Origin of the sequence: Lactococcus sp. SK2-659 (genome assembly GCF_020218185.2) — a bacterium.
Lineage (GTDB): Bacteria > Bacillota > Bacilli > Lactobacillales > Streptococcaceae > Lactococcus > Lactococcus lactis.
The window spans coordinates 399,607-457,277 of the sequence record NZ_JAIWQZ020000002.1 but is presented as its reverse complement, the minus strand read 5'-3'; the positions used below and the strand labels follow the sequence as shown (position 1 = coordinate 457,277).

General features: G+C 35.1%; 53 protein-coding genes and 1 riboswitch (2 of these 54 only partly in view). Of the genes, 9 read left to right on the top strand and 44 right to left on the bottom strand.

Translation table 11 applies throughout. The annotated features are described in order from the left end of the window. Both LDP15_RS09395 and LDP15_RS09390 read left to right on the top strand, forming a co-directional pair. A protein-coding gene (locus tag LDP15_RS09395) for an amino acid permease (protein WP_042230067.1) crosses the window boundary here: on the top strand, positions 1-691 show its 3' portion. The gene continues 689 nt to the left of window position 1, outside the view; 691 of the gene's 1,380 nt are visible here — the last part of the coding sequence; its start codon lies beyond the left edge, outside the window; the stop codon is at positions 689-691. Positions 692-759: 68 nt separating this feature from the next. Next, positions 760-2,133 (top strand): amino acid permease, encoded by a 1,374-nt coding sequence (locus LDP15_RS09390; RefSeq protein ID WP_015425815.1) that lies wholly within the window; start codon positions 760-762, stop codon positions 2,131-2,133. A gap of 12 nt (positions 2,134-2,145) precedes the next feature. Here the strand turns inward: LDP15_RS09390 and recA are convergent, their stop codons facing one another. The 21 genes from recA to LDP15_RS09285 form a co-directional block, all read right to left on the bottom strand. Next, complete coding sequence (gene recA, locus LDP15_RS09385; RefSeq protein ID WP_042230065.1) at positions 2,146-3,309, bottom strand: recombinase RecA; 1,164 nt, start codon at positions 3,307-3,309, stop codon at positions 2,146-2,148. A 152-nt stretch (positions 3,310-3,461) separates the two neighbouring features. Next, the gene (gene mutM / locus LDP15_RS09380) at positions 3,462-4,280 is read right to left on the bottom strand and encodes a DNA-formamidopyrimidine glycosylase (RefSeq protein ID WP_015425813.1); all 819 of its coding nucleotides are present in this window, start codon (positions 4,278-4,280) and stop codon (positions 3,462-3,464) included. 192 nt (positions 4,281-4,472) lie between these two features. Next, positions 4,473-6,065 carry an asparagine synthase B gene (gene asnB, locus LDP15_RS09375; RefSeq protein ID WP_015425812.1) on the bottom strand — a complete coding sequence of 531 codons (1,593 nt, stop codon included), beginning with the start codon at positions 6,063-6,065 and terminating at the stop codon, positions 4,473-4,475. A 97-nt stretch (positions 6,066-6,162) separates the two neighbouring features. After that, a complete protein-coding gene (gene era / locus LDP15_RS09370) occupies positions 6,163-7,074 on the bottom strand; it encodes a GTPase Era (protein ID WP_003131632.1) in 912 nt (303 codons plus the stop codon). Between the two features lie 370 nt (positions 7,075-7,444). Continuing rightward, positions 7,445-9,088 (bottom strand): DEAD/DEAH box helicase, encoded by a 1,644-nt coding sequence (locus LDP15_RS09365; RefSeq protein WP_015425811.1) that lies wholly within the window; start codon positions 9,086-9,088, stop codon positions 7,445-7,447. A 264-nt stretch (positions 9,089-9,352) separates the two neighbouring features. Next, the gene (locus LDP15_RS09360) at positions 9,353-10,924 is read right to left on the bottom strand and encodes a peptide chain release factor 3 (RefSeq protein ID WP_015425810.1); all 1,572 of its coding nucleotides are present in this window, start codon (positions 10,922-10,924) and stop codon (positions 9,353-9,355) included. A gap of 228 nt (positions 10,925-11,152) precedes the next feature. Further along, complete coding sequence (locus LDP15_RS09355; RefSeq protein WP_015425809.1) at positions 11,153-12,094, bottom strand: ABC transporter ATP-binding protein; 942 nt, start codon at positions 12,092-12,094, stop codon at positions 11,153-11,155. Beyond that, on the bottom strand, positions 12,091-13,140 hold the full coding sequence (locus LDP15_RS09350; RefSeq protein WP_003131637.1) for an ABC transporter ATP-binding protein: 1,050 nt from the start codon (positions 13,138-13,140) through the stop codon (positions 12,091-12,093). The genes LDP15_RS09355 and LDP15_RS09350 overlap by 4 nt, the downstream gene beginning before the upstream one ends. Positions 13,141-13,142: 2 nt before the next feature. Beyond that, positions 13,143-14,174: an ABC transporter permease gene (locus LDP15_RS09345; RefSeq protein WP_015425808.1), complete on the bottom strand. Its 1,032-nt coding sequence runs from the start codon at positions 14,172-14,174 to the stop codon at positions 13,143-13,145. A 15-nt stretch (positions 14,175-14,189) separates the two neighbouring features. Continuing rightward, positions 14,190-15,101 (bottom strand): ABC transporter permease, encoded by a 912-nt coding sequence (locus tag LDP15_RS09340; RefSeq protein ID WP_015425807.1) that lies wholly within the window; start codon positions 15,099-15,101, stop codon positions 14,190-14,192. A gap of 77 nt (positions 15,102-15,178) precedes the next feature. After that, a complete protein-coding gene (locus LDP15_RS09335; protein ID WP_225513398.1) occupies positions 15,179-16,816 on the bottom strand; it encodes a peptide ABC transporter substrate-binding protein in 1,638 nt (545 codons plus the stop codon). Between the two features lie 306 nt (positions 16,817-17,122). Next, entirely contained in the window at positions 17,123-18,775 is a 1,653-nt protein-coding gene (locus tag LDP15_RS09330) for a peptide ABC transporter substrate-binding protein (RefSeq protein ID WP_225513389.1), read from the bottom strand. Positions 18,776-18,943: 168 nt separating this feature from the next. Continuing rightward, on the bottom strand, positions 18,944-20,266 hold the full coding sequence (gene murF, locus LDP15_RS09325; RefSeq protein WP_015425804.1) for a UDP-N-acetylmuramoyl-tripeptide--D-alanyl-D-alanine ligase: 1,323 nt from the start codon (positions 20,264-20,266) through the stop codon (positions 18,944-18,946). Between the two features lie 74 nt (positions 20,267-20,340). After that, positions 20,341-21,390 (bottom strand): D-alanine--D-alanine ligase, encoded by a 1,050-nt coding sequence (locus tag LDP15_RS09320; RefSeq protein WP_042230059.1) that lies wholly within the window; start codon positions 21,388-21,390, stop codon positions 20,341-20,343. Between the two features lie 116 nt (positions 21,391-21,506). After that, positions 21,507-22,103, bottom strand: coding sequence for a recombination mediator RecR (gene recR / locus LDP15_RS09315; RefSeq protein ID WP_003131648.1), 597 nt, complete (start codon positions 22,101-22,103; stop codon positions 21,507-21,509). A 138-nt stretch (positions 22,104-22,241) separates the two neighbouring features. Next, entirely contained in the window at positions 22,242-24,407 is a 2,166-nt protein-coding gene (locus LDP15_RS09310; RefSeq protein WP_015425802.1) for a penicillin-binding transpeptidase domain-containing protein, read from the bottom strand. 165 nt (positions 24,408-24,572) lie between these two features. After that, a complete protein-coding gene (gene ahpF, locus LDP15_RS09305; RefSeq protein WP_042230689.1) occupies positions 24,573-26,102 on the bottom strand; it encodes an alkyl hydroperoxide reductase subunit F in 1,530 nt (509 codons plus the stop codon). 64 nt (positions 26,103-26,166) lie between these two features. Continuing rightward, a complete protein-coding gene (gene ahpC / locus LDP15_RS09300; RefSeq protein WP_015425800.1) occupies positions 26,167-26,730 on the bottom strand; it encodes an alkyl hydroperoxide reductase subunit C in 564 nt (187 codons plus the stop codon). A 173-nt stretch (positions 26,731-26,903) separates the two neighbouring features. Next, positions 26,904-27,605: a phosphoglycerate mutase gene (locus tag LDP15_RS09295; RefSeq protein ID WP_003131652.1), complete on the bottom strand. Its 702-nt coding sequence runs from the start codon at positions 27,603-27,605 to the stop codon at positions 26,904-26,906. 176 nt (positions 27,606-27,781) lie between these two features. Further along, positions 27,782-28,174, bottom strand: coding sequence for a VOC family protein (locus LDP15_RS09290; RefSeq protein ID WP_003131653.1), 393 nt, complete (start codon positions 28,172-28,174; stop codon positions 27,782-27,784). A 25-nt stretch (positions 28,175-28,199) separates the two neighbouring features. Continuing rightward, positions 28,200-28,547 carry a helix-turn-helix domain-containing protein gene (locus LDP15_RS09285; RefSeq protein WP_003131654.1) on the bottom strand — a complete coding sequence of 116 codons (348 nt, stop codon included), beginning with the start codon at positions 28,545-28,547 and terminating at the stop codon, positions 28,200-28,202. A gap of 141 nt (positions 28,548-28,688) precedes the next feature. Between LDP15_RS09285 and LDP15_RS09280 the strand changes: the two genes are divergently transcribed. Together LDP15_RS09280 and LDP15_RS09275 are read left to right on the top strand one after the other, a co-directional pair. Further along, entirely contained in the window at positions 28,689-29,507 is an 819-nt protein-coding gene (locus LDP15_RS09280; protein ID WP_015425798.1) for an aldo/keto reductase, read from the top strand. A gap of 12 nt (positions 29,508-29,519) precedes the next feature. Continuing rightward, on the top strand, positions 29,520-30,701 hold the full coding sequence (locus LDP15_RS09275; RefSeq protein ID WP_015425797.1) for an MFS transporter: 1,182 nt from the start codon (positions 29,520-29,522) through the stop codon (positions 30,699-30,701). 57 nt (positions 30,702-30,758) lie between these two features. Here the strand turns inward: LDP15_RS09275 and LDP15_RS09270 are convergent, their stop codons facing one another. From LDP15_RS09270 to LDP15_RS09200, 15 genes are all read right to left on the bottom strand, one after another. Then, the gene (locus tag LDP15_RS09270; protein WP_012897186.1) at positions 30,759-31,664 is read right to left on the bottom strand and encodes a LysR family transcriptional regulator; all 906 of its coding nucleotides are present in this window, start codon (positions 31,662-31,664) and stop codon (positions 30,759-30,761) included. A gap of 61 nt (positions 31,665-31,725) precedes the next feature. Beyond that, positions 31,726-32,667, bottom strand: coding sequence for an iron-hydroxamate ABC transporter substrate-binding protein (locus LDP15_RS09265; RefSeq protein WP_003131659.1), 942 nt, complete (start codon positions 32,665-32,667; stop codon positions 31,726-31,728). A gap of 84 nt (positions 32,668-32,751) precedes the next feature. Then, a complete protein-coding gene (locus LDP15_RS09260) occupies positions 32,752-33,690 on the bottom strand; it encodes an iron ABC transporter permease (protein ID WP_012897185.1) in 939 nt (312 codons plus the stop codon). 1 nt (position 33,691) lies between these two features. Then, positions 33,692-34,642, bottom strand: a complete 951-nt coding sequence (locus tag LDP15_RS09255; protein WP_010905286.1) for an iron ABC transporter permease — start codon at positions 34,640-34,642, stop codon at positions 33,692-33,694. Beyond that, on the bottom strand, positions 34,635-35,414 hold the full coding sequence (locus tag LDP15_RS09250) for an ABC transporter ATP-binding protein (RefSeq protein WP_225513388.1): 780 nt from the start codon (positions 35,412-35,414) through the stop codon (positions 34,635-34,637). The genes LDP15_RS09255 and LDP15_RS09250 overlap by 8 nt, the downstream gene beginning before the upstream one ends. Then, complete coding sequence (locus LDP15_RS09245; RefSeq protein ID WP_010905285.1) at positions 35,338-35,631, bottom strand: helix-turn-helix transcriptional regulator; 294 nt, start codon at positions 35,629-35,631, stop codon at positions 35,338-35,340. The genes LDP15_RS09250 and LDP15_RS09245 overlap by 77 nt, the downstream gene beginning before the upstream one ends. A 162-nt stretch (positions 35,632-35,793) precedes the next feature. Next, positions 35,794-36,615 carry an energy-coupling factor transporter transmembrane protein EcfT gene (locus LDP15_RS09240; protein WP_015425795.1) on the bottom strand — a complete coding sequence of 274 codons (822 nt, stop codon included), beginning with the start codon at positions 36,613-36,615 and terminating at the stop codon, positions 35,794-35,796. After that, positions 36,608-38,305 (bottom strand): ABC transporter ATP-binding protein, encoded by a 1,698-nt coding sequence (locus LDP15_RS09235; RefSeq protein WP_015425794.1) that lies wholly within the window; start codon positions 38,303-38,305, stop codon positions 36,608-36,610. The genes LDP15_RS09240 and LDP15_RS09235 overlap by 8 nt, the downstream gene beginning before the upstream one ends. 108 nt (positions 38,306-38,413) lie before the next feature. Next, the gene (locus tag LDP15_RS09230) at positions 38,414-38,962 is read right to left on the bottom strand and encodes an ECF-type riboflavin transporter substrate-binding protein (RefSeq protein ID WP_015425793.1); all 549 of its coding nucleotides are present in this window, start codon (positions 38,960-38,962) and stop codon (positions 38,414-38,416) included. Between the two features lie 47 nt (positions 38,963-39,009). After that, positions 39,010-39,705, bottom strand: a complete 696-nt coding sequence (locus LDP15_RS09225; protein ID WP_003131669.1) for a methionine ABC transporter permease — start codon at positions 39,703-39,705, stop codon at positions 39,010-39,012. After that, positions 39,705-40,811, bottom strand: a complete 1,107-nt coding sequence (locus LDP15_RS09220) for a methionine ABC transporter ATP-binding protein (RefSeq protein WP_015425792.1) — start codon at positions 40,809-40,811, stop codon at positions 39,705-39,707. The genes LDP15_RS09225 and LDP15_RS09220 overlap by 1 nt, the downstream gene beginning before the upstream one ends. 103 nt (positions 40,812-40,914) lie before the next feature. Beyond that, entirely contained in the window at positions 40,915-41,775 is an 861-nt protein-coding gene (locus LDP15_RS09215; RefSeq protein ID WP_015425791.1) for a MetQ/NlpA family ABC transporter substrate-binding protein, read from the bottom strand. A gap of 18 nt (positions 41,776-41,793) precedes the next feature. After that, positions 41,794-42,654 (bottom strand): MetQ/NlpA family ABC transporter substrate-binding protein, encoded by an 861-nt coding sequence (locus LDP15_RS09210; RefSeq protein ID WP_042230056.1) that lies wholly within the window; start codon positions 42,652-42,654, stop codon positions 41,794-41,796. Positions 42,655-42,770: 116 nt separating this feature from the next. Next, on the bottom strand, positions 42,771-43,631 hold the full coding sequence (locus LDP15_RS09205; RefSeq protein ID WP_015425789.1) for a MetQ/NlpA family ABC transporter substrate-binding protein: 861 nt from the start codon (positions 43,629-43,631) through the stop codon (positions 42,771-42,773). Positions 43,632-43,774: 143 nt separating this feature from the next. Then, entirely contained in the window at positions 43,775-44,635 is an 861-nt protein-coding gene (locus tag LDP15_RS09200; RefSeq protein ID WP_010905280.1) for a MetQ/NlpA family ABC transporter substrate-binding protein, read from the bottom strand. Between the two features lie 581 nt (positions 44,636-45,216). Beyond that, positions 45,217-45,316, top strand: a riboswitch (TPP riboswitch). A gap of 46 nt (positions 45,317-45,362) precedes the next feature. On the opposite strand from LDP15_RS09200, the gene thiT reads away from it, so the two are divergent. The 4 genes from thiT to LDP15_RS09180 all read left to right on the top strand — a co-directional run bounded on the left by thiT (position 45,363) and on the right by LDP15_RS09180 (position 47,519). Beyond that, positions 45,363-45,911 carry an energy-coupled thiamine transporter ThiT gene (gene thiT, locus LDP15_RS09195; protein WP_015425788.1) on the top strand — a complete coding sequence of 183 codons (549 nt, stop codon included), beginning with the start codon at positions 45,363-45,365 and terminating at the stop codon, positions 45,909-45,911. Between the two features lie 92 nt (positions 45,912-46,003). After that, positions 46,004-46,480 carry an aminoacyl-tRNA deacylase gene (locus LDP15_RS09190; protein WP_015425787.1) on the top strand — a complete coding sequence of 159 codons (477 nt, stop codon included), beginning with the start codon at positions 46,004-46,006 and terminating at the stop codon, positions 46,478-46,480. 110 nt (positions 46,481-46,590) lie between these two features. Next, positions 46,591-47,139 carry a biotin transporter BioY gene (locus LDP15_RS09185; RefSeq protein WP_003131681.1) on the top strand — a complete coding sequence of 183 codons (549 nt, stop codon included), beginning with the start codon at positions 46,591-46,593 and terminating at the stop codon, positions 47,137-47,139. A 23-nt stretch (positions 47,140-47,162) separates the two neighbouring features. After that, entirely contained in the window at positions 47,163-47,519 is a 357-nt protein-coding gene (locus tag LDP15_RS09180; RefSeq protein WP_015425786.1) for a DUF3397 domain-containing protein, read from the top strand. A 30-nt stretch (positions 47,520-47,549) separates the two neighbouring features. Here the strand turns inward: LDP15_RS09180 and LDP15_RS09175 are convergent, their stop codons facing one another. From LDP15_RS09175 to LDP15_RS09150, 6 genes are all read right to left on the bottom strand, one after another. Next, positions 47,550-49,262: an ABC transporter ATP-binding protein gene (locus tag LDP15_RS09175; RefSeq protein ID WP_225513387.1), complete on the bottom strand. Its 1,713-nt coding sequence runs from the start codon at positions 49,260-49,262 to the stop codon at positions 47,550-47,552. Positions 49,263-49,369: 107 nt separating this feature from the next. After that, positions 49,370-50,683 carry a hypothetical protein gene (locus LDP15_RS09170; RefSeq protein ID WP_015425784.1) on the bottom strand — a complete coding sequence of 438 codons (1,314 nt, stop codon included), beginning with the start codon at positions 50,681-50,683 and terminating at the stop codon, positions 49,370-49,372. Then, a complete protein-coding gene (locus LDP15_RS09165; RefSeq protein WP_015425783.1) occupies positions 50,667-51,968 on the bottom strand; it encodes an MATE family efflux transporter in 1,302 nt (433 codons plus the stop codon). The genes LDP15_RS09170 and LDP15_RS09165 overlap by 17 nt, the downstream gene beginning before the upstream one ends. A 17-nt stretch (positions 51,969-51,985) precedes the next feature. Further along, positions 51,986-53,059, bottom strand: coding sequence for a ThiF family adenylyltransferase (locus LDP15_RS09160; protein ID WP_015425782.1), 1,074 nt, complete (start codon positions 53,057-53,059; stop codon positions 51,986-51,988). Further along, entirely contained in the window at positions 53,052-54,056 is a 1,005-nt protein-coding gene (locus tag LDP15_RS09155) for a SagB/ThcOx family dehydrogenase (protein ID WP_015425781.1), read from the bottom strand. Before LDP15_RS09155 ends, LDP15_RS09160 begins: the two co-directional genes overlap by 8 nt. Beyond that, a complete protein-coding gene (locus tag LDP15_RS09150) occupies positions 54,056-55,060 on the bottom strand; it encodes a SagB/ThcOx family dehydrogenase (RefSeq protein WP_136122405.1) in 1,005 nt (334 codons plus the stop codon). Before LDP15_RS09150 ends, LDP15_RS09155 begins: the two co-directional genes overlap by 1 nt. A gap of 466 nt (positions 55,061-55,526) precedes the next feature. On the opposite strand from LDP15_RS09150, the gene LDP15_RS09145 reads away from it, so the two are divergent. Continuing rightward, positions 55,527-56,303 carry an Rgg/GadR/MutR family transcriptional regulator gene (locus LDP15_RS09145; protein ID WP_225513386.1) on the top strand — a complete coding sequence of 259 codons (777 nt, stop codon included), beginning with the start codon at positions 55,527-55,529 and terminating at the stop codon, positions 56,301-56,303. Positions 56,304-56,334: 31 nt separating this feature from the next. Here the strand turns inward: LDP15_RS09145 and LDP15_RS09140 are convergent, their stop codons facing one another. Continuing rightward, positions 56,335-56,553: a YdbC family protein gene (locus LDP15_RS09140; protein WP_015425778.1), complete on the bottom strand. Its 219-nt coding sequence runs from the start codon at positions 56,551-56,553 to the stop codon at positions 56,335-56,337. A 45-nt stretch (positions 56,554-56,598) separates the two neighbouring features. Continuing rightward, positions 56,599-57,671: the 3' portion of a UDP-N-acetylglucosamine 1-carboxyvinyltransferase gene (locus tag LDP15_RS09135; protein WP_015425777.1), read on the bottom strand. Its footprint extends 193 nt past the window's final position; only the last 1,073 of its 1,266 coding nucleotides appear in the window; its start codon lies off the right edge, out of view; it ends in the stop codon at positions 56,599-56,601.

Genomic DNA, 57,671 nt, shown 5'->3' with positions numbered 1-57,671 from the left:
AATGACTGCGGCAGAAACAGTTAATCCTAAAAAGAGTTTACCAAAAGCAATTAATCAAATTCCAGTGCGTATTTTACTTTTCTATGTTGGAGCACTTTTGGCTATTATGACTATTTTCAACTGGCACTATATTCCGGCTGATAAATCTCCATTTGTTATGGTTTTTCAACTTATTGGAATCAAATGGGCAGCGGCGCTCATTAACTTTGTTGTCCTGACTTCTGCTGCTTCAGCGCTTAATAGTTCATTATTTTCAGCAACACGAAATATGTACTCACTTGCTCAACAGCATGACAAAGGAAGATTAACTCCTTTTACAAAACTTTCTAAGGCGGGAATTCCTATCAATGCCCTTTATATGGCAACTGCTCTCTCGCTTTTGGCTCCTGTCCTGACTCTTATTCCTCAGATAAAAAATGCTTTCGATTTTGCAGCCTCTTGTACGACTAATTTATTTTTAGTGGTTTACTTTATTACCCTCTACACTTATTGGCAATATCGCAAATCTGAAGATTACAATCCTAAAGGTTTCTTGACACCAAAACCTCAAATTACCGTTCCCTTTATCGTAGCTATCTTTGCAATTGTCTTTGCTTCTTTGTTTTTCAATGCTGATACCTTTTATCCGGCCTTGGGAGCGATTGTCTGGACAATTTTCTTTGGGCTCTACTCGCACTATAAAAAAATCTAAGCGAGTCATCTTTTCCTAGACAGAGTGACTTCTGAAAAACTAAATGAAAAAGCGTATAATATAATATTATGAATACAAATCAAAATGAAGAAAATAAGCTCTCGCAACGTGGTTTAAAAAATAGGCATATTCAACTTATTGCCATCGCTGGAACAATTGGTACGGGATTATTCCTCGGTGCCGGAAAATCGATTCACCTCACTGGTCCATCAATTATTTTTGTTTATTTAATAATCGGTGCGCTTATGTATATTCTCCTAAGAGCTATCGGGGAGATGCTTTACCAAGATCCCAATCAACATTCCTTTTTAAATTTTGTTTCACGCTATCTCGGTGAAAAACCTGGTTACTTTATTCAGTGGTCTTATTTACTGGTTGTTGTTTTTGTAGCTATGGCTGAGCTAATTGCTATTGGGACTTATATTAATTTTTGGTTGCCGGATTTACCAATTTGGATGACAGAAGTCTTTGTATTAGTTCTTCTAACTTTATTGAATACCTTAAATCCAAAATTTTTTGGAGAAACCGAATTTTGGTTTGGGATGATTAAAATTGTGGCGATTATTGGTTTGATTTTAACGGCAATAATCCTCATTTTTAGTCATTATCATACAGGAACTGATACTGTAAGTGTAACTAATATCACCAAAGGCTTCGAGTTCTTCCCAAATGGCCTTTCTAATTTCTTTGAAAGCTTCCAGATGGTCATGTTTGCTTTTGTTTCGATGGAATTCATCGGAATGACTGCAGCAGAGACAGATAATCCTAGACCAACTTTGAAAAAAGCGATTAACCAAATCCCAATTCGAATTGTCCTCTTTTATGTTGGGGCACTGCTGGCAATTATGAGTATCTACCAATGGCGCGATATTCCGGCTGATAAATCACCATTTGTTACCATTTTCCAACTCATTGGAATCAAATGGGCAGCGGCTTTAGTAAACTTTGTCGTACTAACTTCTGCTGCTTCGGCTTTAAACTCTGCCCTCTTTTCAATCACTCGTAATCTTTATTCTTTATCAAAACTCAATAATGATAAAATACTTAAACCATTTACTAAATTTTCAAAAGCTGGTGTACCAGTAAATGCTTTACTTTTCACCTCATTATTAATTCTATTTACTCCATTCATCTCGATGATTCCTGCGATTTCTAATTCTTTTGTCTTTATTACCAGTGTCGCAACCAATCTTTTTCTAGTGGTTTATCTGATGACCTTAATTACTTATCTTAAATATCGGAAATCAAGCGATTTTGATCCTAAAGGGTTTGTTTTACCTGCAGCCCACATCTTTATTCCATTAGCCATTGCTGGATTTGTCTTAATCTTTATTTCACTATTCTGCTTTAAAGATACAATTGTTCCGGCCATTGGTTCTGTGATTTGGGTTCTTATCTTTGGACTATTTACTTTCTTTAAAAAAATAAAAACAGCTGAATAATCAGCTGTTTTTTTAATCTTCAAGTTCGAGTTCAATTTCTTCAGTTTCGACTACTTTTTCTTCTTTTTTAGCTTTAGTTGTCTTAGCTTTTGTTGAAGTATCTTCTGTAGTTTCTGCTACTTCTGCTTCATCAAGAAGACCGTGAGCGGCACGAACTTTATGGTCAATTTCATCAAAGATTTCTTGATGTTCTTTGAGATAGTTCTTCGCTTTTTCTGCTCCTTGACCAATTTTTTCGTCATTGTAAGCAAACCAAGCGCCTGATTTTTTGATGATTCCTTCATCAACAGCAATGTTTAAAAGTTCACCGGTTCTTGAAATCCCTTCACCAAACATGATATCTACGAGAGCAACCTTGAATGGTGGAGCCACTTTATTTTTAACGACTTTGATTTTTGTGATTTTACCGATTTGGGTCTTGTTATCTCCAGAACCTTCTTCGATTTTTGTTGAACCACGTACATCAAGACGTACAGAAGCGTAGAATTTCAATGCACGACCACCAGGTGTTGTTTCTGGCGAACCAAACATAACCCCAACTTTTTCACGCAATTGGTTGATGAAAATAGCTGTTGTTTTTGTTTTATTAATATGTCCTGCAAGTTTACGCATGGCTTGTGACATCATACGAGCTTGAAGCCCAACTGAACTGTCACCAATTTCACCGTCAATTTCGGCTTTAGGTACCAAAGCTGCAACTGAGTCAATAACAACTAAGTCAACTGCACCAGATGTAATCAATTTTTCAGCAATTTGAAGCCCTTGTTCACCATAGTCTGGTTGTGAAAGTAAAAGTTCATCGATATTGACACCGAGCGCTTTTGCATATTCTGGGTCAAGCGCATTTTCAGCATCGATAAAGGCTGCAATTCCACCTTCTTTTTGAACCGCTGCAACGGCATGAAGAGCGACTGTTGTTTTACCAGAAGATTCTGGTCCGTAGATTTCAACGATACGTCCTTTAGGATATCCACCTGCACCAAGCGCAATATCAAGTGCAAGTGAGCCTGAACTTACTACTGACACTTTCTGGTTGGCTGCTTCGCCAAGACGCATAAGTGAACCTTTCCCAAAGTCTTTTTCAATCAGAGCAAGTGCATCTGCCAAAGCTTTGTCACGTTCAGCGCCATATTTTTTGGTAATATCATCAAAATTTGTTTTTTTCTTTGTTGCCAAATTTTATCTCCGTTATTCTTTATTTATTGTTTAATTATAGCATTTTTCAGGATTTTTTATAAGCCCCTATATTCTATCTATACGTTTTTTTATTAACTTTGTCACTGAGTTTTTTAAATTAATTTTAAAAGCTGTCAGTAAAAATCAAGTCATTATTTTTGCTGACAGAATGGGCAAAAGTGGGTCCCCCGACCAGCCACTTTTATTTTTTGAATTTCATTGCCACAACGCACACATTTTTCCCCTGTTTTTCCATACACTCGTAATTCGTCCTGCATTTTTCCTGTTGAACCTAAGGCACTATAAGTTCTAATGCTTGAGCCGCCTAATTTAATTGCTTTTTGCAAAATTTCAATGATAGAATCATGTAAAAGATGAATAGAACTTTCTGTCAGTTGATTTGCCACTTTTTCTGGATGAATCTTTGCTAGCCAGAGCACTTCATCAACGTAAATATTTCCAAGTCCAGCCACTAATGTTTGTTCAAGTAGAAAAGGTTTAATTTTCTTTGTCGATTTCTGCAATTTTTCTCGGAAAATCTGTTCATCAAAAGTTTCATAAGTTGGCTCTGGACCAATTTTTTTCTTCAAAAAATATAGAAGGACTTGGTCAGTAGAAATCAACTCCCAAGTCCCAAATTTTCTTACGTCAGCATAAATTAATTGTTCGTCAGTAAATTTAAGAGCTAAATGGTCATGTTTTTCCATTGGAGCATTGAGGCTTGCAAGTCGATATTTTCCTTCCATCCGCAGATGAGAAATCAAACGATCTTTCTCGCCAATTTCAAAAATTAAATATTTTCCGCGACGTGAAATGCCATGAATGGTTTTTCCTGTCAATTCTTTTTTCAATTGCTCAAAACCAGTTAAAACCATTCTTGGATAAGTGGCTTCTATAGATACAATTTTTTGTCCAACAATTCTTTTTTCAAGCTCTCTTCTCACTGTTTCAACTTCTGGTAACTCTGGCATTTTTCCCTCACATCAAAAAATTACTAACAAGTCTGTCAGTAAATTTTAATTCATTTTTTACTGACAACTTTCTTTTGTATTCTTAATTAAATTTAAATATAAAAAATCACTGACAATTTATCATTAGATAAGTTTCATCAGTGACTATTTTAACATTTCTCATTCATTTTTTTATGATAAAGATTTCAAAATTTATTTTCCAGAATCACCATAATTTGATAAGACGCGAGCTGATGGGTCAGTAACTTCTGCCCCAACCCAATCGCGATTTGGCATCCAAAAATCAAGAATCCAATCTTCATATCCTGGATAAAATTCTTCAAAAATCTCACGATACATCAATGATTCTTTGGTAAATGGTGTATGTTTTGGATACTTTTCACTGGCCTTTGCTAAGTCTTCATCAGAATATTTTTCGTCAGCAAATTCTTTTAAATAGTCAACCATTGAGTGACCAACAGCGTCAGAAAAAGCAGCTTTTTCTCTGAATAAAATCTCATCTGGCAATAGTTCAGTCCCTTCAAAAGCATGGCGTAAGAGATATTTTCCTTTACCATAAGTATTCAATTTTCTGCTGGGATTAATAGACATGACATAGGCCGCAAAATCCAAATCTGCAAAAGGAACACGCGCTTCAAGAGAATGAGCCGCTAAACAGCGGTCAGCCCGCAGGACGTCATACATATAAAGTTCATGCACTCGTTTTTGAGCTTCTTTTTGAAAGGCACCCGCTGATGGAGCAAAGTCAGTATATTTATAACCAAACATTTCATCAGAAACTTCACCAGTCATCAAAACTTTCAGTTCTGTATTCTCATGAATATATTTACAGATTAAATACATGCCAATAGAAGCCCGAATAGTTGTGATATCCCATGTTTCTAAGTGCCAAATCACTTCACGGACTGCTGAAAGTACATCTTCTTTTGTCATCAGAATTTCGGTATGGTCAGTTCGTAAGAAATCTGCCACTTCACGAGCATATTTCAAATCAATCGGATCGGTTTCCATTCCAATAGCAAAGGTTTTGATTGGACTTTCTAATTCCTTAGCTGCAATCGCACAAACCAATGATGAATCTAACCCCCCTGACAAAAGATAGCCCATTGGAGCATCTGCATGAAGACGTTTTTTGACTGCACGTTCCAATTTGCGACGAATATGTCCTGAAATTTCAGCCAAAGGTTCTTCAACAATTCTTGAAACCTCAGCAATGTCATTAAAAACATGAAATTCACCATTGGCATAGTAGTAACCTGGAGGAAATGGTGTCACATCATTACATGTTGAAATTAGTGCTTTGGCTTCAGAAGAAAAACAAATTTTGCCAGTTACTTTATTATAACCATAAAAAAGTGGACGAATTCCAAAGGGGTCACGAGCGGCAAAAATCTCAGCAGTGTTTTCATCAACCAGGACAAAAGCAAATTCAGCATCAAGCATTTTTACCATTGTTTCGATTCCAGTAGTTTCAAAAAGTGGTAAAAGAACCTCACAGTCAGAATCACCAGTAAATTTATAACCTTTTGTTTCCAAGAACTTACGAAGACTTAAAAAGTTATAGATTTCACCATTACACATAACTCTTTTGCCATTTAAACCAAACGGTTGACGTCCCAAGTCTGATAAATCCATGATTGAAAGTCGGCAAAAACCAAAATCATTTCCCAAAGTATCACGAACATGCTGTTGGTCATCTGGTCCTCGATGCTCAATCAATTCCAAATTACTTTTAAACTCTTCTATCGTTAAATCAGATGTTTCCATAAATAAAAAACCGCACATAATTTCCCCCAATAATAATTATAATTTTCAATATTATATCACAATTGTCTGGAAATTTCATAATAAAACAAAAAATAGCGATAATTCGCTATTTTCATTACATATAATCATCACGATTGTAGCCAAAGTCAGCTAAATCCATTTTTCGGTCGCGCCAGTCATTTTTGATTTTGACCCAAGTTTCAAGATAAACTTTATCCCCAAGCATAATTTCAATATCTCGACGAGCCATTTTCCCGATTTTACGAATCATATCGCCGCCTTTACCAAGAATAATCCCTTTTTGACTCTTGCGTTCAACAATAATTGTTGCCATGATGTGAATCTTACCAGTTTCTTCATCTCGAGTCATTTGGTCAGTAGTGACCGCGATTGAATGCGGAACTTCTTCCCGAGTTAATAATAAGATTTTTTCACGAATCATTTCTGAAACAAGAAAACGCTCAGGATGGTCAGTGATTTGATCTTCTGGGAAATATTGAGGACCCTCATCCAATTTTTCAGAGAGCGTATCAATTAATCTTTCTGTATTATTCCCTTGTTTAGCTGAGATTGGAACCACTTCAGAAAACTCCATTTGTGAAGTATAATCGGCTACAATTTCAAAAAGACGGTCAGGATGAATTTTATCAATTTTATTGACGACCAAAATGACAGGAACTTCTGCCTTTTTCAAGCGCTCAATAATCATATTTTCACCGGTTGAACGTGGTTCATCAGCCGCAACCATGAACAAAACGACATCACATTCACGTAAAGTCGAATAAGCAGATTGAACCATGAAATCGCCTAAAGCATTGTGTGGTTTGTGAATACCTGGCGTATCAATGAAAACAATTTGTTCATTTTCTGTAGTATAAATTCCTTGAATTTTATTTCTTGTTGTTTGAGGTTTATCTGACATGATGGCAATTTTTTGTCCCATCACGTGGTTCATAAATGTTGATTTTCCAACATTTGGACGACCTAAAATCGCCACAAATCCTGATTTAAATTTGTTATTTGTCATAGCGCTATTATAGCATAAAATCAGTCCTTTTTAAGTAAAATTCTAAAAAATGATTGTGAAAATTACTGACAGAATCATCAGTAAAGCTGACAAATTCTTTATTCACCGATTTAAAGCTCATTAAGCAATCGCTTTAAACTGACGGAAAGCGACAGAGTTTTTAAAAATCATTTGTCATCTCCGTCAGCTTGTTAAATCCAATTATGTTCAGTGCAAATTTACTGACAGAATAATCTTGTATTCAAAAACTACTGACAGATTTATTGTTTAACTTTCAAACAATAAATTTACTGACAGCTGACAAAAGAAAAAAGAAAAAATCATCAGCTAACTGATGATTCCTCTATTTACCGAAATTTCTTGATTATTTTTATTTGTCACCACGGCTACGCATTACGAAGCCAGCTGATTTTTCAGTTCCTGTGGTACGTTTACGAGGAGTTTTTTCTCCTTGTTTACGATCGTCAAAACGACGGTCATCACGTTTTCCACGGTAACCGCCACGGTTATCATCACGGTCTTTCCAGTTGCGTTTACGATCTCCACCGCGTTCGCCATCTTTACCATCACGATTGCCACGGTAGCCGCCACGGTTTCCATCACGGTCGCCATTTCCACGACCTTTATAGCGTCCGCCGCCACCTTTACCTTTTTTCTTGAAGCCTTTTCCTTCACCATTAAATGGCAATGGACGTTCAGCTGTAATCTTAACTTCTTCTTGATTATCAGGGTCTTTTACGCGACCTTGAAGAAGTAAAGCAACCAATTCTTTAGCATCAAATTTTTCAAGTAGGCTCGCTGCTTGTTTGTCAAATTTAGCCAATTTTGCTTTAGCTGAATCATCAGACAAATCACGAAGCACATCATCCATAGCTACTGAGAGTGACGCTTGGTAAGCTTCTTCTTTTGTAGGTGGTTTCAAGCCTTTCATTGGCTTTTTAGTCATATTTTCAATGGCACGAAGATAACCCATTTCATTGTATGAAACAAATGTTACTGAACGTCCTGATTTACCAGCACGGCCGGTACGACCGATACGGTGAACATAGCTTTCTTGGTCTTGAGTAATGTCGTAGTTATAAACGTGAGTAACTCCTGACACGTCGAGTCCACGAGCAGCAACGTCAGTTGCAACCAAAACGTCAATATGTCCTGCTTTGAAATCACGCAAAACAGCCAAACGTTTATTTTGGTCCAAATCTCCGTGCATTCCTTCAGCACGGTAACCGCGCAATTTAAGACCACGAATCAATTCGTCAACACGACGTTTTGTACGACCGAAAACAATTGCAAGTTCTGGACGTTCAACATCAAGCAAACGAGTCAAAACATCAAATTTTTCAAATTCTTTTGTTTTTACAAAATATTGATCAATACGGTCAGCAGTCATTTCTTTGGCTGCAATTTTGATGTGTTCAGGATTCTTCATGAATTTCACACCAATTTTTTTGATGTCGGCAGGCATTGTTGCTGAGAAAAGCAATGTTTGACGAGCTTCTGGTGTTTTTTCAATGATGAAATGAATGTCTTCCAAGAAACCCATGTTCAACATTTCATCAGCTTCATCAAGAATCAAAGTTTCAAGTTGATCCAATTTAATTGCTTTACGTTTAATCAAGTCAACCAAACGTCCTGGTGTTCCCACAACAATATGTGCACCAGCTTTAAGGCCTTTAATTTGTTTTTCAATACTTGAACCACCAAAAACAGTACGGACTTTAAGTCCTTTTGATTTACCAAAACGGAAAAGTTCTTCTTGTCCTTGAACCGCAAGTTCGCGGGTTGGAGCAATAACGAGTGCTTGAATAGCTGGATTAGAAGCATCAATTTTTTCAATTGTTGGAAGACCAAATGCTGCTGTTTTACCAGTTCCTGTTTGCGCTTGACCTAGAACGTCACGCCCTTCAAGTGCAAGTTTAATTGTTTGTTCTTGGATTGGTGTTGGTTGTTCATAACCAATCTCTGTAAGTGTATTTACGATTCCTTCTGACAGGCCGAGTTCACTAAATTTCATTTTTTACCTATATTTCTACTGCGTGTTCCCACGCCAAACTTTTTATTACAGGGTACGAAACCCTTGCTACAGGCGAAATTTATGTGACTCGCCTGACGTAACTTATCTATTATAGCATAATTTTTTGACTGAAAATGCTTACGCCCTTTACTTTTTTTAAAATATTTTCATAAAAAAATATACTGACAAAGCTGTCAGTAAATTTTTATGATATTTTTTAAAGAATATAAGCTTTTATACTATATAGAATATCTGTCAGTAATTTTATACTGAAAATTGTTCCATTAATTCAACATCTGGATATTTATCTTTAAACCAACGCATGGCAAATTCATTTTCAAATAAGAATAAAGGATGGTCAAAACGATCTCGTGCCAAAATATTACGTGAACTAGACATTTTTTCATCTAAATCTTCTTCTTTAATCCAACGAACCGTTTTTGTCCCCATGGGTGTCATGATTGTTTCAGAATTATATTCACGCTCCATCCGGTCTTTAAAGACTTCAAATTGAAGTTGCCCAACCGCACCAAGCATAATATCACCAGTTGTATAAGATTTGTAGAGCTGAATGGCTCCTTCTTGTACCAATTGGTCAATTCCTTTTTGGAAAGATTTTTGTTTCATCACATTTTTCGCTTGGACACGCATAAAGAGCTCAGGGGTAAATGTTGGCAATGGTTCAAAAGATTTTTTCAATTTACCTGTGGTTAATGTATCCCCAACCTGATAAGTACCAGTATCATAAACCCCAATAATATCACCAGCTACAGCATTCTCAACATTTTCTCGCGATTCAGCCATAAATTGTGTGACATTTGAGAGTTTCACTTTCTTACCCGTCCGAACAAGATTAACATCCATTCCTCGTTCAAATTCACCAGATACAATCCGAACAAAAGCAATTCGGTCACGGTGACGTGGGTCCATATTTGCTTGGATTTTGAAAATGAAACCAGAAAAATCAGGATTTAAAGGTTCAATTTCTTCTTCGTCCACCGTTTTGTGTGAATGAGGCTCTGGTGCATATTCTAAAAATGTTTCAAGGAAAGTTTCTACCCCAAAACTAGTTAAAGCCGAACCAAAGAAAACTGGTGTCAATTGCCCTGCAACAACTTCTTCCTCAGAAAATTGATTTCCAGCATCCAAAAGTAATTCAGCATCTTCTAAAGCTTGAGTAAAGAATGGATTTTTTGTCAAAGGATGACTAGCTGGCACTTCCCCATTTTCATCAAATTCAACAAAACGTTTGCCATCCTCAGGTTGATAAACTTCCACACGACCATGCGTAAAATCATAAAGACCTTGGAAATTTTTCCCCATTCCGATTGGCCAATTCATTGGTACACTAGCAATTCCAAGAATTTCTTCCAATTCAGAAAGTAAATCAAGCGGTTCACGTCCATCACGGTCAAGTTTATTAATGAAAGTGAAAACCGGAATCCCTCTGCGTTTTACAACTTGGAAAAGTTTTTTCGTTTGTGCTTCAATCCCTTTAGCACTGTCGATAACCATGACCGCAGCATCAACTGCCATCAATGTTCGGTAAGTATCTTCTGAGAAATCTTCGTGCCCAGGCGTGTCCAAGATATTAACACGTTTGCCTGCATAATCAAATTGCATGACAGAACTTGTTACAGAAATTCCACGTTCTTTTTCAATATCCATCCAGTCTGACTTAGCAAAATTACCAGTTTTACGAGCTTTTACAGTCCCCGCTTCCCGAATGGCTCCCCCAAATTTCAATAATTGTTCTGTAATCGTCGTCTTACCAGCATCCGGGTGACTGATGATGGCAAAAGTTCGGCGTTTTTTTATTTCTTCTTGTAAAGTCATTTATACTCTCTTTTTCTTTAATTATTCATTTATATTTTTAATTTATTTTACATTGGTTAAACCTCAAAAAATAGTTCTTTTAATTATATCAAAATTTGCCCTGATTTTATAGTTGATTTTTATAAATCTTACCAACAAACTAAAGAGTTAAAAAATTAATTTGATTAGTAATTAAACAAAAGAAAAAACAATCAGCAAAACTAATTGTTTTATCATTAAATTTTTTATTTATACAGTAGCGTTTTTCTTGTAAATTTCTGCCTCTGCTTCTGTTGAGAAGACAAAATGTCCTGGGGTAATTTCCCGCATTTCACGTTCTTGTCCATCCAATTCAGCCGTTGGGTCATAAACAATTGGAGTACGTTCCCGCTCAGAAATAGGGTCTGGTGACGGAATTGAACTTAGCAAACTCTTAGTATAAGGATGAATTGGATGATTGTAAACTTGATCAGAAGTTCCAACTTCCAAAATTTTCCCCCAGTGCATGACACCAATTCGGTCAGAAATATATTTAACCATTGACAAATCATGAGCGATAAACAAATAAGTCAAGTTTTCTTTTGCTTGAATATCTCTCATCAAATTAACAACCTGAGCTTGAATTGAAACATCAAGTGCTGAGATAGGTTCATCAGCTACGACAAATTTAGGTTTTACGGCAAGTGCACGTGCAATCCCAATCCGTTGACGCTGTCCACCAGAAAATTCATGCGGATAACGTGTCAAATGGTCATCATTCAATCCAACCAAACGTAAGAGTTCCAATACACGAGCATCACGTTCAGCCTTTGTTTTTACTAAACCATTGGCATCAAGTCCTTCAGCAACGATATCTTTAACGCGCATCCGTCCATTCAATGAAGCTTGTGGATCTTGGAAAATCATTTGTGCTTCTGAACGATACTCACGCAACTCTGAACCTTTTAAATTACGAACATCTTTACCTTCAAAGAGAATTTCTCCACCAGTAATGAAATTATCATAAAGTTTAAGAATTGCTCGACCAATCGTCGTTTTACCAGAACCAGATTCTCCAACGAGACCAAATGTTTCTCCCTCATAAATATCTAAAGAAACATTATTAATTGCCTTATTAGCCCCTTTTTTTCCTTTATTAAAAGTCAAATCAAGGTTTTTCATTTCAATTACTTTTTTAGGTTCTGTCATCATTTATCCCCTTTCAATTCTTCCCAGCGTTTCCAGCGTGCCAAGATATTATCGGAAGGCGTTACTTTTGGTGCTCGTGGGTCTAAAAGCCAAGTTTTGGCAAAATGTGTTGGAGATACTTCAAAGTATGGAGGTTCTTCTTCAAAATCAATTGCCAAGGCAAATTTATTACGTGCTGCAAAGGCATCCCCTTTTGGTGGATTCAATAAATCAGGTGGAGTTCCTGGAATTGAAACCAACCGGTCCACACTTGAATCAACCGTTGGCATTGAATCTAAGAGTCCCCAAGTATATGGATGTTGTGGGTTATAGAAAATTTCTTCAACTGTTCCGTATTCAACAATTTCACCCGCATACATTACCGCCACTTTATGTGCAAAACCAGCAACAACTCCCAAGTCATGGGTAATGAAGACAATTGATGAATTAATTCTTTCTTGCAATTCAGCCATCATATGCATAATTTGTGCTTGAATTGTAACGTCAAGCGCAGTTGTTGGTTCATCTGCAATCAAGATTTCAGGGTCAGCAGCCAAGGCAATCGCAATAACTGCACGTTGACGCATCCCACCTGACCATTGGTGTGGATAATCATTAATATGCACTTCGGCATCAGGAATTCCGACTTGTTGCATCAATTCGAGGGCCCGTTTCATGGCATCGGCTTTGCTCATTCCTTTGTTGTGTTTCAACAAAGGTTCAGCAATTTGTTTTCCAATACGCATTGTTGGGTCAAGAGAAGTCATTGGGTCTTGGAAAATCATTGAAATTTCATTTCCACGAATTTTTTGCCACTCTTCCTCTTTTAAATCAAGAAGGTTACGCCCTTTAAATAATAATTCACCTTGTGGTATTACCGCATTTTTCGCATTCAAGCCCATCAAAGTTTTTGTTGTTACTGATTTACCAGAGCCAGACTCACCAACAATCGCTAGGGTCTGCCCTTTTTCTAAATCAAAAGAAACATCACGAATCGCTTTAACATCTCCAGCATAGGTGTGGAAATTGACATGCAAATTTTTAACTTCTAATACTTTTTCTTCTGCCATTTCTAATCCTCACTTGCTCTAGGGTCAAATGCATCACGCAAACCATCTCCAAAGAAGATAAATGTGAGTGAAAGCACAGACAATACTACTGCTGGAATAATCAATTGGAATGGATAGAATTGCAAGCTTGCAATCCCATCATTAATCAAAGTCCCCAAAGAAGACGTTGGCGGTTTGACCCCAAGGTTAATCGCTGATAAAACAGCCTCATACATAATCATACTTGGAATATCAAACATGATTTGGACAACAATAACCCCTGAAACGTTTGGCAACAAATGTTTTACTGCAATTTTCCAAGTAGATTGTCCTAAAGTTTTTGAGGCCAAGACGAAGTCACGCTCCTTATAGGAGAGAACCATGTTCCGTACCTGCCTGGCCATCCCGGTCCATGCAAATAGACCAATCGCAATAATAATTGATGAAATTCCTTGTCCCAAAAGTAGAGCAAGCATTGTTACTACAACTAAGTTAGGTACAGATTGGATGATTTCAATAATCCGTTGCATGACCATATCGACTTTTCCGCCCATCCAGCCGGAAATAATCCCATAGGTCACCCCGATTACTAAGTCAATCAAGGCGGCAGCAAGGGCAATAATCAATGAAATACGCAAACCAACAATTGTTCGTTTAGCTAATGAACGTCCATATTTATCAGTTCCGAAGACATATTTATCTTTTTCTGGAACACCTTGTGATTTGTATACATCTGTTCTTTCAGTAGAACCTGGTGCTTTAAATTCACCATTCCAAAATGGTAAATCACCTGAGAGTTTTGGCGGAAGATTTCCATAAACTTGTGATTTATTTGGATTAAAGTAGTTTGCTTTTGATTGTGGTACAACAAATGCGGAGATAACTGAGAAAACCAATGTAATCGCAATAATCCACATGGCAACCAAAGCTACTTTATTTTTCTTAAAACGACGCCAAGCATCTTGGAAAAAACTCAAGGCAGGTTTCGCAATTTTTTCTGTTGAATCTGAACCCTTTGAACCAACAAGGGTGAAGTCTTTATTTAAATTTTCCATTTCGACAAACCCTTTCTAGAGACGAACTCGTGGATCAACAATTGCAGTCAGAATATCTGTAACTAAGATAAATACCATCAAAATTACCGCATAGACAATTGTTGTTGCCATAATAACTGGGAAGTCTTTGGCTGGAATTGAATCAACAAATTGAGCCCCAATTCCAGGAATTGAAAAGATTTTTTCAATTAAGACTGATCCTGTCAACAATCCTGCGGCCATTGGACCAATCAAAGTCAACATTGGAATTAACGAATTACGCAACGCATGCTTGTTGACCACTTCTTTTTCAGATAAACCTTTAGCTCGAGCTAACAAGATGTAGTCTGAAGATAAAGACTCAATCATTTCAGAACGAACAAAACGAGTTACCACAGCCATTGGAGCAAAAGAAAGAGCGATTGTTGGCATAATTGTTTGTGAGAAGGTTCCCCAACCAGAAATTGGGAAAAGGTTCAAATTAAATCCTAAGTAAAGAAGAATTAAGGTACCAATTACGAATGAAGGAACTGAAATACCAAGAACTGAGAGGAATCCAAAAACGCCATCAAGGACGCCATTTTTACGACGTGCAGAAGCTTTCCCCATCAAGGCTCCAAGAACAGTACCTAGAATAAGTGCTTGAGTTCCTAATTGCATTGATACTGGCAAACGTTGGGCAATCATCGTAATAACAGGTTGATTCGTATAAATGAACGAAGTACCAAAATTACCTGTGAACATGTGTCCTACATAGATAAAGTATTGTTGCCAAAGCGGTTTATCTAAACCATAGGCATGTTTTAAAATTTCCAGTTGATCTGGTGTTAGTTTGGGATTTGAGAAAGGTGTTCCGGGCATGACTTGCATCATAAAGAAAGTCAATGTCACAATCAGGAACAAAGTCAGAAGCAAAAGCCCCAAACGTTTAAGAATATATTTAGCCATAAAAAATTTCCTAATCTAAGCAAAAGATAGGGTTGGCAATCTGCCAATCCTAACTTTCTTGCTCTAAAACTCTATTATTATTTGAGGTAAGCCGTTTTGAAGTCATAAGTCAAACCAGTTGAACCAAAACGTACATCTTTAAGGTTAGGGTTACGAAGAACTGGTGAAGTACGGAAGTAAAGCGGATTAATATTTGATTCTGTATAAAGTGCTTCTTCAGCAGCTTTATAGTCTGCATAATGTTTTTCAGGATCAAGGGCATCTGTCACTTCAGCAGCTTTAATGGCTTTATCATAAGTAACATTATTGATTTTACCATTGTTATTTGGTGAAGTTGATGTGAACAAATCAAGGAATGTTGATGGTTCAGCGTAGTCACCACCCCAAAGTGAGATGACCATATCAAAGTTACCGGTTGTTGAGTCATTTAAACGTTGTTTAAATGGTACTGATTTGATATTTATAGTCAAACCTGGTAGTTTTTCTTCCCATGCTTGTTTAAGGAATGTTGCAGAGTCTTTGGCAGCTTGTGTGTCATCCGTTGTCAAAGTCAACGTAAGTTTAGTTTCGCCAATTTCTTTCAAACCTTTTTCCCAAGCGGCTTTAGCTGCTGTGGCATCATATTTGTAAGGTTGTTCAGCATATTTAGCGAAGTCTTCACCGGTATTTGTTTTAGCCATCCCTGCTGGTGTCAAACCAGTTGCTGGTGTAGAAGCCGGTGTTACAGTGTCAACATATTGTTTACGGTCAGTTGCAAGATTGAAAGCTTCACGAATATCTTTATTCGCAAGGGCTTTATTTTTGCCTGATTGGTTATATTGAACGTATGAGGTAGTTGCTTCATTTAGAGAGACAACATTCTTATCTGTTTTATTTGCTTTGTAAAGGTCTGGGTCACCGATACCAGTTTGGTCAATTTTACCTTGTTTGTAAAGGTTAAATGATGTTTTAACATCTTGAACAACTTGGAAGTCGATTTCTTTAGTTTTAACTGCGCTCTTATCCCAATAATTGTCATTCTTCACGATTGAGAATGTTTGGTTTGAACCGTTCCAACCTTTTGATTTTTCAAATTTATATGGTCCAGAGTAAACCATTTTCTCTGAAGATGTTCCGTATTGTTTCCCGTATTTTTCAACTACTTTTTGGTTGAGTGGGAAGTAAACAGAGTTAGCTGTCAAGAATTCAAAGTATGGTGTTGGTTGTGCAAGGGTAACAACAAATGTTTTGTCATCAGTTGCTTTAACACCAAGTGTTGATTTATCAGCTTTACCACCATTAATCTCGTTGGCGTTTTTAACTGGGCCAAGGAGGTATCCGTATTCTGAAGCAGTCGCTGGATCAACCGCACGTTGCCAAGAATAAACGAAGTCTTTAGCTGTCAAAGCATCACCATTTGACCATTTCAAGCCATCACGAAGATGGAAAGTATATGTCAAGCCATCTTTTGATACATCAACTGATTTTGCCAATTCTGGCTGTGCTTTACCATCTTTGTCCACACGTGTCAAACCAGCATTGGTATTACCAATAATGATATTTGAATATGTATCTGTCGCAAGTGATGAATCCAATGTTTGAATAGGTGATGTCAAATTCCATTGAATGTCTTTTGATGATGACGATGAGCTAGAACCGCTATTGCCGCATGCTGCAAGCAAAGCTGCCGAACCAAGTGCAACTGTACCTAAGGTAACTTTTTTCCAAGTCTTCATGTAATTTCCCTCTTTCATGAATTGTGTCTGACTTCGCAATTTTTATTATTGTCAGAAAATTTATTATATTGGTATTATACTTAATTCAACCTGAATTGTAAAGTATAATGGTTATGTTTTCTGAAAATTAACATTTAATTTTTAAATAGCGGAAAGTTTTCACAAACTTTTGAAAAAGATTTTTTACTACACTTTTATTTAAATCCCTTTCATTTAATTGGGCTCTGACTGGTTCGTGTTTTATTTTTGCAGAAAGAATATTCAATAAAAAGATAAATTTTCAGAAAATTTATCTTTTTGTATTTTTTATTTAACATAAGCCGATTTTAGGTCGTAAGCTAAACCGGTTGAATGAAATTCTAGGCCTGTAATTTTAGGATTCATTAAAGCTGGATTGGCTTGGAAATCAACTGGATTGATGTATGACCCTTGATAGAGGGCTGCTTCTGCCGCTTTGTAATGTTCATCTACTTTGGCTGGTTCAAGAACGTCTGGCGTTGTTGTTGCTGCTTTAAAGGCCTCATCATAAGTTTTACTAGAAAATTTACCGTCATTATATGATTGGCCTGTCGTAAAGAGTTGCAAGAAAGTTGAAGGTTCAGCGTAATCTCCACCCCAACCTGAGAGAACCATATCAAAATTTCCATTTTGAGCGTCATTCAATCTTTGTTTGAATGCAACAAGTTTTAAATTGACAGTCAAGCCTGGTAGATTTTGTTGATAGGCTGTTTGTAAAAAGTTGGCTGTTGCTTCTGACGGTGCTAAATCACCAGCAGCTTCAAGGCTAAGACTGAGTTTGGTTAAACCAAGCTCTTTTAATCCTTTTTCCCAGAGGTCTTTTGCTTTTGTCGGGTCATAGCGATAATCTTGTTTTGCATAAGTTGCAAAATCTTCTCCTGTTGAGGTCTTGCTCATTCCCACTGGTGTAAAGCTTGTCGCAAGGCTCGAACCTGGTAGGGCTGTTTTGACGACTCCTGCTCTGTTAGTTGCCAAATTTAAGGCTTCACGAATATTTTGATTAGCTAGTGCTTTTTGAGCATCTGGACTTGAGGCATTTTTACCAGATTGATTGTATTCAATATAGTCTGTCCGTGCTTGTTTAAAGACAGTATAACCTTTCGTCTTTTTATTGGCATTAATCAAATCAGTTGTTGAAAGGAGCGTAAAATCAAGTTTTCCTTGTTTATAAAGCTGTGCTCCTGTGTTCGCATTTGAAATGACTTGGAAATCAATTTGTTTAGATTTGACTGCTGATTTATCATAGTAGTTTGGATTGGCGTAAATTGAAAAAGTTTTATTGGTTCCTGTCCAACCTTTATCTGATTTGAACATGAATGGTCCATTATAAACGGTTTTATCTGAGGATGTTCCATATTGTTTGCCATATTTATCAACAACTTTTTGGTCAAGGGGATAATAAACAGGTTCTGACAAGAGAAATTTAAAATATGGTGTTGGTTGTGCCAATGTGACTGTAAATTCTGTATCTGACTCGGCTTTAATTCCTAGACTATCGAGTGATGATTTACCGGAAATAATATCATTAGCCCCAGAAACTGCCCCCATCAAATAGGCATATTCTGAACCAGTTTTAGGGTCCACTGCTCTTTTCCATGAATAAACAAAATCTTTAGCAGTCAACTTGTCACCGTTTGACCATTTCAAATTATCTCTAAGAGTAACCGTGTAGGTCAAGCCGTCTTTTGAAACGTCAATTGATTTTGCAAGTGCTAAGGCAGCATTTCCTTTAGAGTCAACGCGTGTCAATCCTTCTTCCACATTTCCAGCTACATCATAAGAATACTGGTCAGTTAAAATTGTGGTATCAAGTGATGCCACATCTGTGGGAATTGAAAATTTGATGTTCTTTTGCTCACTTGTTTTTGTGCCACAGGCCACTAAAATAATTCCTGACAGGGCAATAAGGCTGGTGAGTCCAATAATTTTTCCTTGTTTCATCTGCTTTCTCCAAATCGTAAAGATACTATTGAATTTTCATATTATTCTGAAAATTAAATGTGGACTTATTATACTTTTTCAAAAATACATTGTCAAGAATATTGTTGTATTTTTCTGATAATTTAATGAAAACAAAAAAATACTAACTTTCTGTCAGTATTTTTATCATTATAATTTTTCAACAACCTCTGAAAGTTTCATGCTATTTGAACCTTTGAATAACACTTGGTCAGTTGGTTTCAAATCTGCTGACAGACTTTCTGTCAGTAAATCTAAATCTGTAAAATAGCTGACCGCTTTGTCAGTCGAAATTTCTGCCAAGTTTTTCATCATTTCACCATAAAGATAGACTTTATCAATTTTATTGAAATCAATAGATTTCAATATATCTTTATGGAGTTGGGCTGCACTGGGTCCAAGTTCTAACATATCAGCAAGAACTGCAATCTTTCGACCATTCTCATTTTTAGGAATGGCTTGGAAAGTTTCCAAAATCAAACGCATTGCTGTCGGATTGGCATTATAAACATCACTCAAAAGGTCTGCACCATTTTTGGCTTTTTTCCACTCTGTCCGATTTCTGGTCAGCTCTACTTCTTTCAAAGCTTTTTTAATTTCGACTTCTGAAAGTCCATAATGTAAGCCAACATAAGCAGCTAACATAGCATTCGTCGCGTTATATTTACCAGGAACTGGAATAGTAATTGATTCATCTAAAAAATTAGTTTCAAAAGTTAATTTTTCTTTGTGTTCGACTAATTTTGTAATAAATAAATCTTCACCGGGCAAACCAAAGCGAATAATTTTTTGATTGTCTGGGATAAAAGCATTAATAATTGGGTCAGCAGGGGCAATAAGCTCACCATGCAAACCAGCCGTAATCCCCATTTTCCCTTTAGCAATATTTTCGCGACTTCCCATATGTTCAAGATGTGCTTCACCAATTAAGGTAATGACAGCAAGTTCAGGCTTAGCAAGTTCTGATAAAAAATCAATATCACCAGGGTGATCCATTCCCATTTCCAAAACTAATTTTTCAGTATCGTCCGGCATATGTAAAATGGTGTAGGGTAAGCCGATTTCATTATTGTGATTTCCTTGTGTTTTGTATGTTTTAAATTTCTTAGACAAAACAGCAGCAATCATGTCTTTGGTTGTTGTTTTTCCATTTGAACCTGTCACCGCAATGACTGGAACTTTTGTCTTTTCAAGATAATATTTTGCTAATTTTTGGAAAGCAAGCAGATTATCGTCAACCAAGAGATGAGCTTGTTCGACTTCTTTTTCTGAAAAGCTGATTATTGCTCCATTATCAAAAGCGATTTCGATGAAATCATGACCATCTCGTGCCCCCTTAAGTGGCAAAAAGATATCCCCTTTTTCAATCAAACGGCTGTCAAATTCAATTTTATTGACTGACAAATCTGCCAGTTGCGACCAATCATTTTTTGCGCCAACGACTTGGGCGATTTCGTGAATTGTGAGTTTCATAGTGACTCCATTATAACACTTTTTACTGACAAAAAAATCTGTCAGCAATCGATTTACTGACAGATTTGTATTTTTTATAAAAGATGATTTTCACGTGTTTCAAAAGTTTCTTTAGCTAAATCAACTAATTTTTCAATTAAATCAGAATAAGATAAGCCCATATTTTCCCAAAGCAATGGATACATTGACCATTGTGTGAATCCTGGAATGGCATTAATTTCGTTGAGATAAACATTTCCATCCTTAGTCACAAAGAAATCGCAACGTGACAAGCCTGTCCCATTGACTGCCTTGTACGCTTTTATAGCATATTCTTGCATTTTTTGAGCTAAATCAGCAGGAACTTTTGCTGGGATGTCCATTTGAATTTTATTATCAATATATTTTGAGTTGTAATCATAAAACTCAACATCTTTCACAACTTCACCTGGGAGCGTTGCAGCAACGTCACTATTATTTCCCAAAACAGCACATTCGATTTCACGCGCATACACACCTTGTTCAATGACAACACGGTTATCATATTTATAGGCTTCGCTTAGCGCAGGTTGAAGGTCTGCTAAATCATCAACTTTTGAAATTCCAACACTAGAACCCATATTAGCAGGTTTAACAAAAACTGGAAATTCTAATTTTTCGACTACTTCTTGAGCAATTTCTCCTTGATTTTCATCAGCAAAAGCCGCAACATAAGGAACTTGGGGTACACCAACCGCTTCAAAAACGTGTTTTGCCAATAATTTATCCATTGTGCTTGACGCAGATAAAATATTTGGACCAACATATGCCAAACGTAAAATTTCTAAAAATCCTTGAATCGAGCCATCTTCACCCATTGGTCCATGTAAAACTGGGAATACAACGGCATCTTTTTCGTAAATTGCTGCTGGTGAAATCTTTGGATAAGATTCTGCCAAATCATTTGTCAGTAGTTTTTCTTCTTCAGCAGGTTTGTCAGTAAATTCTTGCGTTTTTATGAATTCACCACCCTTAGTGATAAAGTAAGTTTTTACAACAAAACGAGAATAATTAACAGCTCTCATCACCGATTCTGCTGATAAAACTGATACTTCTCGCTCAGCAGAACGACCACCATACAACAAAATTAATGTTTCTTTTGACATATTTCTTCCTTTTTTACTGACAGCTTTGTCAGACACTTCTTTTTACTGACAGCATGCGATATTTTTACAATACAATTCTGTCAGTAATTGTCTTTTTTATTTTACCACAGAAAAAATCAAATTTCCAACCGATTCTCTACCGCTTTTGATAAAGTAATTTCATCTGCGTATTCTATATCAGACCCTACAGCTAATCCACGAGCCAAGCGAGTCACTTTAATTCCTGCAGGCTTAATCATTCGAGCCAGATACATGGCGGTTGCTTCTCCGTCAGAAGTGGCATTAGTTGCGATGATCACTTCTTTAACCTCTGAATCCATTAATCTTGTAATCAATGTTTTAACATTAATTTCATCAGGAGAAATCCCATTCATTGGACTAATCGTGCCATGCAAAACATGATAAAGTCCTCGATATTCCCGAATTTTTTCCATAGCAAGAACATCTTTAGATTCTTCAACGACCAATATAGTTGTTCGATCACGCGTTGGATCGGTACAAATGGCGCAAGGATCACTTTCTGTTAAATTCCCGCAAATCGAGCAAAAACTCAAATCCCGTTTTGCTGACAGAAGATTTTTTGCAAATTCATTGACATCTTGATCTTCCATGCCAATCGTATAAAAAGCCAATCGAGTCGCTGTTTTTTGACCAATCCCTGGTAATTTTGAAAACGACTCAATCAGGCGAGCAATAGGTTCAGGATAATACATATTTCACCAATTCTTCACTTGTAAATATTTTATTCAATTTATTAATTTTACTATAAAAGACTGAAAATGAAAAGGAAAGGTGATAGAATTCTCAATCACTTATAAATAAAAAGCCTCTCCTATCAGAGAGAACTTTTTTTAATTTTTACGAAAAGCCTCATTTGAATAATACAAATCAGTAATTCCCGTTACAATACTTTGGTTTGCTTTTGTTCCACTTGAAGCATTACTTTCAGTATTATCTGGAAGTACAACCGCAATAGCAATTTCTGGGTTGTCAGAAGGAGCAAAGGCCACTGCATTATTAGCCGTTACAATAACTTGACTTCCATCTGCCAATACTTTTGTACTTTCGGAAGTCCCTGTTTTACCAGAGATAGAAACCGTTGATTGACTCATTGGCTTACCAGTAGTCAATCCACCAGCCCCATGAACAACAGCATACATCCCTTGATGAAGAACATCCATATTATCAGGAGTGATATTTACCTTATCCATGATTTTAGGAGTAATATTTTTGATAAGCGTGCCAGGCTGTCCGTCAGTTCCACCTTCATAAATTCCTTGGACAATGTGTGGCGCCAAACGAGTTCCGTTATTTCCTAAAGTTGCCGCATAAACCGCCAACTGAAGCGGCGTATAGTTATCATACTGACCAAATGATTCATACAATACATTGACCCCAGAAGCTGCCTCAGATTTAGCTGAAGGGAGATATCCCGTTGATTCTCCAGGAATATCAAAACCAGTTGATGCCCCTAAACCATAAGAAGCAAAAGCCTTACGAAACTGTTCATAAACTTTTACTCGGTTACTATCATTGAGATATTGCCCCGCTGCAGTATAAGGAGCGCCTAACATTCTCATTGCCAATTGCATCATGTAAGTATTTGATGAATATTGCAAAGCTTCAACAGCTGTTAAAGCCATTGGTGAAGCATCACCCCACCAGTCATTGATAGACGGAGAATCCTTAAATTGAATAGACTGTGCCGTTAAAGTGTCATTTCCAGAAATTACACCAGCATTCCAAGCAGCAGTCAATGTTCCCATTTTGACAACAGACCCCGGTGTGAAGACACTTTGGAAAGTCCCTAAAGTATTTTCCGTAATTGCTCCTGTATTAGGATCCCGTTGATAGCCAGATAAAGCTAAGACTGCCCCTGTTTTAACATTTAACACAACAGCATAAGCCCCTCTATTATACTGACCATAGCCTTGGGCAATCAGTTGATCTAATTGTGTTTTAACGATATTATTAACACCGTTTTGGAAATCTAGGTTAATAGTTAATTTTAAATCATCCCCACGTTTTCCTTTTTGGATTGTTTTTGTTCCAGAAACATCACCATTTTTGTCAAATTTAACCTTACTGATATTATGTGTTCCTTGAAGTTCACTTTCGTATCCCTTCTCAAGAAGCCCAGTTCCCACACGGTCATTACGTTGATAACCTTTTTTAAGATATGCATCCAAATCCTCTGCTGGAATTCCTGATTTTTGTGACGTAATAGTTCCCATAAGTGGCGTCAAAGAATTTTGAGCATATGAACGGTCCCAAGAAGTCCCAATTGTAATTCCTGGTAAATCGCCTTCTTGTTCGGCAATCGTTGCTTGTTGCTCTGCTGTAATACTTCCAGTAGCAATTTTAGTAGTGTTAAAAGTAGTGGTACTATTCATTTCTTTGAATAATTTTGCAGCAAAAGTTTGTTCTGCCGTAAAATTCAAATCACTATCTTTAACTTTACTTAATTCGACATCATAAATCTGCGAACCAGTTAAATCATTACCATGTTTATCTTTCTTTTCCTTTTCAGATAAACTATTAGCTATTTTTTCTAGATTTTTGGAATTAGCCAAGAAATAGTCTTTTTTATCACGCGTTGTCAAATCAGCAACATCAATGTTATTAGATAAAATAGTTGCTAACTTATTGGCTACCTGATACATTTCATCAGCAGTAGCGTTTTGACTTCTTGTAAATTCAACAGCCTGAACCGCAACTGTCGATGCCAAAGCTTTTCCTGTTGCATCATAAATACTTCCGCGAGGCGCACCTTCAATAATTTGAACATCCCCACCTGCACTAATTGATTTTTCGGCGTAGAAATGTGAATTCAATACCTGCATATTGAAGAGCTTCCCAATTAAAATCATAAACAAAACAAAGATAACAAAAAATAAGAGGTTCACTCGTTTTGGAATTAATTTAGTTGGATCTTTTAAAATTTTTACTTCTTTATGTGATTTTTTAGACTTATCGGATTGCTTGCGCTTATCATTTTTTCTTTTATTATCTGACATTTCGACTCCAAGAATGAGTTTTATAAATAGTTTTTACATTCAAAATTTGTACTTAAACATTTTACCACATTTATGAAAACTTTTCCTTACAATTTTGATTCCTATCAATTTAATCAAATAAAAAAAGAAAACTCAAATACGTTTTCTTTTTTGTCATCTAAAATTTTAGTTTCTTATCAAATAATCAAAAGCACCTAGAGAAGCGGTTGCCCCAGTCCCCATTGAAATAATAATTTGCTTATAAACACTATCCGTACAATCTCCCGCTGCAAAAACACCAGGAAGATTTGTTGCTCCAACTTTATCAGTCAAAATTTCTCCACGTGCGGATAAGTCAATTGTTCCTTCCAACCACTGAGTATTCGGAACTAAACCAATTAAAACAAAGACACCAGCAAGTTCCAAATGAACAGTTTCTTTAGAGCCGCGAACTTGATAATTCAAACCTCTAACCTTGTCATCCCCTAAAATCTCTTTGGTTTCTACATTGGTGAGGACAGTAACATTATTTAGGGTCGCAAGTTTTTCTTGTAAAATTTTATCTGCTTTAAGTTCAGGTAAAAATTCAAGAACAGTAACATGTCTAACCAAACCAGCTAAATCAATAGCTGCTTCGATTCCTGAATTTCCTCCACCGATAACCGCTACATCTTTTCCTGCAAACAAAGGACCATCACAATGTGGGCAGTAAGCGACTCCTTTGGTTTTAAATTCTTGCTCTCCTGGAATTCCCAAATCTCGCCAACGAGCGCCCGTTGAAATAATAACTGACTTACTTTTTAGAAGGGCGCCATTTTCAAGACTCACCTCAATCAAATCTTTTTTCTCTAGCTTAACTGCTTTTTGCAAGTTCATCAAATCAACAGGGTATTTTTTCACATGTTCTTCAAGCTGACGACCAAGTTGAACCCCTTCAACATAAGGCGTTCCAATAAGGTTTTCAATTCCTAAAGTTTCTAGTGGTTGACCACCAAAGCGTTCAGCGATTAAGCCTGTCCGAATCCCTTTACGCGCAGCATAAATAGCTGCACTTGCGCCAGCAGGACCTCCACCAACAACTAAAACATCATAAGGGTCTTTATCAGAAAAAGCTTCCGAACTCTCTGGACCAGTAATTTTTTCTAGTAATTCTTCAAGACTAGCTCGTCCATTATGAAATTCTTCACCATTTTTGAAAACAGTTGGAACCGCCATAATTCCTTTTGCTTCCACTTCTTCTTGAAACATTCCCCCTTCAATCATTGTGTGACTAATATTGGGGTTGAGAATACTCATTGTGTTTAATGCTTGGACAACATCTGGACAGTTATGACAAGTTAAACTCACATAGGTTTCAAAGTGAAGTGGATTTTGAATCGCTTGAATTCGCTCAACTAATTCTTGTTCAATCCGTGGAGGGCGTCCACTTACTTGGACAAGCGCCAAGACCAATGAATTCAACTCATGACCTAATGGTAGCCCTGAAAAAAGGACTCCAGAAACACCTTCTCTTTCAATAGAAAAAGCTGTTTTTCGATTGAGTTTTGCTGTTTCTTTTGAAATCATTTCGGACAAACTTGCAAGTTCATCTGTAAATTCTGCTATTTTTTTCCCATTTTCGCTCTCTAAATCTGCATCAACTTTTAAAATAATTGGATTTTCCAACAAATCCATATAAGGCATCAACTGAGCACGAAGATTTTCATCTAATATCATATTAAACCTTTCTGTCATTAAGTTTCTAAAGACAAATAAAGTGAGCCAAAACTCACTTTTTATTCTATATTTTACCTACAAGGTCAATACCAACGTGAAGACTTGCTCCGTCCTCTTTCCACTTAGCGGGACAAACTTCCCCTGGATGATTACGCACATATTGAGCAGCTTTAATCTTATCAACCAATTGACTTGCATCACGTCCAATACCATCAGCCGTAATTTCAAGCGCTTGAATCACACCGTCTGGGTCAATAATAAATGTTCCACGTTGAGCCAATCCTGCTTCTTCATCAAGAACATCAAAAGCACGTGAAATTTTTTGTGAAGGGTCTGCAAGCATTGGATAAGTAATTTTTGAAATAGCATCACTATGTTCATGCCAAGCAGCATGGACAAAATGTGTGTCAGTTGAAACTGAGTAAACTTCTACACCAAGCGATTTCAAGGTTGGATAAGTTTCTTCTAAATCTTCTAACTCTGTCGGACAAACAAATGAAAAGTCTGCTGGATAGAAACAAAGCACAGACCATTTTCCATAAAAATCTTTATCGGAAACTTTAATAAATTTCCCACCAAGATAAGCATCTGTTGAAAATTCTTCTATTTTTTTACCTACTAATGACATAAGATTCTCCTTTTTCTTCTTTAAAACTTTACTATTAAATTATCTCAAGAATAAAATGAAGAATCAATTAATTTGTTCGAAAACTTACAAACTATTGCATTGATTACAAAAAAATACTCTAAGTCCTAAATAGATGAGTATCTATTATAACTTAGAGTATTTTCATTCAAATATTATGCTTTTTTAGGAGCCAAGTAGTATTCGTTTTGAACGTTCAAGTTATCATCAAATTCGAAAACAAGTGGTGGGAAGTTAGGGATTTCAACATCCATAATTTCGTCATCAGAAAGTTTTTTGATTTGTTTAACGAGTGCACGGATTGAGTTACCGTGAGCACCAACGAAGACATTTTTTCCTTCTTTCAAAGCTGGAGCGATTTGGTCTTCCCAGAATGGAAGAGCACGTTCCAAAGTAACTTTGAGGTTTTCAGCATCAGGAATCAATGAATCTTCAAGACCAGCGTAACGACGGTCTCCGTGAGCTGTATATTTATCATCATGATCCATTGCTGGTGGCAATACATCATATGAACGACGCCAGATGTGAACTTGTTCATCACCATGTTTTGCAGCAGCGTCAGCTTTGTTCAAACCTGTCAAACCACCGTAGTGACGTTCGTTCAAGCGCCATGATTTAACAACTGGTACCCAAAGTTGGTCTGAATATTCAAGAGCAAGGTTAGTTGTTTTGATAGCACGTTTCAATACTGAAGTGTAAGCAATATCAAATTCGATTCCAGCTTCTTTAATCAATTTACCAGCTTCAATCGCTTGTTTAGTTCCGTTTTCAGAAAGGTCAACGTCAGCCCAACCTGTGAAAAGGTTAGCAAGATTCCATTCAGATTCACCGTGACGTGCAAATACTAATTTTGGCATTTTGTGTATTCTCCGTTTATTTTTACTTGAACGAAATTTAGTTCGTTCATTTACAAAGTTAATTTTACTACATTTTTCCTTTTTTTTCTAGCTTTTATTTTCTGTAAGCCCTTTTATTTACTGACAGAAGCTTTGGCTAACCTAAAAACCATTTCTTCATTTCCATTTTTTAAAAATTACTCATGAAGTTCTATTGGTAAGTCATCTGGATCATAGAAAAAAAGCATTTTTCTGTCAGTAATTTCGTCCTGACGGATTTCCTCCACTTTGACTCCTTGACTTATTAAATAATTTCTATCTTCTTCAATATTTGTCGTTTTAATAGCTAAGTGGCGATAGCCTTTTGCTTCTGGATAAGTTAAGCGTTTAGGGGCATCAGATTTGATAAATAATTCAATTTCTGTTTCTTCATTCATCTTTAAATCAAGCTTGATATCTCCTTTTTCTGGACGATGATTTTCTCGAATGATTGAAAATCCTAAAATATCAACGTAGAACTGGCGAGATTTTTCATAATCTGCGGCAATGATAGCGATGTGATGAATTTTATTGAAAGCTGGTTGGTACATTTTGTGGCTCCTCTTCTAAGTTTTCTTATTCTAAAATTTGAACTTCTTCGCCCATACTTTTTAAAGTTTGGACATGACCTTCACCCCACGAGCAAAGAATATCTAATAAACCATTTAAAGTTTCACCATAAGGGCTCAGAGAATATTCAACCTTCGGTGGAACTTGATTATAAACCTTACGGACGATAATATTATCAATTTCTAATTCTCTTAATTGCTGAGTCAGCATTTTTTGACTGATTCCTGGAATTTGACGTCTCAATTCTCCTGGACGACTTGGATTATGTCTTAAATTACACAAAATAATTGGTTTCCATTTTCCGCCAATAACATCCATTGTCGCTTCGACACCAATATTATAAATTTTTTTCAAAATTAATTTCCTTTCTAATCCCTTATTTTATCCAATTATTACTTTTTAGTATGTATGACACAAAAAAGTAGGTACTGTTCAAGAGGTTTTATTTATTATATACTAATTTTCTGCCAAAATAAAATATATGAGGAGCAAAAAATGAAACTTAATAATCAGATTGAAATTCCGGAACTTGGTTTGGGAGTTTTTCAAATTCCAAATGAAGAAACTGCTGATGTTGTCAAAAACGCAATTGTTAACGGATATCGTTTAATTGATACAGCTAAAATTTATGAAAATGAAGAAGGAACTGGCCAAGGAATTAAAGAAGGTTTGGCTATGACAGGACTTTCTCGTGACGATCTTTTCATCACTTCAAAACTTTGGGGAGATAATCATTCTTATGAAGAAACAATTCAAAACTTTGAAGAAAGTTTGAAAAAATTGGATTTAGATTATCTAGATTTATATCTTATCCACTGGCCAGGCACACATTATGCTTACAAAGAAGCTTGGAAAGCAATGGAAGATTTATATAAAGCAGGCAAAATAAAAGCGATTGGTGTCAGTAACTTTCAAAAATCACATTTAGAAGAACTTCTTAGCTATGCTGAAATCACCCCTGTTTTAAATCAAATTGAACTCCATCCAAAATTATCACAAGAAGAACTTCGTAATTTCTTGGAACTTCATGATATCAAGGTTCAAGCTTGGTCACCTTTGATGCAAGGTCAATTATTAGACAATGAAGTCCTCAAAAAAATTGCTGACAAACATGGAAAATCTGTGGCTCAAATTATTCTTCGTTGGGATATTCAACAAGATATTTTAGTAAATGTAAAATCTATTAAAAGTGAACGAATGATAGCTAATCGTCAAATTTTTGATTTTTCACTTGACTCTGAAGATATGAAAGCTATCAACTCACTCAATGAAGAACTTCGTGTCGGTCCAGATCCAGAACATTTTAATTTTTAAGAAAGAAGCATAATGAAAAAAATATCTCCCAGTCTCACTCTTCTAGCTCTTGCGATTAATGCTTTTGCTATCGGCTCAACCGAATTTATCAGTGTTGGTTTAATGCCAATGATTGTCAACACCTTTAATATTAGTTTATCTCAAGCGGGTTTAACCGTTTCTCTTTATGCTTTAGGGGTAACGGTTGGTGCTCCCTTATTAACTATTCTTACAGGAACTTGGAATCGAAAAACTTTGATGATTTCGATTATGGGTCTCTTTATTCTTGGTAATTTACTGTCAGCTTTCGCTCCAACTTTCCTTTTACTTTTAGTAGGACGGGTTCTTGCCTCACTTGCTCATGGTATTTTCATGTCAATTTCCACAGTCATTGCTGCTGATGTTGTTCGACCTGAGAAAAGGGCCTCAGCAATCGCCCTCATGTTTACAGGACTAACCGTTGCTACTGTCATTGGTGTTCCTTTAGGGACTTTCATTGGTCAGCACTCTAACTGGCATATGTCATTTGTTTTCATTGTTGTTATTGGCTTAATTGGACTGATTGCTACTAGTATTCTTGTTCCAAAAGGGCTTCCAATTCCCGGAAAAATTAATTTAAGTGGGCTTGCTAGAATTTTTACTAATAAATCAATTTTAATATCTCTCTTTATTACCGCTTTTGGTTATGGAGGAACTTTCGCAGCTTATACTTATCTTACACCAATCCTTGAAGGAACTTTTAGATTTTCAGCAAGTACAGTAGTGATTATTCTGGTTGTTTATGGTGTGATGGTTGCCATTGGTAATTCACTAGGTGGACATCTAGCAAATAAAAATATCCTACCTGCCCTTCAAAAAATGTTTGCGGCTTTAGCTTTGAGTTTACTTTTTCTTTTTATCAGTGCAAGTTTAGCTTCGCAAGCTTTGGGATTGATTGCAACTTTACTTTTGGGCTTGTTTGCCTTTATGAATGTCCCTGGTTTACAACTATACGTTGTTCAATTGGCAGAGAAATTTACGCCAAAAGATATTACTCTAGTTTCAGCTTTTAACATTGCAGCTTTCAATGTCGGAATTACTTTAGGCTCATTTGTTGGAGGACAAATTTCTAAAGGCTCAAGTGTTGTCTTTACTCCACTTGGGGGAATCATTATCATTCTCCTTGCAATGTTCCTCATTCGTTTGGCTCAAAAAGACCAAGCAAGTAAATTATAATAAGTTATAAAAATACTCTCTGAAAATTATTCAGAGAGTATTTATTTTAGCTATTGTTTAAAATTCATAGTTTTCAAAGTAAACTTCAAGACTACGTTTATAAGAAGTCGCCGCATTTGATAATAAATGTCCACGATGCTTGACTAAAATCAAACTATTTCCATTGTCTCCCTCCATAGGGACAACTGTTACATTATGGACGCTCTCTTTATCAATAAAACCAAGACCTGTTGCGTAGGCATCTGTCCGTTCTAAAATTCCATTTAAACTTGCACGGTCAGTGACGTTATAAATCAAGGTATTTTCAAAAGTCTCAACCAAATCTTCAGAATAGTAAAGAAACTGTTCATTTTCTTGTGTAAATCGCACACGATCTAGCGGTTTTAAATCATCATCTGAAATTGTTTCACGTTGAGCTAAGGGATGGCCTTTGCGAATATAGATATGCGTTTGCGATAAGAAAATTTCTTCGTAATCTAATTCAAGTTTATTGAGCATTCTTAAAATCCCTGAGCGATTTTGTTTATTGAGATAAACCACTCCAAGTTCACTGTGACCTTGCGCCACTTCTTGCAAAATATTATAAGTGGTTGACTCAAAAATTCTAAAATTTTTGATTTCAGGATTTTTCTTTGCAAATTCCACTGCAACTGGTGCTAGAAAATCATAGTGTTGACTGGCAACTGAGAAAGTCTTATCAGACTCTTTTGGCTTAGAATATTTTGATTCAAAAGTTTCAAAATTACGTAAAACAGTCTGTGCTTGTTCATAAAAACGTTCGCCTTCAATAGTTAAAGTCGCACCTGTATTTGTTCTCTCAAAGATTTGAAAACCTAGTTCTTGCTCCAAGTCTTTAACCGCAATCGACATTGAGGGTTGACTAACAAAGAGTTGCTCTGAAGCCTCACGAAAAGTTCCACTATTAGCAATGGCGACGACGTACCGTAATTGTTTAATATTCATGTCATAAAGTCCTTAATTTTTTACAAAAAAAGTGTATAAGTTGATTATACACTTTTTCTTTTTATTTTGTAGCTTTAATGATAGCGTCAGTGTAGAGTGACAGCTCTTCTTTAGCCGCTGTTGGTCCGCCAAAGAAGTAAACTTTGTCATAGTCCATCGTAATCACATGTCCTTCTTTAACTGCTTTGAGGTTTTGCCAAGCTGGATTATTTTTTAATGCAGCATATTGTTCTTTATCTTTATCTGCAAAGTCAATAAAGATATAGTCTGCATCGAATTCGCCTAAGCTTTCAGTATTTACTTCAGCATAACCTACGCCTTTTGAGAGTTCAGCCATTTTGCTTGATTCTTTAAATCCTAAACCAGTCGTCAAGGCTTGACCACCACGAGCAAAATTGTCACCGAAGGCATAAACCTTATCTCCTTGAAGTTCAAGAAGCGAAATTGTATTTTTAGCTGGTTTAACATCAACCTTTGCCAATTTTTCTTTTTGCTTATCGGCTTCTTTTTTAAAGTTTTTAAGGAAACTTGCTTTTTCATCTTCGCGATTAAGGAGTTTAGCGAAGTAATCCAATGATTTATTCATTCCTGAGAGGTCCTTATAATTGACAAGAACAGTAGGGGCTACTTTTTGATAGTCTGCTACTTGGTCTTTATCAACTGTAATAATCAAATCAGGATTTTGAGCAATCAATTTTTCCATATTGAATTTTGGCGCTCCTAAATCAACCATATTCTTCTTTTGGTCTTTTGATAAGAAGGTATTTGGAAAGGCCCATGAATCTGTTCCAACAACATTTGCACCTAATGAAGCGACTTCATCTGGATAATTTTGAACAGCAATACGTTTAGGATTTTTGGGAACTTTGACGTCCCCATTTAAAGCGTGAAAGGTCACTTTATCATCGCTTGATGTCGCTTTTTTTGATGATGAATTTGATGAACAGGCAGCTAAAGTAAGTAAAGCTCCTGCAGCGATTAGGGTTGTGAGTACTTTTTTCAAAAGATTCTCCTCTATTTTTAGGCTATTTTTTAAAAATAAGCCGATATTTTTTTATAAGAAATTTACTAAAAGTAAATTAATTTCTTAAACTTTTTGAATAAGATAAATATAGTATGGAGCGCCAATAAAGGCAACTACAAAACCTAAAGGTAAACTTGATGGTGCAATGATTGTTTGTGAAATAATATCAGCAAAAGATAAAATAATCATACCAGAAAGTGCGGTGGCAATTAAACTTTTTCGTGATTTAAAACCAACGATTTCACGAGCAATATGAGGGGCAATTAAACCAACAAATGCTAATCCTCCAACCAATAAAACACCGACAGCTGCAAAAAGGAGCGCTAACAAGTAAAGATAGATTTTCGTTTTTTGAACTTCTAATCCTAAAGTAGTTGCCATTTCTTCGCCTAGTGAGAGGATTTCAAGTTTTCTTAAGAAAAATGGCAAAATAATCAAGCCAATTACTAATAAGAGAACACAAATGAACAAATAAGTGCTTCCCGTTTGCCAGATATCTCCTGACAGCCAAACTGCAACTTTCTGAAAGTCAAAGGCATTGACTGAAAGCTGACCAATTGTGATTAATGCTTGGAAAAAAGCGGTAATTGCAATTCCTGTCAGTAAAACTCTGACAGAAGAAACTTGCTTTCTTAAGGCAAAAAAGTAAATTAAGACAAATGAAAGAAGGGCACCTATTAAAGCAAAAATAGGATAGGAAAAATTCCAAAGTCCTGTCAGCTTAAAATGGTCAGCAATCAGTAAAAAAGCAACACTTCCTGCCGAAGCACCGGAGGTTATCCCAATTGTTCCGCTATCAGCTAAAGGATTTTCTGTAATATTTTGGATAATAAAGCCTGATAAGGAAAGAGCAATTCCAGCTGACAGGATTGTTATTAAACGAGGAAGACGAAAATTAGGAATTAGGATTGATAGAATTTGAGGATTTGTTGAAAATTGCGTCAAATCAACCACTATCAAAACCAAAAGCAGGACAAAAAGTAAAGTGAATTTTCTTTTCATTTTATTTTGCCTCCTTTGTAATAACCCAAAGAAAGAAGGGAGCACCTAGAAGCATGGTTAGACTTCCTGCTGGAAATTCGTAAGGTTTAAATAAATTTCTGGCTATCAAATCAGCTAAAACAAGCAATAACATTCCTGTCAGTACTGACAGAATTACATTTTGCCAAAAATTAGCTCTGACAAGCTTCTTGGCAATATGTGGAGCGATCAAACCGACAAAGCTGACCACCCCAACCGAGGCAACAGTTACACCAGAAGCCAGCGCAACTAAAAACATAATGACTAAACGAACAAAATTGACAGAAATCCCAAAAGATTGAGCAAGCTCATCACCAAAATTCAATAAATAAATTTGTTTTGAAAATAAAAGCAAGAGGATAAGAAAAATAAGACTTACTACTGCCATCAAAAGAACTTTAGTATTAGTTATCCCTGAAAAAGAACCCACAATCCAGCGAAAATAAGCCTGTGTATCGTGGCTGGCAAAAGTTAAGGAGCTGGCTAAACTAGTTGCAAAAAGTCCAACTGACGTTCCAACTAGTACAACTTTTAATGGCTGAAAATGCGTTCTGGCAGTCAAAAGCATGACGACGGCTAAAGCAATAAATGCTCCTAGTGATGAAACTAGAACTGAAATCCCATCATTTGTTGACCAACCCAAAGTTAAAATGAGTGATAAAGCCAAGCTCGAACCGCCAGAAATCCCTAAAGTTGCCATTTCGGCAATTGGGTTTCTAGTCATAATTTGAACAATAAATCCACTGACGGATAAGAGAAATCCTGTGAGATAAAGACTTATTAATCTTGGAAATCTTAATTGTAAGACCATTTTATTTACTAAAATTTCTGTCAGAGGAACATTTTTATTTCCAAGCATCAGGTATATTACTGACAAAAAAAGTAAAGAAAAAACTAGGGCAAAAAAGATTGTCAGAAAATGTTTTTTAGGCATCTTTCACCCCAGTAATCATTAATTTTTTGGTAAAGGTATCACATCCTAAAGTGACATCTAATCCAAAGCATTCTTTCAACGTTTTTTGAGTAAATAACTCATCAACAGTTCCTTCTTCAACCACTTCTCCGTCTTTAACAAGGACTAGATTGTCAGCAAAACGAGCGGCATAATTTAAATCGTGAATGACGTAAACAATGGTTTTATTTCTCTTTGTCGCCAAATCTTTTAATAAACATAAAATATCTAACTGATGAGCTAAATCTAGATAAGTCGTTGGTTCATCTAATAAAATAATCTCACTATCTTGAGCTAAAATCATCGTGATAAAAACTCTTTGTTTTTGTCCACCAGAAAGTTCTGATATCTTACTTTCTCGAATGTCCCAAATCTTTGTTTCTCTCATCAATTCTTCTATGAACAAAATATCTTCTTTTGAGAGACGTTGTTGCATTAATTTTTGATGTGGGAAACGTCCTAAACTGACAAGTTCATAGACTGTAATATCAGCTGGGGCAGTAATTGATTGAGGCAAGAGCGCTAAAATTCTAGCAATTTCACGATTAGAATGTTGACTTAAAGGTTGATTATCAAAGATAACCTGTCCATCCGATTTAATTAAACGTCCAAGTGCCTTTAAAATCGTTGATTTCCCAGAACCATTGACTCCAATAATAGCTGTCGTTTTTCCTTTTTCAATCGACAGCGTTACGTTTTTCAATACCTGCTCTTTTCCATAAGACACATTGATATTTTTCGCACCAAAATACATCGTTTTCTTTCCTTTTCACAACGGTTGGTTGATAGTTAAAAAGCTCATCAACGGTTGTCCCTAGGGTTTCTGCAAGTTTGAAAGCAAGCGTTAACTCTGGGTCGTATTTGTCATTCTCAATCGCATTAATCGTCTGACGCGAGACGTGAGCGATATGTGCGACATCCTCTTGTGAAAGATGAGATAATCGGCGCAATTCACGTATTTTATTTTCCATGTTTTTCCCTTCTAATTCTTTTGGAAGTTCTTTTTTAAGATTTAATTCAAATTTTATTATCTTTTGCAAACAATTGGCTTGTCAAAAGTTTTTTACAAGTCCTATTATGCCATTTTCCACCCATTTTTGCAAGATAAGAAAAAAGCAGAAAACCTGCTTTTCTTAATGAAATGGATTAAAAAACCGGCCCTGATTTACAAAGAAGAGAAGAATAACAATCGCCACTCCTAAAAGCGCAAGCAAGATAACCAAGTAATCTTTAACATTCAAAGGTTGATAAGAATACCAACTTCTTTTCTTCTTTTTACCAAATCGTCTCAACTCCATAGCTGTGGAAATAGTATCAATTTGTTCTAAACTGGAAAAAATTAAAGGGAGTAACAATTGAACATTTAATTTTATTCGCGCAAAAAGGCCTACTTTTTTTGATAAATCCATCCCTCTGGCCTGTCCAGCATTACGGATTGCTAAAAATTTTTCTTGCATATCAGGAATATAGCGCAGCGCTAAGGAAACCGAATAGGAGGAACGATAAGGCAGACCAATTTTATTTAAACTACTGGCAAATTGGCTCGGATTAGTAGTTAAGATAAAGAGTAAAGCGAGCGGAATGGTTGAAAAATACTTCAAGACGAGATTAAAAAGGTAAAAAAGTTCTTCTAAAGTAAGAGGTCCCCAAAGGATTGTTTTTGAATCATAAAGTCGCGCGCCATATCCAGGGTCAAAAATAAATACAAAAAGCAGATTTAAAAGCGCAAAAATTACTGCAAATTGGGCAACCCTTTTTACTGATGAAAAAGGAATTTTAGAAAAATAAAATAAAACTACCGAAAATAAAGCAACAAAAGCCAAATATCTCGTATCATAAGTCACCATACTGCTGATAGAAATTAATAGAAAGAAAAGGAGTTTTGCTGTTGCATTCAGTTGGTAAATAAAAGAATTTCCAGCTTGATAGCCTAGAACACTAAGTTGATTATTCATGCTTTAATCTCTCCTGATTCTGAAAATTGATGAAAGCTTTTGTCAGTAAAACGGGATTGATATCTGTTTGTCTGGCAAGTTGATAAAGGCTTGGTTGACTTAAATTTCCCATTTTTACAAAAGCTTCATTTTCTAAAATTTGATAAGGACTGCTGTCAGCAATAATTTTCCCGTCAGCAAAAACAAGGGTCCGGTCACTATACTCTGTAATTAAATACATATCGTGTGTAATCATAATCATTGTTAAATGAAGACGGCGGTTAAGTTCGTCAAGAAACTCCATAATTTCCCGATAAGATTGTAAATCCTGAGCAGCTGTTGGCTCGTCAAGGATTAAAATTTCAGGTTCTAGTATTAAAATACTAGCAATCGTCACTCTTTTTTTCTGACCATAACTCAAAGAAGAAATTGGCCAATTTCTAAAAGGATAAAGCCCACAAACTTTCAAGATTTCTTCAACTTTATCTTGAATCATTTTTTCATCAACATAACGGAGTCGTAAACCAGCTGCCACCTCATCACTGACAATATTTTGCGAAATCATCAGATTTGGATTTTGCATAATATAACCAATTTTTGCTGCGCGTTCAGAAATAGAATCAGCAATAATCGATTGCCCTCGGTATAAAATTTCGCCACTCGCCTCAACAAAATGACAGAGCGCATTGGCAAAGGTTGACTTGCCAACTCCATTTTTCCCGACAATTGAAATTTTTTCTCCTTCTTGAATTTCTAAATTAATACCTTTTAGAACTTCATGTTGAGCAAAATTTACTGATAAATTTTTTACTGACAGAATATTATTTTTGCTGACAGCCTTGTCAGTAAATTTATAAGTGTCTAAAAAATCTGTCAGTAAATTTTTTGCTGACCGAACTTCCAAACTTTTTAGGTCAGAAAAATCTGTCAGTAATTTTGTAGCATTTGCAGCTTTTAATGCTGAGAGATAGAGGGGCTCGCGTAATGAATTTTCATTAAAAATTTCTGTTTTTAATAATTCAGCAGGACTTCCAGTTGCAACAATTTCGCCGTCGTTAACCACGACAATTTTATCAATGCCTAGCGGTAAAACTTCTTCGATTCGGTGTTCGATGATAATCGTAGTGACTTCATTATTTTCATGAATATCCTTAATCAAAGCCATTGTTTCTAAGCAAGTTTGCGGGTCCAAATTGGCTAAAGGTTCATCAAAAAGCAAAATTGGCGATTCATCAATCAAAACACCAGCTAAAGAAACCCGCTGCTTTTGTCCTCCCGACAAATCTTGGGGGCGATGATTCAAGAGTTTCTTTGTTTCTGTTTTGTCTGACCAATAGGCCACTTTACTGACCAGTTCATCATGAATCAGACCATCATTTTCCAAAGCAAAAGCAATATCCTCAGCAACGCTCAAACCAATAAACTGTCCATCAGTATCTTGTAAAATCGTCGACACCTTTTCAGATAATTCAGCAATTGAAGTCCCAAAGGGCAAACCAGCAATTGAGAGTTCCCCACTTGCTTCTCCTTTATGTAAATGAGGCAAAATCCCATTAAGACAAGATCCAATCGTTGATTTACCTGAACCAGAAGGACCGACAATCAGTACTTTTTCCCCAGGAAATATTTCCAAATTAATCTTTTTTAAAGTTGGATTTTTTTGTAAATCATATTTAAATGTAAAATCTTTGAACGAAATTAAGGCTTCCATTTTTATCCTTCTTTTTAGAGATACTTTATTTTTTGTGCTTTATTAAACCGATACAAGCGTAAAAGCAGCAAATATTTGCTGCTTTTATTTTAGCATATCTGGAGCTTTTTATTCTTTATCGAGTGAGCCAGATTTGGTTCTGGTAGCAGCATAGAGTTTGAGTAGTAAAGTTCCTGCTACGGCAATAGTCAATGCATTTACTAAACCAGCAACAATTCCTTGTGTGAAGACCTTATTTGCCGGTTCACTATAAACTAAAACATCCCCAATTGGCGCAATAATTCCCCAAACTACGACATTGGCTAAAAATTGAACAAGATTAAAACGAATGATTTCTTTATTTCCAAAAATTCCTTGAGTCAAAGTTTCTCTTTTAACTCCAAAAGCTAGAAATAAGCCCATCAAACCTGAGCCTAAAACCCAAGTCCACCAAGGCGCACCATAGAGAAATGAATCTTTAAGGGCATGACCAATAAATCCGATCAAGAAACCAGCTAAAGGGCCAAATAAGGCTGAAAATAGGGCAAGGACCGCATATTGCAATTGAATACTAGTATTTGGAATTGGTGTAGGAATATTAATTAGCCAACCAATAATCACAAACAAAGCAGCCCCAATCCCAGTGGCAACAACAATTTTTACAGAGTTATTTTTCATTGTTTCTCCTTTTTATAAAATATTTTTATCTAAAATTATTTGATAAATTATCGATGTGAAACCCGTCTAGCTAAGAAATCCCCAACAAGCTGAACCAATAAAACAAAAATCAAGATTAAAATGGTTGCAAACCAAGTCACATCATTGGCAAAGCGATTATATCCATAAGAAATGGCCGTATTTCCTAGTCCACCAGCTCCAATCGCACCAGCCATTGCAGTCAAACCAATCAAGGAAATTAAAGTAACGGTTGAAACACGAATTAAACTAGCTAATTCTTCACGAAGATAGACCGTGAAAACAATATCGAGAAAATCAGCTCCCACCGTTTGAGCTGCTTCAACTTTTCCATGGTCAACAGACTCAAGCGAAGCTTGAACTTGTCTGGCATAAAAAGGAGCCACTCCTAGAGCCAATGGAACTAAAGCCGCAGTAACACCAATCTGCGTCCCCACCAAAATTTTAGTCAAGGGAGCAATTGCTGCTAATAAGATAATAAAGGGAAAAGCCCGTCCGATAGAAACAATTTTATCTAAAATCCAAAATAATGGTCGATTAGGTGTAATCCCATCTTCAGCAGTCACCACAACACCAATTCCAAATATCAATCCCAATAAACCACCAATAAGTGCTGAAATAAATGTCATATAAAGCGTTTGAACAATTGCTGTCCACCAACCCGTCTCACCTGTCCATCCTAAATAAACCACATTAGGAAATGTATGTGCAAACCATTCTGCCATTAGTCTACCGTCCTTTCAATTTTACCTAAAACTTCAAATTTTAAATGTCTTTCAACAAAATATGCCTTTGCGGCAGCCCGATGTTCACTTGAACCTTTTAAGGTCAAAACTAATGAACCAAAAGGTTGTCCTTGAAGTAACTCAACATTACCATAGAAAATGTTGGTTGTTACATCAAATTTTTTCGTAATATCAGAAACCACAGGGTCTTCAAGCTCTGAACCTGAATAATCTAAGTGAATTAATTCTTCGTCATCTGCTAATTGTGCCAGAAGTTCTGTTCTAGAAAGACTGGCAATAAAACGATTGACCGAACTTGTTGTTTCAATAAATTGTTTCGTCAAAGCTTCTTTAGGTTGTGCAAAAATATCAATTAATGAATTTTGTTCAATGATTTCACCATTTTGCATAACAGCTACTTTATTAGCAATTTCCTTAACCACTTGCATCTCATGTGTAATTAAAACAACTGTGATTCCTAATTTTTCATGAAGAGATTTAAGTAAATCTAAGATTTGATTGGTTGTTTTTGGATCAAGTGCTGATGTTCCTTCATCTGAAATCAAAATCTCAGGGTCATTAGCAAGCGCACGCGCAATAGCAACCCGCTGTTTTTGTCCTCCAGAAAGCTGAGCTGGATACTTATCAGAAAGCTCTTCTAAATCAACCAATTTTAATAATTCGGTCACTTTATCCGTTTTTTCTTTTTTTGTAAGATAACGTTTTTTTCCGTTTTCATCTTCGATTTGGCTATGCTGTAAAGCAAAAGCCACGTTATTAAAAACGGTTTTTTCACTTAAAAGATTAAAATGTTGAAAAATCATCCCAATCTTTTGACGAAACTCACGTAATTTCGCGCCAGTAAATTTTACAGGATTTTCACTATCAAAAATCTTCTCACCATTAATCACAATTTGACCTTTGGTCGGTTTTTGAAGGAGATTAATGGTTCTGACCAAAGTTGATTTACCAGCCCCAGAATAACCAATTACTCCATAAATATCCCCTTTTTCAATGTGTAAAGTAGCATCTTTTACTGCTGTGACTAATCGTCCTTTCTGATGAAATTGTACAGAAAGATTATTTAATTCAATAATTGCTGTCATATTGTTTTCCTTTATCTTTTTTCATTCTCTGTCAGTACTGACAAAGTTATTTTCTCTTTTGTCAGTACTGACAGAAAATCTCGTCTCTGACGAGTTTTCTTAGTTACAATTTTAAATTCCAAGCGGGGAGTTCTCCACCATCTGGATATTCTTTTTTAATGGTATCAGCGATATTTTTTTGCTCATAAGCTTTGACCACTTCTTTATAAACTTTATTATTTTTATCAGACTGATTTGCCGCAATAAAATTAATCCATTGAGCTGAATCTTCATTTAAAGGTTCTTGATAAATTGATTCTTTCTCCGAAATTTTTGCTGAAATAGCAAAATTATAATTAATGACTGCTGCAGCAACAGAATCAAGCGCACGTGGGGTTTGACTTGCATCAATTTCTTTGATAATTAAGCCTTTCGGATTATCTCTGATATCTTTAACCGTTGCTAATGCTCCTCTAGAAGTATCAAGTTTAATGAGTCCTGCATTTTTTAAAACATAAAGGGCGCGGCTTTCATTGGTAACATCATTTGGGATAGCAATCGTACTTTTATCAGGAATTTCCGTCACATTTTTATACTTTGTCGAATACAAATGAATCGGCGTAATAATTGTATCACCAATTGATATGATATTTCCATTATTAGCTTTATTCCATGATTTCAAGTAAGCGTAATGTTGAAAGGCATTGAGGTCCACTTCATGGTTAGTCAAAGCTTTATTGGGCTGATCTCCATCAGTAAAATTGACAAATTTTAAAGTAATCCCAAATTGGTCTTTAGCATTTTTTTGAACTTGTTTCCAAATGGCATCTTCTTGTTTCCCACCAGGCATCAGACCTATTTTTACGATTTTACTGACAGAAGTAGATTTGCTTTTTCCTTGCCTTAAAGTAAAAGTAATTAGTCCCACGATAATAACCAGCAAAAGCAAGCTTCCAAAAAGAATTTTTCGATTTCTTGGATTCATAAATAAATCCTTTCATTTTCAAAGTTTCAAGTTCCAAGCTGGCAATTCTCCGCCATCTGGATATTGTTCTTTGATTGCTTTTTCTGTCGCTTTTGAAGCATAAGCCTTGGCAACTTCTTTGTAAACTTTATTATTTTTTTCTTTACTTGTCACAGCAATAAAGTTAATGTATTGAGCAGAAGTTTTGTTGAGAGGTTCCATATAGACAGATTCAGAATTTGGTAAGCTAGCTGCGGTTGCATAGTTATAGTTAACCACCGAAATGGAAACAGAATCAAGCGCACGTGGTGTTTGACTTGCATCCACTTCTTTGAATTTCAATTGATGCGGATTTTCTGTGATATCTGGCAAACCAACTAATTTGCTAGAATCACTTGTTGTCAATTTAATCAAACCTGCACTTTGGAGCACGAACAATGCCCGACTTTCATTTGAAGCATCGTTTGGTATTGCAACGGTTGACCCTTCTTTTAAATCTGACAATTTGCTGACTTCTTTTGAATAAATGTGCATTGGTGTAATATAAGTATTTCCTACTGCCACAATATCACTCTTATGTGCTTTATTCCAAGTTTTCACATAATTATAAGATTGAAAGGCATTGACATCAATATCTCCCGAAAGAAGTGCTTCATTAGGTTGATTATAATCAGAAAAATAAACAAATTTTAGCTTTAAATCATATTTTTCTTTGGCGGTTTTAGCTACTGATTTCCAAACCTCTTGGTCTTGCTTGTCCCCACTCATGATTCCAACCTTAACTATTTTTTGAGTGGTTGATTTTTTACTTGCTTGATGATTTAAACTAAAGAAAGCAACCAAAGCAACAACGATAATCACTGCGAGTGCAACAATAATATTTCTATTTTTCGGATTCAAATTTTTCCCCAAATTCTACTGAATACTTATAAAATATTCTATTTCACAAGTGTTCAGACCTTCTTTGAACGATAAGCCTCTCAATGAAGAGAGACTTATTTGAGTATTAAAAACAATTATTTTAATTTCAAGCCCCAAGCAGGGATTGTACTCTTGTCCGGATAAGCTTTAGCAATAGTTTTTTTGGTTGCTTCTGTTTCATAAGCTTTGACAACATCTTTATAAACAGTGTTGTTTTCGTCTTTTTTATTAGTAACAATAATATTAATCCATTGTTGGCTATCTTTATTAACTGGTTCTGTAAAAATGGCATCAGATTTCTTTAAACCAGCAGTAACGGCATAATTATTATTGATAACCGCAGCATCAACAGAATCCAAAGCACGCGCAGTTTGTGAAGCATCCAGTTCTTTAATGACCAAATTTTTTGGATTTGATGTAATATCTTTGACTGTCGCCAGTGTTTGACCAGAAACATCCAATTTAATCAAGCCCGCAGATTTCAAGACATAAAGGGCACGACTTTCGTTAGAAGCATCATTTGGTACCGCAATGGTTCCACCCTCTTTGATATCTGAAATATTTTTGAGCTGTTTTGAGTAAACACTGATTGGCGAAATCACTGTATCCCCAATCGCCACTAAATTGCCATTATTTGCTTTATTCCATGCTTTTAAGAAAGCATAATGTTGAAAGGCATTTAAGTCAATATCGCCATTTTTCAATGCTGTATTTGGCTGAGTATAATCCGTAAAGTGTGTGAATTTCAAAGTAATTCCATATTTATCTTTAGCAGTTTTAGATACCGTTTGCCAAATGCTGTCATCTTCTTTTGTTCCTGTCATTATCCCAATTTTCACTGTTTTATTTACCGTTTTATTTGCTTGAGATTTTTGACCAAAGCCGATAAATGCAGCAATAGCTACAATAACAACAACAATTATTCCAATAATTATATTACGATTTCTAGGATTCATAATCTTCTCCAATTTCTACTGACCAAACCGTTCGTAATCAGTTTGAGTCTTCTGTCAGTAAAATTTATTAGCCCTAAGGCAGAAATTTCTAAAGTAGAAATTTCCAAAGTTTTCACCTAACCGTTACTTTTTAACGAAATTACTTAGTCGAGTTTCAATCCCCAAGCAGCAATTTTTCTCTTATCAGGATAAGCTTTCTCAATTGCTTTTTTCGTTGCTTCAGTTTGGTAGGCTTTGACAACTTCTTTATAAATTTTGTTATTAGCATCTTTTTTATTTGCAACGATAATATTAATCCACTGCTCGCTATCTTTGTTTACAGGTTCAGTATAAATAGACTCTTCAACCGTTAATTTTGCTGTTGTTGCAAAATCGTCATTAATTACTGCCGCTGTAATTGAATCAAGCGCACGCGGTGTTTGTGCCGCATCTAATTCTTTAATGACCAAATTTTTTGGATTTGAATTAATATCTTTGACCGTCGCAAGTGTGTCACCTGATACAGAAAGGCCAATCAAACCAGCATTCTTCAAGACATAAAGTGCGCGACTTTCATTTGAAGCGTCATTAGGTACTGCAATTGTATCTCCTGATTTAATTTGGCTCAATGAAGTAATTTTTTTAGAATAAAGACGAATTGGTGAAATTGTTGTATTACCAATTGCTTTCAAATCACCGTCATTAGCTTTATTCCAAGCATTCAAGAAAGCATAATGTTGGAAGGCATTCAAATCAATATCGCCGTTTTTCAAAGCTGTATTTGGTTGTGTATAATCTGTAAAATGAGTGAATTTTAAAGTAATTCCATATTTATCTTTAGCTGTTTTAGAAACAGTTGACCAAATGGCATCATCTTCTTTTGTTCCTGTCATTATTCCAATATTCACAGTTTTATTTGCCGTTTTACTTTCACCAGATTTATGATTAAAACCGAAAAATGCAGCGATAGCAACAATTACAACAACAATAACGACAATTAAAATATTTCTGTTTCTTGGATTCATTTCTTCTCCCTTTTTTCTAATTGATTTATTTTTCAAAATCAATTATTCCCCTTTTGATAAACTTTTACATCTATTAGAAAAATTAACCGTGCACCTGTTAATTTTTCTAAAACTAAACAAATTCTTCAAGATAAAGCGCTCATGCTAAATAAAAATAGCTCATTTCATATAAAGAAACGAGCTATATCGTGGTACCATTCTTGATTTAAGCACTTTTTAGTTCACTGAAAATTTTCAGATCCCAAAGGCAACTTTCAAGTTCAATAACGAGAACCATTCCGTCAAGAGCTTAGTTAAACCTCACTCTTGCTACGCTTATCAAGCCATTTTCATTGCTTCACTCAGGCTTGCTCTCACCGCTACAAGCTCTCTGTGCTGACCTTCACAATTACTTACTCGACCGCTTTTATTTTGTCCGAATTTGTGTATAGACTTATTCTAACAGACTTTCGTTTTTTTTGAATTATTGATTTTTTATGTTGCCTTAAATATTTTTTAAGTTTAATTTATAAAATAGATTAACAATCTTAAAAAAATGCTTTTCAACTTAAAATATGCTAAACTTAAAGAGTAAAAATAAATATTTGCACAATGGGTCTATTGACAAAACTGTCAGTAGCGAGAAATACCATCTGACCTGATCTGGGTAATGCCAGCGTAGGAATGTGTTAAGACAAATGTCTAATTTCTAACCCTCCTTTTGTGCGCATCAAAAAGGAGTTTTTTTATGTCTAATTCTAAGTTCAATGTCCGTTTGTTAACGGAAATTGCCTTCATGGCGGCACTCGCCTTCATCATCAGCCTTATTCCAAATACTGTTTATGGCTGGATTATTGTTGAAATCGCCTGTATCCCAATTCTTATTCTCAGTTTTCGTCGCGGCCTAACAGCTGGACTTGTCGGTGGATTAATCTGGGGAATTCTGTCAATGATTACTGGACACGCTTATATTTTAACCTTGTCTCAAGCCTTCCTTGAATATCTCATCGCCCCTGTTTCACTTGGAATTGCTGGACTTTTCCGCCAAAAAGCAGCCCCTCTAAAACTTGCACCAGTTCTTTTGGGAACTTTTGTTGCTGTTCTTCTTAAATACTTCTTCCATTTTATTGCCGGAATCATTTTCTGGAGCCAATACGCTTGGAAAGGCTGGGGAGCCGTGGCTTATTCTCTTGCTGTCAATGGAATCAGTGCAATTTTGACTGCTATTGCTGCATTTGTTATTTTGATCATTTTCGTCAAAAAATTCCCTAAACTTTTCATTTATAGCAATTACTAATAAAATCTGTCAGTAACTTTTACAAAAAAATAAATCTGTCATTAAAATTATTTTATCTTGTCAGTCAGCACAAATTCTTCTATAATAAAGCTATGTCTAAAAAGCAAAAATTAAAGAAAACACTTGTAGAACAAATTCTTGATAAGGCAAAAATTGAGCATACTGGACTTGCTATTAACGCTTTAGAAAGTAATAGCCTCCCTGAGGATATCAGTCGCAGTGATATTTATAAAACACTAGCACTAATCGGCGATAAAACTGGTCCTGTCATTGGCATTCTTCCACTGACAGAGCATTTATCAGAAAAAAAATTGGCCAAAGTTTCGGGCAATAAAAAAGTAAGCATGATTCCTCAAAAAGACTTGCAAAAAACGACAGGTTATATTCACGGTGCAAATAATCCTGTGGGGATTTGGCAAAATAAAAAATTCCCAATTTTCATTGATTCTATTGCCTTAGAGCACGACTTTATCGTTTGTTCAGCTGGCGAAGTTGGGCGTAGCATAAAAATTGCTCCTAAAGTTCTCGCTGACTTTGTTCATGCTCAATTTGTTGAAATTAGAGAATAAAATTACTGACAGAATTTCTGTCAGTAATTTTTTGTTTATTAGAGCAAGAGTTTGCAAAAATTTTTCTTTTTTAGTATATTTTATTTTATACATAAAACAAAGGATTCTTAATGCAAAATACAAAATTATATTCTTTAACCCTAATTGCTCTTGGTGCAGCAATTATTGCGGTTCTATCTCCTCTGTCTATCCCAATTGGTATTGTACCCGTCACCTTACAAACACTTGCCGTAGGACTTGTTGCCACAGTACTAAAAGCGCGTGAAACTTTTTTTGCTATCTTACTCTATCTCCTGCTAGGATTTATTGGAATTCCCGTATTCACTGGAGGGACATCAGGAATTGCGGTTCTTTTTGGTCCAACAGGTGGTTTTCTAATTGCCTTTTTAATAATGGGAACCCTTATTTCTTTTGGCCTTCATCAAATTAATTATAAGACCATCCCTGCTTTTATCATAAATATTGTAGGACACCTGCTTATGTTAGTTATCGGAACATTGTGGCTCAAATTTTTTACCAATGTCGACTGGTCATTGGCCTTAAAGCTTGGATTCACACCATTTGTCATTGTTGAAATTATTAAAGCTGTCCTTGTTACTATCTTTGGCTTAGCACTTATTCGTGCGCTTTCTCACACAAATAAATACTTTACAAACTAAGGCAAAACCGATACAATTAGTCTATGTTTATAAAAGTACTTATGGCGCTTTATCCCCTTATTGTCTTTATTGCATTGGTTTTCATTTTCAAATTTTTTAGACTTCGTCACTTAACCAATCGCAAACTAAAAATTCCAGATGTTTTTACAATATTTCTCATCTTAGGGATGCAAATTTTTTCTAAAAATGTTACAAGTATCAGCATCATTCCATACTACCTGCTAATCATTTCTGGCTTAGCGCTTGTTTTGTTGTTACTTGATTTGCTTTATTATAAACAATTTACCTATCGTCGCTTTTTAAAACTCTGGTGGCGCTTGACCTTCTTTATTACTTTGATTATTTATCTTATCCTTATTGTGATAACATTTACCCATTAAAAAACTGCCCGATTATAATGAGCAGTTTTTTTATTCAAATTGTTCTCGATACAAAGACGCATAGTTTTCATTTTTTAACAGATTTTCATGAGAATCAAACCCTAAAACCTTGCCTTTATCTAAGTAGATAACTTTATCAGATAATTTGACTGAAGTCATTCGATGAGTAATCCAAATTACTGTTGCTCCAGCAGACAGCTCCATCAATTTTTGATAGAGTTGTTTTTCACTGTGCACATCAAGTGCACTATTAGCCTCATCAAAAAGATACAGTTCCACATTATTTTTATAAAAAGCTCTAGCAATTGCTAACTTCTGCCATTGTCCTCCTGACAAATCAGTTCCACCAAACTCCTTGCCCAATTGAAGTTCTGAATTCAAATCAGGCAATCCTGAAAATTGTAAAACTTCATCAACTCCTGTTTTCTCTTCAAAACTAATAGAATCTCCGACAGAAAATTTAAATCTTGAAAAATCCTGAAATACAGGAGAAATTTTTGCCCAGTAGTCTTCATGCTTTATTTCTCTTAAATCTTCATTATTAATTAAAATCTGACCACTTGTCGGAGTAAATAAATCAGCTAATAATTTCAATAAGGTTGATTTCCCGGAACCATTCTGACCTACAATAGCGATTTTTTCCCCCTTTTTAATCCCAAGAGAAATACTTTTAAGAACTTTTTGATTTTCTTTTGGATAGGCAAAGGATACATTATCTAAACTAATTTGATTGATTTCAGTAATACTTTTATAGCCGGATTCAGTGAATGACTTTCTCATCAATTTAAGATATTTCTCCAACCACATCAAAGTATCATAAAGCAGGTCAGATTCCTCTACTAGGCCATTCGAGGCCGAAATTGCTGCAACCAAACTTGAAGCAAAACCTACGACAATTCCAAGAGATAATTTACCTGAACGAACTTGAAATACAAGATAAATAAAAGCGAACATTGATACAAGTGAACTTATAATAATAAAAATCAAAGCAATTCCAAATTGTCGCATACGTATCCGATTTTCTTCCTTATGTACCGTGTAAAAGAGTTTCCAATACCGTTTCTTCAAAAAATAAAAAACATTGAAAAGACGACTCTCTTTAGCATAATCACGATTTAAGGCAATTTCTAGTAGATAATTCATCTTACGTGCTTCTGGTCGCCTTGTTACCAAAGTTTCAAAAGCCTCCTGTTGAATTCGATAATGAATTAAACTTTGAGGTACTAAAACAATCACGATTGCTAAAGGTAACCACCAAGTATAGTTAAAAAGTAAAATAAGCAAAGAAAGTAAAGAAATAATATAACGAACATTGGAAAGCGTGAAAACAATTAAATTTACTGGTCGCCAAGAAAGTTCACTCCTAACTGTTTCCACATCATTATAGAATTCATCATTTTCAAAAACTTCCAATGACTTGATTTCACTTGCTTTATCTATTAATTTTTGATTAATGTTTGCAATCAAGACGTCCGTCAAATAACCTGAAATAGCCGTTGTCGCTGGCGGAATAATATTTGAGATCAAAAGCAAAACTGCCCAAAAAATTCCCCAACTCATCGAAAAAACCGAACCTTTAGCCAGTTCGGTTGTTACTTTTTGAATAGAAAAAATAATCCCTGTCGGAACAAGTGCTTCAATCGGAACCAAAATAACAAGCACAAAAGTCCCCCACCTATTCGCTTTAGAAAAAGTTTTCAATCCCTCAAAAAGCAACAAAAAATACGATTTAAATTTTCTCATATTATCTCCACTTTCTTCTAAAAATTCAATAAATATAATTTCCCTTATCCGCTCTATCCACAAAATAAAATCCAACCAATAATACAATCAACATCAAAAAGGCAGAATCAGAATTTTACTATCTTTTTTACTAGTTCTAAGTCTATTGGTCCAAACTTTTTAACAAAATCCTTCTCCTCATTTGACATCTCTACCACTTGTTGAAACCCTGAAATATAACGTACCGTTACCATACTATTTTTCCTTGCTCTTAATAAAAATAATTTAACCATTTCCGAAACTTGAAAATTTTCCATTAAATGTTCAAAAAAACAATTATTTTCATTCTTACTTAATCCTCCCATTGTATTTAGAGTAAAAAGCGCTGTTGTATATCTACGAGCCATTTGCAAATTGTAACTATATTTATGACCTTCTGACTTTTTAGAAAGCAAATATTCTTGATAAAGCGCCCAACCTTCTAAACTTTCCTTAGTAGTAATAAATGGTAGTAATAAGTTAAATTTGTTACTAAAACCACTATCAATATGTTCAAAATGTCCTGGAAATATTTCATGAGCATAAATCAATTCTAATTGATTGGTGTTGATAATTGACTTAGCTACCTTTTGATTCATAATAAATAGATGTTGCTTTTTATTAAAGAAGTATTTTGAAAAGAACCCATAGTCTGGAATGAGAATTTCAAACTCTTTAGAAACAATGCCTAATTTCATAGAACTATTATGCTGTTGAGAATATTTAGTGATATTTTCTTGAAAGAAATCATAACCGTTTTTGCCCGATATTTCGATTTTTCTATCCAATTTCAAATGAGATAGATAAGAAATTAGACTTTTTCTGACACTCTTTGCAGATATATCCTTAAATTCAAGCATAATTTTTTCATCCCTCTCAACTATCGATAGCCTACTTTTATATTTAGATATTTCAGTCAATAGTTCATAGGAGAATTGAGTGATATTTAGAAATGAAATAATTGAGTTTAGTATTCTTATATCACCTCTTTTAAGGGAGTTATATTTTTTAAGTGAGTAAAATAAAGAATCTAAATTTATCATTGCTTCTTTCACTCTTAATATATCCTGCCCAAGAGAAATTCTAAACAAACTCATATACATCGTTTCAAGTATGACATGAGCAGTTACCTCTTTATTCATTTTTTCTTTTAGTGACTTAATAAGATAGAAGACTATTTCACATTCAATTGCCGAAAATTCATTTTTTATTAAACTAATTTCAAATTTATTTATTAATGTTCCAATTTTATTTGAATAATCAAGGTTTTCGGAATCTGAATACTTATCATGAAACCCCACTTCTTGTTGCGCCCAAACGGAAAATGAAGTGCTTCTATTTGTTATCTCAACCCCTTCTAACTCTTTGATTAGTTTTAAAAAAGAATCATTCCAATACTTCATTTGTTCTACCTCTACTTTCCTTAATCAAAAAGAATAGATTCCCAACAATTCTTCCTAAGAAATAACATAAATAGCTAAGCACAAATCCCCAAATTCCAATTTTTAATATTATGCAGAATATAAAAGCTGCCGGAACTTGTAATAACCATGTTGAAAAAACATTGACATACATGTTTTCTTTGTTTCTCTTCTTCGAACGTAGAATTCCAGTCATGATTGTGATTGCTGGAACTAATAGTAACACGAACCATAGTAATCTCATAGGAGAATTAAAAAGTTTAATTAGAGAAATGTTATTTGTAAAAGGGATAATAAAAAGTTGAGGAACTACTATCGCCACCACAGTAAATGGAACAAGAATAATTGCCGATAACTTAAAAGCATTCATGATATACTTCTTTGACTGCATCTCTAATGCATTTCTTACTAATAAAATTTGAACAACTGTACCAATATTGATTGCAAGTGAAAAAATAATTTTAATATAGATACTAGAAATTCTTCCGGCAGCAATATCTAACACACTAATGCGGCTAATAATTATAAACAATACAGAGGTTCCTAAATAATCAAGCAACATATTCACAGCTTCTGGCAAATTTAGTTCATTCAGTTCTGAAATGAGTTTTCTTTCTATTTTTTTTAACTTAATAAAATGCTGAAATTTGACTATCCCATCTTGATTATTTCTCATTAGTAAAAATATTAAACCAATAAACATCGCTAGTGTGTCACTTAATCCTGCTCCAAATACTCCCAAATGAACAATATAAATTAATACTACATCCAAAATAATATCCGTCAGTACGACAACGATAGTATAGTATAAACCAATTTTGGTTTTTTTCTGAATATCATATTCTGTTTTTATACAGATCGAAAGGGGCAATATTAAAAGAGCCGGCAGACGGGCAAAAAAGTAAGTCTGTGCTCCTGCTATGATTGATGGTGTAGAAAACATCCATAATAGTTGTTTTGAAAAGATTAATGATATAAAGATAAAAATAATAGAGATAATATACATCAAAAAGAGGGTTGTTTGAAAATAATCTGTCAACCGATTTTTCCCCTTCTTGACAATTTCTTGTGCTCCCAGAACTTGAAAGCCAATGATTAATGCCCCAACAACTTGAACATAAATAGAATATAGGGAACTACCCGCCGCAGTCGCTCCAAGTTCTTGAATTCCTAGATGCCCTACAATCATCGTGTCAATAAAGGATAAAATAAAATTTATTGCCGTAGATAAAAACATCGGAAATACCATCTTTAGTATTAATTTCATATCCAACCTGACTTTCTTTACTGAATTTTTTTACAGTATTTACAACCGTCTACGGCTTTTATCTTAATCATTTTATTTTTATCATAATAAAGAGTGTCTATAACAATAATATTGTCTTTCAGATAATTTATAGCAGATAGATTTAATAGAAATCTTACTGCTTCCCAAACGGCAATTGAAGAACTATATGACATTCTAGGTGCAAAAGCTGCTAAAAATTTATCCTTTTTTACTGGTAAAGAATATTTTACCCCTTTTATAATTTCTTTATCTTGCATCATACAAAAATAGCAAGGAGAATTTTCCCCTTCAAATATCGGACCAACCCAAGAACCATTGTAATTTAAGCATGGAATTTTTTTAATCATGCACGCTTCATTTACATAAAATGAACTTTTACCATACTCCATATCAAGTGGGAAATAACCAAAAGAATTCATTACCAAATCAGCATCCACAACTATAGAAAATAACTCTTCCACCGATGATATATGCTCATCAAATACCTCAACTTTTATTTCTGAGTCAATAGCTACTATTTTCTCCTTGCAAACATCAACCTTCTTTTTCCCAATATCTGCAAAATCATATAATACTTGTCTATTTAAATTTGATTCTTCTACAATATCTGAATCCACAATAGCAATATGCTTTACCCCCATTCTCGCAAACAACATTGCTGTCCATGTTCCATAACCTCCCACACCAACTATTACCACTCGTTTATTTTGTAATTCATTATTCAAATACTCTCCATTTTGATAATCTCTCTCAAAATTGTCTAGGAATAGTTCTTGTCTTCCATATCGTCCCCTATATTCCTTGTCCTTTTCATGAGTATAAATTAGAATTTTTTTGTCTAAAAGAATCCTCAACAATTTATAACCAAAATCAGAACTATAGCCTTCACTTAACATTATTTTAAGAAACTTTTTCTCAGAAAAAAAACCTGATTGTAACGTTGAAAGGATTTCATACAATTTTAAATTAGAGCTTGTGGTAAGTTTATATTCCTTACGAAACCATTGTGAGAAAAAAAGTATAGAATCATTTTCTAATGCTATGAGGTAACTATGTTGAAATTTAATCATTACTCTCAGCTCCAAATGTATAACTGCAAATAGGTAATTCCTCTTTTAAATTTAAATCAAGAAATTCTCCTAATTTTCTATCAGCAAGTGCAGGAGTTACAACTCCTTGTAAACCCACCTTTAAACCGGCAATAGAAAAATGTTCTAACACTCTTCCTGCTTCGATGTATAAGTTGCGTAAAGCGCGTTCATGCCTATATCTCCATTGATATATTCCAAAATTAGCTACTAAAAGTAGTGTAAAATTTGCACTTTTTGAAAAATTTTGTTCTCCCAAGTATTCAGGTAATTTGTGAGAAAAATCTCCAGATTTAATTAATGACATTGCTGAATTTTCAATATCTAAAAAATAATTTCCATTTTCAAATCCTTCAACATTAAAAATAGTAAAATAAAAACTGAAAGCGCTTGCATAACTGCGTAATAAATTTCCCTCCTTAATCATCAGTTCTCTAGTTTTCTTTATTTTTTTAGTTCCTTCAAGTGTAAAAATATTAAATTTATCTACCGATAGTTTGCTTAATTTATCAAAATCTCTAACACTCTTGCGCCGAAGTATCATATCATAAAAATTTTCTGTTTCTTTATAATCAATATAATCTAATAAAATTGTATTTTTGAATGTATGAGCGCTTGTAATAAATACAGGTGTACCGTAGTCCTTTTTGATTATTTTCTCTCTGATTTTACCAGTTGTATCATCTTTGTCTGCATAGCTAATATTCCTTGAAGATAAATACAAATCTAGTGCTGGCTCCCATTTTCTATTCTTCCAATGGCTAAGCCCGTCACTTATGTAGGCCTCTAATTCTTTTTCCATAACAATTTCTTGTTTAGATAACTTAGTTTGAATTTCCTCTTTTTCGTAATCGTTCAGAATTTCTTTAAGAGAATCCAAGTCTGTCACAAAACTTTTCTTTTTCAATGGGATATTAATCTTTGCTCTGCCTTCAGAAAAGCTAAGTTTTGTTGTAGCATACCACTTTTTAATTTTCATCAATTCTTCCTTTCCCCAAGAACTATACTAGCCTGATAACCTTCCTCGAGATAATTTAATCCTAAAATACCTTCAAAATAGCTCTCTGGAAGTCCATACTGGATAAATGAGGCAATCTCTGATTCATCCGATAATTCTTCTAATGCCCCCAACAAAAAGCCAATATCCATATGAATACTTCTAAAAGTTCTTGATTCTCTATAACGGTACATATTCTTTTCAAATACTGATGTTAATATGATAGTTGCTCGAATATTTATATCTGTATTGCTCACAGCCAAAGAGTAAGACTTTTCAAATATTTCATTTGGGATAATATAATCAGAAATTTTCTCAAGAGTGAACTTTTTTCCGTTTATATAGTACCAACCGGAATCTAATTCCTCAATATCTTTTACATATAAATATCCCTCACTTGGTTGCCTTGCTCCTCCACTTGGTATAGTTCTAAATAATAATTCTTTTCCTCCCCATTCCGGTATTGCTTCTTGAACATAACCGAAAGTCATAGAAAGCATACGGAATAATTTTCTTTTAAAAGAATCTTCAAGGCTAGCCTCAAATCTAGATTTTTGCTCACGTTTTACCTTAGGAAGAGAATAAATTTTTAATATTTTTTCTGGACTGTATTGCTTCTCACGAAGATTATCTGCCTCCTCTAGTTGATACTGTTCCATTTTTAAACTAGCTTTTTTTAGATTTCCCTGAAAGGGGTAGTCAAGTGTTGCGATATGATACTTAAAAGATTCAATCCACCCATATTTTTCCCAGCTCTTTTTAATATCATAAAAATATTTTACTTCCGCATCATCCTCATCGACAAGAATTCCTCTTTTAATTAGTAACTCTTTAACTTTCTTCGACATTTTATTTCCTTGTATAAAATCAATTATAACTATAATAGTTTTTCTATTGATAATATATCTTTGTCTATGTAGGTAGTCTGAAAGAATCCACTCTTTCTCCTTTGGTTCAATCTCAATAAACGGATTTATTATCATCAATTTTACCTCCACTTTTATAAGAAAGCACACCAAAGTATAACTTTAGAGTGCTTTTTAACTATCATAAAATCTCGAAATCGCCACAACCTTGTTCTAATGCGATATCAAAATCTTCAACTTCTTCAAACAATAACTCATCATCTTGTGTTTGTTCTTCTTTTTTATTTTTCATGCTTTTAGTTCCTTTCATAGTAATATCAAGCTAATTTAATGGTTCTCCTTTTCAACGAATACCAAGAAATGATTTTTTATGTGCATCAATTTTTACCTGCATTGGACTCACCTTCTTTCAATATATAAAATCAAAAGACTTTAATTAACTGAAAATTATGAAATTATTATATAATATTATTAATATTAAAGTCAACGCTTTAAATAAACAAAAATAATCATATATGAACAAATGGAGAACGTTATGGATACTAACTTAGGAAGAACCTTTAGAAGGCTGAGAAAATTTAAAAATATGGAAATTAAAGAAGTGGCTAGCGAAGATATTTCTTATGCTCAAATTTCCAAATTTGAAAGAGGGAAAACGGACATGACGCTTACAAAGTTTCTTAGTAGTCTTAAGGCAATCAATGTCAGTCTTGAGGAATTTTATCATGAAGCCTATTTTTCTAACTTATCTAAAGGCCCTCTTTTTAATTATGACTTTTGTCAAAAACTTGAAATTGAAGATAAAGAAAAACTTCATCAGCTCCTTAAAATAGAGACCGACTTGCTTACGCTTCACCCCAGTATAAAATGTCACAAACTCAATATTATCCAAATCAAATCCCAACTTCATCTGATTGACCCTAATATTCAAGTAAATAAAGAAGATACTCTCTATCTAAAAGAATATCTGCTTTCAATTAATAAATTCTGTGCCTATGAACTTTATCTGTATAGCTCTTGTCTTTCTCTCCTTGATAATAAAACACAAGAGCAATTAATTCAAAAAATTATATCCGCTGAAGATGAATATTTAGACTTTATCAGTCCTAAAATCCTTAAGATAATTCTTCGCCTCATTCCCATATTTATAGAAAATAATTTTTTAGATTCTCTCCCCTTGCTTTTTACATATCTTGAGTCACATACTAAGAGTGATTTATTTTTTTACGAAAAAGTAACTACGGTCTATTTGAAAGCATTATATGAGTTGAAAATAAATCCTGAGAATCATGAGGCCTCTTCTCTTTTATATTCTTATAGCGAAGTCTTTAAACTTTTCAACTCTCTTGAGACCGAGCATTAAAAAATTAAAAAGCCCTGAAATCTCAGGGCTTTTATTTATTTCCTAATTCTTTTAAGAGAATACCAAATTCTTCTTCAGATAAAGTAATTCCTTTACCCATTTTTTCATGGTCAGGTGACCAAGTACGAATGTCATATTTAGGTTCAGCATCATTCCAAGAAACACGATTTAATTCTTTACGCCAACCTTTTGCATTTTCAGAGAGAACAATCAATTCTTCAATGATTTCAAATTTTAATTTATCAGCCATCTTATTTCCTTTCTCATTAGTCTATACGAAAATAAATCACTTTTGTCACTCTTCAATCAATTGAATATCTACACCAACAGCAGTCAATTTTTCAATAATGTGGTCATAACCACGTAGGATAAACTCAATATTAGAGATTTTTGTAGTTCCACTGGCAATAATTCCAGCAGTAACCAAAGCCGCACCAGCACGTAAGTCAGTTGCTTGAACACAACTACCAATTAATTCATTAGGAGCGTCATAAATAATTCGATCATCTAAAACAGAAATATTAGCACCCATACGAGCTAATTCAGGGACATGATTGACACGTTTTTGATAAATCGTATCAACAATCGAACCACGACCTTTTGCTTTCAATAAAAGTGGTGTAATTGGTTGTTGCAAATCCGTCGCAAACCCTGGGTAAGGAACAGAAGTAATATTGACTGATTTTAGATTTTCTGATTTATGAACTTCAATACTATCTTCACGAATGGTCAAACCTACACCCATTTCTTCAAGTTTAGCAATGAAAGATTCCAAGTGTTCATAAATAACATTTTCAATGATGACACCATCTCCCATAGCAGCAGCTAAGGCAAGATAAGTTCCTGCTTCAATACGGTCAGGAATCACCGTATGTTGAGCACCGTGCATTTCATCCACTCCAGTAATGCGGATAATGTCAGTTCCAGCTCCTCGAACTTGCGCGCCCATATTATTTAGAAGTGTCGCCACATCAATAATCTCAGGTTCACGGGCAGCATTTTCAATGATAGTTAAACCTTTTGCACGACTAGCAGCAAGCATAGTATTAATAGTTGCCCCAACAGAAACAACATCCATATAAATGGTTGTTCCAACTAATGAATCACCAATCACTTCTAAGTGCTCAGCTTCTTCTTCTTGAATCTTCTTAGCCCCTAGAGCTTTAAAGGCTTTATCATGTAAATCCGTTGGACGAGGTCCTAAATCACAGCCACCAGGCAAGCCTACTGTTGCCTGACCAAAACGTCCCAAAAGTGCCCCATTGAAATAATAAGAAGCACGTAAAGAGTTGATTTTTCCATAAGGAAGGGGACGAGAAACAACACTGCGTGTATCAATCACAAGTCGTCCTTCTTCAAGATTTCGTT

Bases quoted from the DNA above. Each gene is read 5' to 3' on its own strand.
- LDP15_RS09390 (WP_015425815.1), top strand. From the start codon at position 760: ATGAATACAAATCAAAATGAAGAAAATAAGCTCTCGCAACGTGGTTTA.
- mutM (WP_015425813.1), bottom strand. From the start codon at position 4,280: ATGCCAGAGTTACCAGAAGTTGAAACAGTGAGAAGAGAGCTTGAAAAA.
- asnB (WP_015425812.1), bottom strand. From the start codon at position 6,065: ATGTGCGGTTTTTTATTTATGGAAACATCTGATTTAACGATAGAAGAG.
- era (WP_003131632.1), bottom strand. From the start codon at position 7,074: ATGACAAATAACAAATTTAAATCAGGATTTGTGGCGATTTTAGGTCGT.
- LDP15_RS09365 (WP_015425811.1), bottom strand. From the start codon at position 9,088: ATGAAATTTAGTGAACTCGGCCTGTCAGAAGGAATCGTAAATACACTT.
- LDP15_RS09360 (WP_015425810.1), bottom strand. From the start codon at position 10,924: ATGACTTTACAAGAAGAAATAAAAAAACGCCGAACTTTTGCCATCATC.
- LDP15_RS09355 (WP_015425809.1), bottom strand. From the start codon at position 12,094: ATGATGACAGAACCTAAAAAAGTAATTGAAATGAAAAACCTTGATTTG.
- LDP15_RS09350 (WP_003131637.1), bottom strand. From the start codon at position 13,140: ATGGCAGAAGAAAAAGTATTAGAAGTTAAAAATTTGCATGTCAATTTC.
- LDP15_RS09345 (WP_015425808.1), bottom strand. From the start codon at position 14,174: ATGGAAAATTTAAATAAAGACTTCACCCTTGTTGGTTCAAAGGGTTCA.
- LDP15_RS09340 (WP_015425807.1), bottom strand. From the start codon at position 15,101: ATGGCTAAATATATTCTTAAACGTTTGGGGCTTTTGCTTCTGACTTTG.
- LDP15_RS09335 (WP_225513398.1), bottom strand. From the start codon at position 16,816: ATGAAGACTTGGAAAAAAGTTACCTTAGGTACAGTTGCACTTGGTTCG.
- LDP15_RS09330 (WP_225513389.1), bottom strand. From the start codon at position 18,775: ATGAAACAAGGAAAAATTATTGGACTCACCAGCCTTATTGCCCTGTCA.
- murF (WP_015425804.1), bottom strand. From the start codon at position 20,266: ATGAAACTCACAATTCACGAAATCGCCCAAGTCGTTGGCGCAAAAAAT.
- LDP15_RS09320 (WP_042230059.1), bottom strand. From the start codon at position 21,390: ATGTCAAAAGAAACATTAATTTTGTTGTATGGTGGTCGTTCTGCTGAG.
- recR (WP_003131648.1), bottom strand. From the start codon at position 22,103: ATGTATTATCCTGAACCTATTGCTCGCCTGATTGAGTCGTTTTCAAAA.
- LDP15_RS09310 (WP_015425802.1), bottom strand. From the start codon at position 24,407: ATGTCAGATAATAAAAGAAAAAATGATAAGCGCAAGCAATCCGATAAG.
- ahpF (WP_042230689.1), bottom strand. From the start codon at position 26,102: ATGATATTAGATGAAAATCTTCGTGCTCAGTTGATGCCTTATATGGAT.
- ahpC (WP_015425800.1), bottom strand. From the start codon at position 26,730: ATGTCATTAGTAGGTAAAAAAATAGAAGAATTTTCAACAGATGCTTAT.
- LDP15_RS09295 (WP_003131652.1), bottom strand. From the start codon at position 27,605: ATGCCAAAATTAGTATTTGCACGTCACGGTGAATCTGAATGGAATCTT.
- LDP15_RS09290 (WP_003131653.1), bottom strand. From the start codon at position 28,174: ATGTACCAACCAGCTTTCAATAAAATTCATCACATCGCTATCATTGCC.
- LDP15_RS09280 (WP_015425798.1), top strand. From the start codon at position 28,689: ATGAAACTTAATAATCAGATTGAAATTCCGGAACTTGGTTTGGGAGTT.
- LDP15_RS09275 (WP_015425797.1), top strand. From the start codon at position 29,520: ATGAAAAAAATATCTCCCAGTCTCACTCTTCTAGCTCTTGCGATTAAT.
- LDP15_RS09270 (WP_012897186.1), bottom strand. From the start codon at position 31,664: ATGAATATTAAACAATTACGGTACGTCGTCGCCATTGCTAATAGTGGA.
- LDP15_RS09260 (WP_012897185.1), bottom strand. From the start codon at position 33,690: ATGAAAAGAAAATTCACTTTACTTTTTGTCCTGCTTTTGGTTTTGATA.
- LDP15_RS09255 (WP_010905286.1), bottom strand. From the start codon at position 34,642: ATGCCTAAAAAACATTTTCTGACAATCTTTTTTGCCCTAGTTTTTTCT.
- LDP15_RS09250 (WP_225513388.1), bottom strand. From the start codon at position 35,414: ATGTATTTTGGTGCGAAAAATATCAATGTGTCTTATGGAAAAGAGCAG.
- LDP15_RS09245 (WP_010905285.1), bottom strand. From the start codon at position 35,631: ATGGAAAATAAAATACGTGAATTGCGCCGATTATCTCATCTTTCACAA.
- LDP15_RS09240 (WP_015425795.1), bottom strand. From the start codon at position 36,615: ATGAATAATCAACTTAGTGTTCTAGGCTATCAAGCTGGAAATTCTTTT.
- LDP15_RS09235 (WP_015425794.1), bottom strand. From the start codon at position 38,305: ATGGAAGCCTTAATTTCGTTCAAAGATTTTACATTTAAATATGATTTA.
- LDP15_RS09230 (WP_015425793.1), bottom strand. From the start codon at position 38,962: ATGAAAAATAACTCTGTAAAAATTGTTGTTGCCACTGGGATTGGGGCT.
- LDP15_RS09225 (WP_003131669.1), bottom strand. From the start codon at position 39,705: ATGGCAGAATGGTTTGCACATACATTTCCTAATGTGGTTTATTTAGGA.
- LDP15_RS09220 (WP_015425792.1), bottom strand. From the start codon at position 40,811: ATGACAGCAATTATTGAATTAAATAATCTTTCTGTACAATTTCATCAG.
- LDP15_RS09215 (WP_015425791.1), bottom strand. From the start codon at position 41,775: ATGAATCCAAGAAATCGAAAAATTCTTTTTGGAAGCTTGCTTTTGCTG.
- LDP15_RS09205 (WP_015425789.1), bottom strand. From the start codon at position 43,631: ATGAATCCTAGAAATCGTAATATAATTATTGGAATAATTGTTGTTGTT.
- LDP15_RS09200 (WP_010905280.1), bottom strand. From the start codon at position 44,635: ATGAATCCAAGAAACAGAAATATTTTAATTGTCGTTATTGTTGTTGTA.
- thiT (WP_015425788.1), top strand. From the start codon at position 45,363: ATGTCTAATTCTAAGTTCAATGTCCGTTTGTTAACGGAAATTGCCTTC.
- LDP15_RS09190 (WP_015425787.1), top strand. From the start codon at position 46,004: ATGTCTAAAAAGCAAAAATTAAAGAAAACACTTGTAGAACAAATTCTT.
- LDP15_RS09185 (WP_003131681.1), top strand. From the start codon at position 46,591: ATGCAAAATACAAAATTATATTCTTTAACCCTAATTGCTCTTGGTGCA.
- LDP15_RS09180 (WP_015425786.1), top strand. From the start codon at position 47,163: ATGTTTATAAAAGTACTTATGGCGCTTTATCCCCTTATTGTCTTTATT.
- LDP15_RS09175 (WP_225513387.1), bottom strand. From the start codon at position 49,262: ATGAGAAAATTTAAATCGTATTTTTTGTTGCTTTTTGAGGGATTGAAA.
- LDP15_RS09170 (WP_015425784.1), bottom strand. From the start codon at position 50,683: ATGAAGTATTGGAATGATTCTTTTTTAAAACTAATCAAAGAGTTAGAA.
- LDP15_RS09165 (WP_015425783.1), bottom strand. From the start codon at position 51,968: ATGAAATTAATACTAAAGATGGTATTTCCGATGTTTTTATCTACGGCA.
- LDP15_RS09160 (WP_015425782.1), bottom strand. From the start codon at position 53,059: ATGATTAAATTTCAACATAGTTACCTCATAGCATTAGAAAATGATTCT.
- LDP15_RS09155 (WP_015425781.1), bottom strand. From the start codon at position 54,056: ATGAAAATTAAAAAGTGGTATGCTACAACAAAACTTAGCTTTTCTGAA.
- LDP15_RS09145 (WP_225513386.1), top strand. From the start codon at position 55,527: ATGGAAATTAAAGAAGTGGCTAGCGAAGATATTTCTTATGCTCAAATT.
- LDP15_RS09140 (WP_015425778.1), bottom strand. From the start codon at position 56,553: ATGGCTGATAAATTAAAATTTGAAATCATTGAAGAATTGATTGTTCTC.